48 protein-coding genes (2 of these 48 cut by a window edge) are annotated in these 57,671 nt (G+C 64.2%); 15 read left to right on the forward strand and 33 right to left on the reverse strand.

Features of this window, described 5'->3' with window-relative positions:
* Positions 1 to 322, forward strand: partial view of an MFS transporter gene (locus tag NLM32_RS43590; protein WP_254134790.1) — the 3' end only. Its footprint begins 1,010 nt before the window's first position; 322 of the gene's 1,332 nt are visible here — the last part of the coding sequence; the start codon falls outside the window, past its left edge; its stop codon occupies positions 320 to 322.
* Between the two features lie 58 nt (positions 323 to 380).
* On the opposite strand, the gene NLM32_RS43595 is transcribed toward NLM32_RS43590, so the two are convergent.
* The 3 genes from NLM32_RS43595 to NLM32_RS43605 form a co-directional block, all read right to left on the reverse strand.
* Entirely contained in the window at positions 381 to 794 is a 414-nt protein-coding gene (locus tag NLM32_RS43595; RefSeq protein WP_212286813.1) for a Rieske (2Fe-2S) protein, read from the reverse strand.
* Between the two features lie 80 nt (positions 795 to 874).
* Complete coding sequence (locus NLM32_RS43600; RefSeq protein WP_254134791.1) at positions 875 to 1,987, reverse strand: amidohydrolase family protein; 1,113 nt, start codon at positions 1,985 to 1,987, stop codon at positions 875 to 877.
* Between the two features lie 25 nt (positions 1,988 to 2,012).
* Positions 2,013 to 3,071, reverse strand: a complete 1,059-nt coding sequence (locus tag NLM32_RS43605; RefSeq protein WP_254134792.1) for an amidohydrolase family protein — start codon at positions 3,069 to 3,071, stop codon at positions 2,013 to 2,015.
* A 168-nt stretch (positions 3,072 to 3,239) separates the two neighbouring features.
* Here NLM32_RS43605 and NLM32_RS43610 point away from each other — a divergent pair, with 168 nt between their 5' ends.
* Complete coding sequence (locus NLM32_RS43610) at positions 3,240 to 3,722, forward strand: CinA family protein (RefSeq protein WP_254134793.1); 483 nt, start codon at positions 3,240 to 3,242, stop codon at positions 3,720 to 3,722.
* Between the two features lie 49 nt (positions 3,723 to 3,771).
* Here the strand turns inward: NLM32_RS43610 and NLM32_RS43615 are convergent, their stop codons facing one another.
* The 13 genes from NLM32_RS43615 to NLM32_RS43675 form a co-directional block, all read right to left on the reverse strand.
* A complete protein-coding gene (locus tag NLM32_RS43615) occupies positions 3,772 to 4,047 on the reverse strand; it encodes a DUF1488 family protein (protein ID WP_254134794.1) in 276 nt (91 codons plus the stop codon).
* An 83-nt stretch (positions 4,048 to 4,130) separates the two neighbouring features.
* Positions 4,131 to 4,757, reverse strand: a complete 627-nt coding sequence (locus tag NLM32_RS43620; protein WP_254134795.1) for a lipopolysaccharide assembly protein LapB — start codon at positions 4,755 to 4,757, stop codon at positions 4,131 to 4,133.
* A 145-nt stretch (positions 4,758 to 4,902) separates the two neighbouring features.
* On the reverse strand, positions 4,903 to 6,372 hold the full coding sequence (locus tag NLM32_RS43625; protein ID WP_254134796.1) for an AMP nucleosidase: 1,470 nt from the start codon (positions 6,370 to 6,372) through the stop codon (positions 4,903 to 4,905).
* A 209-nt stretch (positions 6,373 to 6,581) separates the two neighbouring features.
* Positions 6,582 to 7,916 (reverse strand): HlyD family type I secretion periplasmic adaptor subunit, encoded by a 1,335-nt coding sequence (locus tag NLM32_RS43630; protein ID WP_254134797.1) that lies wholly within the window; start codon positions 7,914 to 7,916, stop codon positions 6,582 to 6,584.
* Positions 7,913 to 9,661 carry a type I secretion system permease/ATPase gene (locus NLM32_RS43635; protein ID WP_254134798.1) on the reverse strand — a complete coding sequence of 583 codons (1,749 nt, stop codon included), beginning with the start codon at positions 9,659 to 9,661 and terminating at the stop codon, positions 7,913 to 7,915. Before NLM32_RS43635 ends, NLM32_RS43630 begins: the two co-directional genes overlap by 4 nt.
* A gap of 255 nt (positions 9,662 to 9,916) precedes the next feature.
* The gene (locus NLM32_RS43640; protein WP_254134799.1) at positions 9,917 to 10,186 is read right to left on the reverse strand and encodes a GlsB/YeaQ/YmgE family stress response membrane protein; all 270 of its coding nucleotides are present in this window, start codon (positions 10,184 to 10,186) and stop codon (positions 9,917 to 9,919) included.
* Between the two features lie 253 nt (positions 10,187 to 10,439).
* Positions 10,440 to 11,414, reverse strand: coding sequence for an ABC transporter ATP-binding protein (locus NLM32_RS43645; RefSeq protein ID WP_254134800.1), 975 nt, complete (start codon positions 11,412 to 11,414; stop codon positions 10,440 to 10,442).
* A complete protein-coding gene (locus tag NLM32_RS43650; protein WP_254134801.1) occupies positions 11,411 to 12,826 on the reverse strand; it encodes an amidase in 1,416 nt (471 codons plus the stop codon). Before NLM32_RS43650 ends, NLM32_RS43645 begins: the two co-directional genes overlap by 4 nt.
* Positions 12,823 to 13,020, reverse strand: a complete 198-nt coding sequence (locus NLM32_RS43655; RefSeq protein WP_254134802.1) for a hypothetical protein — start codon at positions 13,018 to 13,020, stop codon at positions 12,823 to 12,825. Before NLM32_RS43655 ends, NLM32_RS43650 begins: the two co-directional genes overlap by 4 nt.
* 11 nt (positions 13,021 to 13,031) lie before the next feature.
* Positions 13,032 to 14,078, reverse strand: coding sequence for an ABC transporter ATP-binding protein (locus NLM32_RS43660; RefSeq protein ID WP_254134803.1), 1,047 nt, complete (start codon positions 14,076 to 14,078; stop codon positions 13,032 to 13,034).
* Positions 14,079 to 14,261: 183 nt separating this feature from the next.
* Entirely contained in the window at positions 14,262 to 15,164 is a 903-nt protein-coding gene (locus NLM32_RS43665) for an ABC transporter permease (protein WP_254134804.1), read from the reverse strand.
* Between the two features lie 163 nt (positions 15,165 to 15,327).
* Positions 15,328 to 16,281 (reverse strand): ABC transporter permease, encoded by a 954-nt coding sequence (locus NLM32_RS43670; protein WP_254134805.1) that lies wholly within the window; start codon positions 16,279 to 16,281, stop codon positions 15,328 to 15,330.
* Positions 16,282 to 16,471: 190 nt separating this feature from the next.
* Positions 16,472 to 18,130 carry an ABC transporter substrate-binding protein gene (locus tag NLM32_RS43675; protein WP_254134806.1) on the reverse strand — a complete coding sequence of 553 codons (1,659 nt, stop codon included), beginning with the start codon at positions 18,128 to 18,130 and terminating at the stop codon, positions 16,472 to 16,474.
* Between the two features lie 224 nt (positions 18,131 to 18,354).
* On the opposite strand from NLM32_RS43675, the gene NLM32_RS43680 reads away from it, so the two are divergent.
* Positions 18,355 to 19,950 (forward strand): ABC transporter substrate-binding protein, encoded by a 1,596-nt coding sequence (locus tag NLM32_RS43680; protein ID WP_254134807.1) that lies wholly within the window; start codon positions 18,355 to 18,357, stop codon positions 19,948 to 19,950.
* A 334-nt stretch (positions 19,951 to 20,284) separates the two neighbouring features.
* Here the strand turns inward: NLM32_RS43680 and NLM32_RS43685 are convergent, their stop codons facing one another.
* Together NLM32_RS43685 and NLM32_RS43690 are read right to left on the reverse strand one after the other, a co-directional pair.
* The gene (locus NLM32_RS43685; protein WP_254134808.1) at positions 20,285 to 22,519 is read right to left on the reverse strand and encodes a CHASE2 domain-containing protein; all 2,235 of its coding nucleotides are present in this window, start codon (positions 22,517 to 22,519) and stop codon (positions 20,285 to 20,287) included.
* Between the two features lie 76 nt (positions 22,520 to 22,595).
* The gene (locus NLM32_RS43690; RefSeq protein WP_256568349.1) at positions 22,596 to 29,690 is read right to left on the reverse strand and encodes a VCBS domain-containing protein; all 7,095 of its coding nucleotides are present in this window, start codon (positions 29,688 to 29,690) and stop codon (positions 22,596 to 22,598) included.
* Positions 29,691 to 30,307: 617 nt separating this feature from the next.
* Here NLM32_RS43690 and NLM32_RS43695 point away from each other — a divergent pair.
* Both NLM32_RS43695 and NLM32_RS43700 read left to right on the forward strand, forming a co-directional pair.
* Positions 30,308 to 31,039, forward strand: coding sequence for a transglutaminase-like cysteine peptidase (locus NLM32_RS43695; RefSeq protein ID WP_254134810.1), 732 nt, complete (start codon positions 30,308 to 30,310; stop codon positions 31,037 to 31,039).
* 89 nt (positions 31,040 to 31,128) lie between these two features.
* On the forward strand, positions 31,129 to 32,253 hold the full coding sequence (locus tag NLM32_RS43700; RefSeq protein WP_254134811.1) for a lysozyme inhibitor LprI family protein: 1,125 nt from the start codon (positions 31,129 to 31,131) through the stop codon (positions 32,251 to 32,253).
* Positions 32,254 to 32,428: 175 nt separating this feature from the next.
* Here the strand turns inward: NLM32_RS43700 and NLM32_RS43705 are convergent, their stop codons facing one another.
* The 6 genes from NLM32_RS43705 to NLM32_RS43730 form a co-directional block, all read right to left on the reverse strand.
* A complete protein-coding gene (locus NLM32_RS43705; protein WP_254134812.1) occupies positions 32,429 to 33,628 on the reverse strand; it encodes an ABC transporter substrate-binding protein in 1,200 nt (399 codons plus the stop codon).
* A gap of 78 nt (positions 33,629 to 33,706) precedes the next feature.
* Positions 33,707 to 35,545: a long-chain fatty acid--CoA ligase gene (locus NLM32_RS43710; protein WP_254134813.1), complete on the reverse strand. Its 1,839-nt coding sequence runs from the start codon at positions 35,543 to 35,545 to the stop codon at positions 33,707 to 33,709.
* Positions 35,546 to 35,610: 65 nt separating this feature from the next.
* The gene (locus NLM32_RS43715) at positions 35,611 to 36,399 is read right to left on the reverse strand and encodes an ABC transporter ATP-binding protein (protein ID WP_254134814.1); all 789 of its coding nucleotides are present in this window, start codon (positions 36,397 to 36,399) and stop codon (positions 35,611 to 35,613) included.
* A 3-nt stretch (positions 36,400 to 36,402) separates the two neighbouring features.
* The gene (locus tag NLM32_RS43720; protein WP_254134815.1) at positions 36,403 to 37,161 is read right to left on the reverse strand and encodes an ABC transporter ATP-binding protein; all 759 of its coding nucleotides are present in this window, start codon (positions 37,159 to 37,161) and stop codon (positions 36,403 to 36,405) included.
* Positions 37,158 to 38,309: a branched-chain amino acid ABC transporter permease gene (locus tag NLM32_RS43725; protein WP_254134816.1), complete on the reverse strand. Its 1,152-nt coding sequence runs from the start codon at positions 38,307 to 38,309 to the stop codon at positions 37,158 to 37,160. The genes NLM32_RS43720 and NLM32_RS43725 overlap by 4 nt, the downstream gene beginning before the upstream one ends.
* 4 nt (positions 38,310 to 38,313) lie before the next feature.
* The gene (locus tag NLM32_RS43730; RefSeq protein WP_254134817.1) at positions 38,314 to 39,189 is read right to left on the reverse strand and encodes a branched-chain amino acid ABC transporter permease; all 876 of its coding nucleotides are present in this window, start codon (positions 39,187 to 39,189) and stop codon (positions 38,314 to 38,316) included.
* A 275-nt stretch (positions 39,190 to 39,464) separates the two neighbouring features.
* Here NLM32_RS43730 and NLM32_RS43735 point away from each other — a divergent pair, with 275 nt between their 5' ends.
* Positions 39,465 to 40,214, forward strand: a complete 750-nt coding sequence (locus tag NLM32_RS43735; protein ID WP_254135555.1) for an ABC transporter ATP-binding protein — start codon at positions 39,465 to 39,467, stop codon at positions 40,212 to 40,214.
* On the forward strand, positions 40,211 to 41,737 hold the full coding sequence (locus NLM32_RS43740; RefSeq protein ID WP_254134818.1) for a permease: 1,527 nt from the start codon (positions 40,211 to 40,213) through the stop codon (positions 41,735 to 41,737). Before NLM32_RS43735 ends, NLM32_RS43740 begins: the two co-directional genes overlap by 4 nt.
* A 58-nt stretch (positions 41,738 to 41,795) precedes the next feature.
* On the opposite strand, the gene NLM32_RS46475 is transcribed toward NLM32_RS43740, so the two are convergent.
* Positions 41,796 to 41,903 (reverse strand): hypothetical protein, encoded by a 108-nt coding sequence (locus NLM32_RS46475; RefSeq protein WP_375143618.1) that lies wholly within the window; start codon positions 41,901 to 41,903, stop codon positions 41,796 to 41,798.
* Here NLM32_RS46475 and NLM32_RS43745 point away from each other — a divergent pair.
* The 3 genes from NLM32_RS43745 to NLM32_RS43755 all read left to right on the forward strand — a co-directional run bounded on the left by NLM32_RS43745 (position 41,861) and on the right by NLM32_RS43755 (position 44,398).
* Complete coding sequence (locus tag NLM32_RS43745) at positions 41,861 to 42,646, forward strand: MBL fold metallo-hydrolase (RefSeq protein ID WP_375143662.1); 786 nt, start codon at positions 41,861 to 41,863, stop codon at positions 42,644 to 42,646. The genes NLM32_RS46475 and NLM32_RS43745 overlap by 43 nt on opposite strands.
* Before the next feature lie 66 nt (positions 42,647 to 42,712).
* Complete coding sequence (locus NLM32_RS43750; protein ID WP_254134820.1) at positions 42,713 to 43,234, forward strand: hypothetical protein; 522 nt, start codon at positions 42,713 to 42,715, stop codon at positions 43,232 to 43,234.
* Positions 43,235 to 43,345: 111 nt separating this feature from the next.
* Entirely contained in the window at positions 43,346 to 44,398 is a 1,053-nt protein-coding gene (locus NLM32_RS43755) for an amidohydrolase (RefSeq protein ID WP_254134821.1), read from the forward strand.
* Between the two features lie 82 nt (positions 44,399 to 44,480).
* Here the strand turns inward: NLM32_RS43755 and NLM32_RS43760 are convergent, their stop codons facing one another.
* Complete coding sequence (locus tag NLM32_RS43760) at positions 44,481 to 44,936, reverse strand: cupin domain-containing protein (RefSeq protein WP_254134822.1); 456 nt, start codon at positions 44,934 to 44,936, stop codon at positions 44,481 to 44,483.
* A gap of 236 nt (positions 44,937 to 45,172) precedes the next feature.
* Between NLM32_RS43760 and NLM32_RS43765 the strand changes: the two genes are divergently transcribed.
* Entirely contained in the window at positions 45,173 to 45,727 is a 555-nt protein-coding gene (locus tag NLM32_RS43765) for a hypothetical protein (protein WP_254134823.1), read from the forward strand.
* Positions 45,728 to 45,944: 217 nt separating this feature from the next.
* Here the strand turns inward: NLM32_RS43765 and NLM32_RS43770 are convergent, their stop codons facing one another.
* Together NLM32_RS43770 and pcaB are read right to left on the reverse strand one after the other, a co-directional pair.
* Positions 45,945 to 47,201, reverse strand: a complete 1,257-nt coding sequence (locus NLM32_RS43770) for an aminopeptidase (RefSeq protein WP_254134824.1) — start codon at positions 47,199 to 47,201, stop codon at positions 45,945 to 45,947.
* A gap of 112 nt (positions 47,202 to 47,313) precedes the next feature.
* On the reverse strand, positions 47,314 to 48,675 hold the full coding sequence (gene pcaB / locus NLM32_RS43775; protein ID WP_254134825.1) for a 3-carboxy-cis,cis-muconate cycloisomerase: 1,362 nt from the start codon (positions 48,673 to 48,675) through the stop codon (positions 47,314 to 47,316).
* A 394-nt stretch (positions 48,676 to 49,069) separates the two neighbouring features.
* On the opposite strand from pcaB, the gene NLM32_RS43780 reads away from it, so the two are divergent.
* Positions 49,070 to 49,477 carry a BA14K family protein gene (locus NLM32_RS43780; protein WP_254134826.1) on the forward strand — a complete coding sequence of 136 codons (408 nt, stop codon included), beginning with the start codon at positions 49,070 to 49,072 and terminating at the stop codon, positions 49,475 to 49,477.
* Between the two features lie 223 nt (positions 49,478 to 49,700).
* Entirely contained in the window at positions 49,701 to 51,260 is a 1,560-nt protein-coding gene (locus NLM32_RS43785) for a winged helix-turn-helix domain-containing protein (RefSeq protein WP_254134827.1), read from the forward strand.
* Between the two features lie 210 nt (positions 51,261 to 51,470).
* Here the strand turns inward: NLM32_RS43785 and NLM32_RS43790 are convergent, their stop codons facing one another.
* Both NLM32_RS43790 and mddA read right to left on the reverse strand, forming a co-directional pair.
* The gene (locus tag NLM32_RS43790) at positions 51,471 to 51,893 is read right to left on the reverse strand and encodes a GFA family protein (RefSeq protein ID WP_254134828.1); all 423 of its coding nucleotides are present in this window, start codon (positions 51,891 to 51,893) and stop codon (positions 51,471 to 51,473) included.
* 106 nt (positions 51,894 to 51,999) lie between these two features.
* On the reverse strand, positions 52,000 to 52,788 hold the full coding sequence (gene mddA, locus NLM32_RS43795; RefSeq protein ID WP_254134829.1) for a methanethiol S-methyltransferase: 789 nt from the start codon (positions 52,786 to 52,788) through the stop codon (positions 52,000 to 52,002).
* A gap of 133 nt (positions 52,789 to 52,921) precedes the next feature.
* Here mddA and NLM32_RS43800 point away from each other — a divergent pair, with 133 nt between their 5' ends.
* Complete coding sequence (locus tag NLM32_RS43800; RefSeq protein ID WP_254134830.1) at positions 52,922 to 54,472, forward strand: winged helix-turn-helix domain-containing protein; 1,551 nt, start codon at positions 52,922 to 52,924, stop codon at positions 54,470 to 54,472.
* 18 nt (positions 54,473 to 54,490) lie between these two features.
* Here NLM32_RS43800 and NLM32_RS43805 read toward each other — a convergent pair whose 3' ends face one another.
* The 3 genes from NLM32_RS43805 to NLM32_RS43815 form a co-directional block, all read right to left on the reverse strand.
* On the reverse strand, positions 54,491 to 55,060 hold the full coding sequence (locus NLM32_RS43805) for a DUF2147 domain-containing protein (RefSeq protein ID WP_254134831.1): 570 nt from the start codon (positions 55,058 to 55,060) through the stop codon (positions 54,491 to 54,493).
* Between the two features lie 32 nt (positions 55,061 to 55,092).
* Positions 55,093 to 55,755: a DUF3313 domain-containing protein gene (locus NLM32_RS43810; RefSeq protein ID WP_254134832.1), complete on the reverse strand. Its 663-nt coding sequence runs from the start codon at positions 55,753 to 55,755 to the stop codon at positions 55,093 to 55,095.
* Positions 55,756 to 56,007: 252 nt separating this feature from the next.
* Complete coding sequence (locus NLM32_RS43815) at positions 56,008 to 56,637, reverse strand: TetR/AcrR family transcriptional regulator (protein ID WP_254134833.1); 630 nt, start codon at positions 56,635 to 56,637, stop codon at positions 56,008 to 56,010.
* Positions 56,638 to 56,854: 217 nt separating this feature from the next.
* Between NLM32_RS43815 and NLM32_RS43820 the strand changes: the two genes are divergently transcribed.
* Positions 56,855 to 57,671 carry the 5' portion of an ABC transporter substrate-binding protein gene (locus tag NLM32_RS43820; RefSeq protein WP_254134834.1) on the forward strand. Its footprint extends 734 nt past the window's final position, so the window shows 817 of its 1,551 coding nt (coding positions 1–817); the start codon lies at positions 56,855 to 56,857; the stop codon falls past the right edge of the window.

The raw sequence follows: 57,671 nt of genomic DNA on the forward strand, positions 1-57,671 counted from the left end.
GCTCGCCGTCGAGATGATGTTCTCGTTCTATTTCGGCATGTACAGCGGCACCATGCTCGGTGCACTGGTCGAGATCGTGCCGGCGCATGTGCGCACGACCTGCTTCTCGCTGGCCTTCGCGCTCGCGGCCGCGCTGTTCGGCACCTTCACGCCGTTCGCGTCCACCTGGCTGATCGAGCAGACCGGCAACAAGGCCATGCCCGGCGCCTGGCTGATGTTCGCGGCAGCACTCGGCATCATCGCCGCGCTGATCGTCTATCGCGACGGCGGCAAGGCGGTGCCGACATATGATACGGCGGCGGAGCCGGCGACGGGGCATTAGCAGTCACTTGGATCACCGCGAATCTTCACCCTCCCCCTCCAGGGGAGGGTAAGCGCAGCTACAGCTCCACCACCACGTAGTCGCTCTCGACTTTCACCGGGATCGTCTCGGCGACATAAGGTCCCTTCACCACGCTCGCGCCCGGCTCGACATGGGCCGGATAGGCCTTCACGCGGAAGCGGCGGGGGTCGCAATAGGACTGGCCGGTACGGATGTCGAACTCCCAGCCGTGCCAGGGACAGCGAATGATCTCGCCGAGTTTGGTGTATTCGATCTCGCCGGGGTCACGCGACTGTGCGAGCCCGATCAGCGGCCCCTCGCACAGCGCCGCGCCCTGATGCGGGCAGCGGTTCATCAGGCCGAAATACTCGCCCTTGATGTTGAAGACAGCGATCGGCCGTCCGTCGATCTCGAGAAATTTTCGCGTGCCGGGCGGAAGCTCATCCACCGCGGCAATGACATGACGCGCCATGCTTCAAGTCTTCCGCATGATCTCCGCGCAAACGCGTTCCGCGTTTGTCGCGGAGAAAAACCGCTTCACACTTTTCCGGATCATGCGGAAATCCCGTAAAGCTGCTTGGCATTGCCGAGATAGAACGCCGAGCGATTGGCTTCACTGACACCCGCCGGCAGCACGCGCGACGGCTCGTCGTAGTCCCAATGCGGATAGTCTGTCGCGAACAACAGACGGTCCCAGCCGATCCAGTTGATGACGTCGAACAGATCCTCGCGCCGCTCGGGGTCTTCCATCGGCTGCGTCGTCCACCACACCTGCTCGCGGATATATTCCGACGGTGGCCGCTTCACATGCGGCACTTCGCTGCGCAGCCGCTGCCAGACCTTGTCGAGCCGCCACGCCAGCGACGGCGCCCAGCCGAAGCCGGCCTCGATCATCACCATCTTCAGTTTCGGGAAGCGCTCGAACACGCCTTCCAGAACAAGGCTCGCCAGCGCCGATTGCTGGCACTGCGAATGCCCCACCATCTCCTCGATGTAATAGGACGGCCAGCCTGACGGCGTGATCGGATTGCCGCCGAAGCCAAAGGCGTGAACGCCAACGGGAAGACCCGCCTCTTCCGCAGCCTGATAGATCGGCCAGTAGCGGCGCTGGCCGAGCGGCTCGACATTGCGGCTGAGCAGCAGCACCTGCACGAAGTTCTTGTCGCCGGCACGCTCGCGGATTTCGGCCGCGGCCGACAAGCCATCCTCATTGCCGACGACGATCGAGGCCTTCAGCCGCTTGTCCTTGCTGGTCCATTTGTCGATCTGCCAGTCGTTGATGGCCGAGCATAGCGCGGCCGAGAGCTCGTGATTGCGGATGCCCTGCCCGGTGTTCAGCGGATTGAGCACGCCCAACTGGACATTGTTCGGATCGAGCAGCTGCTTTTGCATGAAAGACAGCGAGGAACCCTGCGGGCCGCCCTCCGGCGGATAGGCATCGCGGCGCGAGGCGTTGGGCTGCGCCTTCGGATAGGGCGGGCCTTCCATCATGCCCTGATAGGCATGGACGCCGTAGACCTCGAGATGATGCTGCCAGCGTTTGGCGAGATAGGGATAGAGCTCGGTACGGGTCGCGCGCGCCGGATGGATGTCGCAGTCCGCGATCGCGGTCTTGGTCGTCAAGGGAGAAGCGGCTTCGGAGTTTTCGCGGAACTGGATATTCATCGCCTTGCCTCCTTTGGCAGCGCGCTCACGTCAGGCGGGGATAGGTTGCATGCGGATTGTCGATCATGATCTTGCGCACGAGATCGGGAGACAGACCTTGAGGCAGCGCGTCCAGGCCGTCGAACTGCCAGTGCGGATAGTCCGTCGAGAATAGGACTAATTCGTCGGACTGCATATGATCAAACAGGCGAATTAATGTCGCTTCGTCCGGCGGCGCATCAAATGGCTGTAACGAGAAGCGGATGTTGCTGCGCACAATTTCCAGCGGCGCGCGATCGACCCAGGGCGTCTCCATCCGCACCCCGCGCCAGAACTTGTGCAGACGCCAGAGATAGGGCGAGATCCATGAGACGCCGGATTCCAGCATCACCATCTTCAGCCGCGGATATTTGGCGAACACACCCTCGACGATCAGGCTGGTGAGCTGGGTCTGGAACGCCTGGGCCTGACCAACATAATCCTCGATGTGATAGGACCCCCATCCCACCGCGGTCGGCGGATTGTGATAGGCGGAACCGGCGTGGATCCCGATCGGCAGGCCGTGCCGTTCCGCCGCCTCGTAGATCGGCCACAGCGCGCGCTTGCCGAGCGGCGTGTCGCCCATGACAAGCATCAGCACCTGCACGAATCGCTTGTCCTCAGCACAGCGCTCGATCTCGGCGACGGCCTTCTCGATGCTTTGCGTCGGGATCACGATCGAGCCGCGCAGCCGCTTGTCACGGTCGAGCCATTCCTTCGCGAGCCATTGGTTCAGCGCGCGGCAGAACGCGGCCTGCATGTCTTCGGAAAACACCATCTGCACGCCGTAAAGCGGGTTGCAGATGGCGTGCGTCAGCTGGAAGGGATCGAGCACATGGCGCTGCATGTCCTCGAGGCTCTCGCCCGGCTTGCCGTTCTCGGGGCGCCAATCCGGTCGCGCAACGATCGGCGAGTTCTTCGGATAGGATTGCGAGACGAGATCGACCATGCCGCGCGTCGTCACCTGATCGCGCCAATAGTCGCTCAGGTAGGGCAGCAGGCTGGTCAGATGCGGCACGGCCGGATGCACATCGCAATCCACCCCGCCGGCGATCAGGGACGCCATCACGTCTCCCTTCTCACGTTTCCTCGTCGTCTCTTGTCGCGGGCGGCGCTCAGCCGCCTCGCCTTGTCCGCCATTCAAGCAGGCCTGCCCTCCGCCCGCAACTCGGCCAAGGCTTCTGTCATATGCTAGGAAGGCTGAGCTCAGTTGCGAGGGAATAAGGGGTCAGGAATGAAAGAGCTCGTCAGCATTGCGGAACAGGTCGCGGCAAAACTGATCGCGCGCAAACAGACCATTGCGGTCGCGGAATCCTCGGCCGGCGGCCTGATCGCGGCGAGCCTGCTCGCAGTGCCCGGCGCGTCCGCCTATTTCCTCGGCGGCGCCGTGGTCTACACCCGCGACGCCAGGCGCGTGCTGATGGATATTTCGGATGAAGGAATGAAGGGCTTTCGTTCCTCCTCGGAGCCCTACGCAAAGCTTCTGGCCGACCAGATGCGCGGCCGCTTCGCATCCGACTGGGGCCTGTCCGAGACCGGCGCAGCCGGCCCGACCGGCAACCGCTACGGCGACGCCGCCGGCCATAGCTGCATGGCGGTCGCTGGACCCGCCACGGAGGTGATGACGCTCGAGACCGGGAGCAACGACCGGTTCGCGAACATGCAGGTGTTCGCGGCGACGGCGCTGAACTTGTTGTTGAAGAAGCTGTCAGACTAGCTGCAGCGTTTCAGTGTCGTCCTGGCGAAAGCCAGGACGACACCAAGGCTCATCTTCCCAGATGCCGCGTAAAGATCCGCACGACGTAGCCCTTGAATCGCGGCGCCTCGTCGTAGAGATCCGAGGCCAGCCGCTCGATGGTCTCGCGCAGCGACATGAACTGCGCCTGCCGCGCGCTGCTTTCGGTGCCTTGCATGCCCGCAAGCTCGTCCATCGCCGCATCGCTGATCTGGCAATGCACGACGTCCTCGTCATTCAACATGGTGAAGCGGAAAGCCAGACGTTCGAGGTCGTGGCCGATGATCTTGTCGCGCGCCAGCGGCATCCCATTGTCCCGTTCGCACCCCCGAACGGGACAATGCAAAAAATCCGACGCCTTGTCACCTTGGCCGCAGGACCAGCGCGGCCCTAATAGGCCAGCGCCGTTCCGGTCGGCTTGTCGAGTGCCGCGGCCAGCGATCTATACTCCGCGCAATCCGTGCCGCAGATGGCTGCAATCCGGCTGAGATGATAGAGCGCCTGCTCGCGGTTACCCCGCTCGAGCTGCCACAGACCGTAATACTGCCATGTCAGGACGTGGTTCGGATCCGCCTTCAGCGCGCGCTCGTACCAGACCTGCGACTGCTCGTAGTCGCCGAGCTTCCGGTAGGAGTAGCCGATGAGGTTGGCGACGTTCGGATGATCGTCATGGCCAAGCGACTTCAATTGCGCGATCGCGCTCGCATAATCGTTGCGCTCGTAGATGGTGTCATAGGCCACGCGGTAGCCGGCCGCGAAGGCGGGATCGTCGATACTCGACTGGTTGTTCGGCTTCTTGCCTTTCTGGGTCGCCTTGGTGCGGCTCGGGTAGGTCGGGGCCGGCGTGCTCTGGCTGGACGAGGGGTGCGCGAAGGGGTCCATGCCGCCCCCGCCGCCACCCCCGCCTCCGCCACCACCTCCGCCGCCTGCCGCCAAGGCAGGACCAGACCCGGTTAGGGCGACGAGCGCCGCGAGATACGCGCAGCGAGCGACAAACCTGATGATCGGAGCGAGCATTGTGGTCTCCTGATGTCTGCTGGAAGTCACCCCGGATGAGATGACAACCCTGCCCTGGCGCGGATATTCCCGGGATACGCGCGCGAGCACATCAGGAGCTCGGCACGACAGCTGTGCTGCCGTTGTTCAGGTCGCTCCGGCCGGCTTACTGGAACGCGACTTCGGCAAAGCTGCGCAGCTTGCGCGAATGCAGCCGCTCCGATTCCTGCTGCTTGAGCCGCTCCAGCGCCTTGAGGCCGATCTCGAGATGCTGGCCGACGCGCCGGCGGTAGAATTCGCTGGCCATGCCGGCGAGTTTGATCTCACCATGCAGCGGCTTGTCGGAGACGCAGAGTAGCGTGCCGTAGGGGACGCGGAATCGGTAACCGTTGGCGGCGATCGCGGCCGATTCCATGTCGAGCGCGACCGCGCGCGATTGCGACATGCGGCGGATGACCTCGGGCCCCGAGATCTCCCAATTGCGGTTGTCGACGCTGGCGACGGTGCCCGTGCGCATCAGGCGCTTGAGTTCGAAACCTTCCAGACCCGTGACGTCCTCCACCGCCTGTTCCAGGGCGACCTGCATCTCGGCCAGCGCCGGAATCGGCACCCACAGCGGCAGCTCGCGATCGAGCACGTGGTCCTCGCGCACATAGCCATGCGCGAGCACGTAGTCGCCGAGCCGCTGCGTGTTGCGCAAGCCCGCGCAATGCCCGAGCATCAGCCAGGCATGCGGCCGCAGCACCGCGACGTGATCGGTGACGTTGCGCGCGTTGGACGGACCGGTGCCGATATTGATCAGGGTGATGCCGCGATAGCCGGGCATCATCAGATGGAAGGCCGGCATCTGCGGAATACGCGTGGGCGCGTCTCCGGTCGTCACACCGCCGCTGCGCGTGATGACGTTGCCCGGCGCGACGAAAGCTTCGAGGCCGGCCTCGCCGGATTGAAGCCGCTGCTGACACATCTGCGCAAAGGCATCGACGTAGAACTGGTAGTTGGTGAAGATGACAAAGTTCTGGAAATGCTCGGGATCGGTGCCGGTGTAGTGATAGAGCCGGCGCAGCGAATAATCGACGCGGGCGGCGCGAAACAACGACAGCGGCTCGGGCGCGCCGGCCTGAAGCTCGAACGTGCCGTCGGCGATCGCGTCGTCCATCGTAGCGAGATCAGGCACGTCGAACGCATCGCGCAGCGAGCGCGTGACGGACGAATTCTCGCTGGTCGTGATGGCGGCTTCGATGTTGATGTCGCGGCGATAGGCGAAGTGGATCGGGATCGGCTCGGCCGACTCGCCGATCTCGACGGGAACGCCGTGGTTCTGGATCAGGAGCCCGATCTGCTCGGTGAGATAGGCGCGGAACAGATCCGGCCGCGTCACGCTGGTCTCGTGCACGCCGGGCCCCGCGACGAAGCCATAGGCGAGACGCGAATCCAGCCGCGCATGCGTCGCGGTGGTGAGCCGGACGAAGGGATAATAGGCCCGCACCCGCGTCGTGATTGCCTCGCCCGAGACATAGGCCTCGAACCGGTCGCGCAGGAATTTGGTGTTGCGCTCGTAGATCTCTTCGAGACGGGCGACGGCGAGGCCCGCATCGGAGAAGGATTTCGTGGCGATGGGAGATGGGGATTGCATTGTTCGACCGCCGGGTTGATGGGCTTGAGTCGAACTATAGCAAAGAAGAACGTCTCGTAGGGTGGGCAAAGCGGAGCGTGCCCACGATCTTCCTCGGCATTCAGAAATCGTGGGCACGGTGCGCCTTTGCCCACCCTACGAGATCGAACCTGCGGCTCGAGATCCCGGATGCGCGCTAAGCGCGCTCCGGGATGACGCGCTTTCGCGCGTCACTTCTCGCGGAAGGCTCGCATGAACTGGTCGTGCAGCGGCTTCAGCAAGTACGACAGCATCGTACGGTCGCCGGTCTGGACGAAAGCCTCCACCGGCATGCCGGGGATCAGCTTGGAATCGCCGAGCCGGGCGACCTCCTCGGGCGACATCGAGACGCGGATGGTGTAGTAGCTCTGGCCCGTGCGCTGGTCCGTGGTGACGTCGGGCGAGACACGGCTGACGACGCCGTTGAGCTCGGGCGTGGTGCGCTGGTTGAAGGCGGAGAGGCGCAGCAGGGTCTTCTGGCCGATCTGGAGCTTGTCGATGTCAACCGGATTGACCTTGGCCTCGACCTGGAGGTCGTCGGCCTGCGGCACGATCAGCATCAGCGCATCGCCGGCGGTGACGACGCCGCCGACGGTGTGCACCGTCGATTGCAGCACCATGCCGTCCTGCGGCGCGCGAATGTCGACGCGGCGGAGCTGATCCTCGGCCGCGACCTTGCGCTCGATCAGCTCGCCGCTCTTGTCGTTGGTCTCGCGCAGATCCTTGGAGACCTCGCTCACCATGTCCTTGTCGACCTGGATGATCTGAAGCTCGGTCTCGGTGATCTTGCCCTTGGCCTGCGCCCGCGAGGCTATGTATTGCGCGCGCTCGCCATTGAGGCGGGCCGAGTCGCGTTCCAGCGTGGTCAGGCGCGAGATCTGCACCAGGTGCTTGTCATAGAGATCGCGCACGCCGGTGAGCTCCTGCTGCACCAGCACGATCTCCTTGTCCTTGGCCTTCTCCTGCGCGGACAGACCTTCGATTTCCTCGTTGAGCTGCTGGATGCGCTCGCGCAGCTGCGCCTTCTGGCCGGCACGGCCGTTGACGCGGACGTCGAACAGCTTGGCTTCGGCGGAAAGCAGTGCCTTGACGTCAGGATCGTCGCCGCGATCGAGCAGCGATTGCGGGAACTCGATCTTGTCGAGACCGCGCTGCTCGGCCTGCAGCCGCGCCGCGCGCGCCTGCGCGGCGTCGAGATTCTTGGTGACGATGGCGAGATTGGCCTTGGTGACGGTATCGTCGAGCCGCACCACGATGTCGCCGGCCTTGACCACGTCGCCGTCGCGGGCGCGCACCTCGCCGACCACGCCGCCGGTCGGGTGCTGCACCTTCTTGACGTTGGATTCGACCACGATCTGGCCCGGCGCGATCAGCGCGCCGGAGATCAGCACCGTCGAGGCCCAGCCGCCAAGGCCCAGGGCCAGCACCAGCACGATCGAGATGCCGAGGATCAGGTGAAAGCGGATCGACTCCCGCACCGTCCTGTTCGCGGCGGGCTTCGTGCCGCCAACCGTCATGGTGCTCATGGTTTGGCCACTCCGCCTTCGCTGACGATCTTGATCGGCGCCGGCGGCGCGACGCGGGGCTGCAGCACCTGGGCGAGCACCTGCTCCTTCGGGCCGAAGGCCTGCATGCGGCCGTCGCGAAGCACCAGGATCTGGTCGACCGCCTCGACGCCGATGGGCCGGTGCGCCACCACGATGACGATGGCGCCGCGCTCGCGCGCGCTGCGGATCGCGCGGGTCAGCGCCTCATCGCCTTCGGTGTCGAGATTGGAGTTCGGCTCGTCCAGCACGATCAGGAACGGATTGCCGTAGAGCGCGCGCGCCAGCGCCACGCGCTGGGCCTGGCCCGCGGAGAGCGAAGCGCCCTGCTCGCCGACCTGCGTGTTGTAGCCCTCGCGCATCTTGATGATCATCTCGTGCACGCCGGCTTCCTTGGCCGCGGAGATGATGCCGTCGGAAGTCGCCTCGGGGTCGAAGCGGCTGATGTTCTGCGCGATGGTGCCGCCGAACAGCTCGACGTCCTGCGGGAGATAGCCGATGTGGCGGCCGAGCACGTCGGACGACCATTGGTCGAGCGCCGCACCGTCGAGCCTCACCTTGCCGCGGACCGGATACCAGACGCCGACCAGCGCGCGGATCAGCGAGGATTTGCCGGAGCCGCTCGGTCCGATCACGCCGAGACCGTTGCCGGCTTCGAGAGCGAAGGTGACGTCCTGGACGATCAGGCGCTGGTCGCCCGGGGCCACCATGGCGATGCCTTCGACCGAGAGGCGGCTGGTGGGCGCCTGCAACTGGGTCGGCGTCGCCTGCGCCGGCATCTGTTCCAGCAGGCGGCTGAGGCGGTGCCAGCTCTGGCGCGCCGCGACGAAGGATTTCCAATGCGCAATCGCGAGATCGACCGGCGCCAGCGCGCGGGCCGAGAGGATCGAGCCCGCGATGATGATGCCGGCGGTCGCCTCCTGATGGATGACGAGATAGGCGCCGACCGCGAGCACCGCCGATTGCAGCATCATGCGCAGCACTTTTGCGATCGCGCCGAGGCCGCCGGCGACATCGCTCGCACGCTGATTGCCGACAAGGTATTTTTCGTTGGCCTCGCTCCAGCGCGCGTTCAGCCGGCCAGCCATGCCCATCGACACCAGCACTTCGGCATTGCGGCGGCTGGACTGGGCGAGATCATTGCGCTGGGCGGCAAGGCCCATCGCCTCCTTCGCCGGCTGACGGGACAGGTACTCGGTGACCAGTGTCAGGCCGACCAGGATGATGGCGCCGACCAAGGCGGTCACGCCGATCATGACGTGGAAGGCGAAGCAGATGGCGAGATAGAGCGGCAGCCAGGGCAGGTCGAAGAACGCGCTCGGGCCCATGCCGCCGAGGAAGGAGCGGACATTGTCGAGGTCGCGCAGCGGCTGCAGCCCTTCGTTGCGGTTACCGACCAGGAGCGGCAGGCGCACGATGGTGTCGAACACGCGCTTGTTCAGGGCTTCGTCGAGCGCGGTGCCGACCCGTCCGAGGATGCGGCTGCGGATCATGTCGAGCACGCCCTGCGCCATGTAGAGGCCGCTGGCGAGAACGATCAGGCCGACCAGCGTCGGAATGCTGCGGCTCGGCAGCACCCGGTCATAGACCTCCAGCATGAAGATCGACCCGGTCAGATAGAGCAGGTTGATCATGCAGCTCATGAAGCCGACGCCGACGAACGCTGTGCGGCAGGCACGGAGCGCGTCACCGAGCTCTGAACGGCGGAGGCCGGGAACGGCTGCCATCAGTCTGATCTCTTCCGGGTAAGGGGTAATACCCCTGATTTAAAACGCAAATCGAGGCGTACGCGCCCTGGATTAATATCGGGTTCTCCCCGGCTGCAATGCAATCGAATTAATCCGGGCCTTCGCCACATCTACCCCGGACGGCCCGATCCGCAAGTCCGGTATTTCACAGTCTTTGCGGCTTTTTATAGCAAAGACAAGCGCCTCTCCCCAGGGTCGCGGGGAGAGGCGCTCGGTTCCAATCGATCGAACGGCCTAGAGCCGGCCACCGCCGCGCACCAGCCGCACCACCAGCAGCAGGATGATGGCGCCGATGGCGGAAAAGATGATCTCCGAGACCAGCCCGACGCCAATATGGATGCCGAGCTTCGGGAACAGGAAGCTCGCGACAAACGCGCCGGCGATGCCGATCACGATGTCGCCGATGATGCCGAACCCGCTGCCGCGCACGACCTTGCCGGCGAGCCAGCCGGCGACCAGGCCGACGAACAGGATGACGATGAGGCTTTGGCCAGAAATGTACATAAGTTGAAGTCCCTCTCCATTAACGGGGCCATGGAACCGGAACCGGGATGAATGGGGTCTGAATGGTTCCCGGAGGGGACGCTCAGACAGGAACCGCGAAAACAACCCCATGCACAGTAGAGCGGGGGGTGAAAAAGTGGGGGACGCAAGCGAGGTCTGAGTTCGTGGCTACCCCTCTCCCCCGCCCTCCCCCGCAAGGGGGGAGGGAGCGCAGTGGTGCACGAGGCGATGGATGCGCTGAATCGCTTGGGCGCTACGGCGCCGCCACCGGCTCCGCCAGGACGCACCTTGCCGCCCTGCCCGGGCCGACCTCCACATTCGCGGGCAATTGCTCGATGCAGCGCGGCTGCGCCACGGCGCAGCGGGGGGCGAAGGAGCAATTGTGGGGTTTCTCGGCCAGCGACGGCGGGGTGCCGGGGATGGTCTCCAGCCGCTGGCCCCGCTTGGCGCCGTGGATGGTCGAGGCGAGCAGGCCCCTGGCGTAGGGATGCACCGGGGAGCGAACGATGTCGCGCAGACTGCCCTGCTCCACAATCTGGCCGGCATACATCACCGCGACGCGGTCGCAGATCTCGATGGCGACGCCGATGTCATGGGTCACGAAGATGACGGACATGCCGAACTCGCGCTGCAGCTCGCGCAGCAGCAGCAGGATCTGGATCTGCACGGTGGCATCGAGCGCCGTGGTCGGCTCGTCCGCCAGCAGGATCTTCGGCCGACAGGCGAGCGCAAGCGCGATCATCGCGCGCTGGCGCATGCCGCCGGACATTTCGTGCGGATAGGCATCCAGTCGCCGCTTTGCGGAGGGAATGCGCACGACCTCGAGCATTTCGAGCGCCCTCGCCTTGCCCTCCGCGTAACTCTTGCCCTCATGGCGCACGACGCTTTCGGCGATCTGCGCGCCGATGGTGTAGACCGGATCGAGCGCCAGCGCCGGCTCCTGAAAGATCATCGAGACGGTCTGCCCCCGGAATGACGACAGCTCCTCGTCATTCATCGCGAGCACGTCGCGGCCCATCACGTTGACCGTGCCCGAGATCTGCGTGCGCTTCTTCGGCAGCAGCCGCATCAGCGCTCGCAGGGTCACGCTCTTGCCCGAGCCGGATTCGCCGAGCAGGCCCAGCACCTCGCCGTCACCGAGCGAGAGGCTGAGATCGTTCACGGCATAGACCGTGCGCTCCCCGGTGAAGCGAATGTTGAGGCCTGAGATCTCGACGAGCTTTGTCATGACGGCAGTTTGGGTACCCGGTCGTGATAGTCGGTGACGCGCTGGAAGGCGGCGCCGATGGTCAGCAAGGTCGCTTCATCGAAGGAGCGGCCGATCAACTGCATGCCGATCGGCAGGCCGCTCCTGGTGAAGCCCGAAGGTACAGTGAGTGACGGCAAGCCCAGAAAATTCACCGGACGGGTGAACAGCGTGATCCGCTGCAACAGCGCCGGTGCATTCGGTCCACCGCCCACATCGCTCTCGTCGATCGTCGGCGCCGGGATGGGCGAGGCCGGTGCGATGATCGCGTCGACGCCTGCGGCGGCCGCATTGTGCGCCGCGAGTGCCGGGCCGCGCCAGCGCATCGCCTCGAGGTAGGTGATGGCGGGAACCGCGAGGCCGTTTTGCAACCGCATCAGCGTCTGCGCGCCATAGTCCTGCGGCCGCTCGATCATCCAGCGCTTGTGGAAGGCAGCGGCTTCGGCCGCGAGCACGAGCTGGCTCGCCGCCTGCAATTGCCGCTGGTCCGGCAGCTCGACCGTGAGGATGTCGGCGCCCTCGCGCTTGAGCACCGCGATGGTTTCGTCCAGCACGCGTGCGACTTCGCTATCGAGATCGTCGACATAGAACGACGCGGGCACGCCGATCTTGAGGCCCTTCAGCGAGCCCTTGGTCGCCGCGACATAGTCCGACAGCGGCTCATGGCTCGTGGTCGAATCCTCGGGGTCGAGGCCCGCCATCAGCGCCAGCAGCAGTGCGCAATCTTCCGCGGTGCGGGCGAGCGGGCCGACGGTGTCGAGCGATTGCGACAGCGGCATCGCGCCGGCGCGGCTGACGCGACCGACGGTGGTCTTCAATCCGGTGACGCCGCAGAAATGCGCGGGCATGCGGATCGAGCCGCCGGTGTCGGAGCCCAGCGCCGCATAAGCCAGACGCGCCGCGACCGACGCGCCGGAGCCCGATGAGGAGCCGCCGGTGATATGCGCGACGTTCCAGGGATTGCGCACCGGGCCGTAATGGGTGTTGTGGCCGGTCGGGCCATAGGCGAACTCGGCCAGATGCAGGGTGCCGAGGCGAACCTGGCCCGCATCCTTCAAGCGCTGCAAGGCGGTGGACGTGACGGACGGAACGAAATCGCGGCGGATCAGCGAGCCGCAGGTCGCGACGTGGCCTGCGTCGTAGTACATGTCCTTGTGCGCGAGCGGCACGCCATGCAGGGGACCACGGACCTCGCCCTTGGCGAGCGCGGCGTCGGCGGCATCGGCGGCCTTCAGCGCCGCCTCCGACTCGATCGACATGAAGGCGTTGAGATGCGGCTGCCATTGCGCGATGCGGTGCAAAAGCGCGCGCGTCACCTCATGCGAGGACAATTGCTTCATCGCGATCGCACGCGCGACCTCGGTGAGCGTCATCAGGGCAGGCTCGGTGCTCATTTCGACACCTTCTGCGTCTGGGCGAGCGGATAGAGCGCGGGCTCGAGGTCGAACGGCAGCGTGCCGGCGATCGCCGCAAAGCCTTCGAAGGCAGGCCCGATGGAATTGGAGATGCGCGTCGCGATCTCGTCATTCACGGGAACACCGGCGACTTGAGCCGTCGCCTGGATTTCTTTTGTCGTTGGTCTCGTCATGCGGTTTCCTCTCAGGGCGCGCGGCTATGGCCTGAACCCGGAATCGCCATGTAACACGCGGCCTCGTGGCCCATCTTATCCACGGCGGTGAGCTTTGGTGCAGCATTTGCGCAGAGCGGCTCCGCAAACGCGCAACGCGTGTGGAAGCGGCAGCCCGCGGGCGGATCGATCGGATTGGGTGGATCGCCCGAGATCGGCGGCTTCTCGGTGCGGCGGTCCGGATCGGAGGACGGCATCGCAGCCAGGAGCGCACGCGTATAGGGATGTGCGGGGCTATCCCAGACCTGGTCGACCGGGCCGAGCTCGACGACTTCGCCAAGATACATCACCAGCACGCGATCGCTGATGTAGCGCACGACGTTGAGGTCGTGGCTGATGAAGAGATAGGTCAGGCCGAACTCGCGCTTGAGGTCGGCCAGCAGATTGAGCACCTGCGCCTCGACGGATTTGTCGAGTGCGGAGACGGCTTCATCCAGGATCACCAGCCGCGGCGACAGCGCCAGGGCACGCGCGATGTTGACGCGCTGGCGCTGTCCGCCGGAAATCTCGTGCGGATAGCGGTTGGCAAAGTTTTCAGGGCGCAGGCCGACCTTGCCGAGCAGCTCGCGCGCGAGCGCCCGCGCGGCGCCATCGGCCATGCCGTGGACTTTCGGACCAAAGGCGATCGATTCCTCGATGGTCAGGCGCGGATTGAGCGACGCATAGGAATCCTGGAACACCATCTGCATACCGCGACGCAATTCCCGCAGCGATAGCGACTGGCCGACGGTCATGCCGTCATAGACGATGTCGCCGATGTCGCGCGGCATCAGGTGCATCAGCAGGCGCGCGGTGGTCGACTTGCCGCAGCCGGATTCACCGACGATGCCGACGGTCTCGCCCTTCGCCACGGAAAAGGAGACATTGTCGACCGCACGCACGGTGCGTTTCGCGGCGAACAGACCGCCGCGCACCGGGAAATGTTTTGTCAGGCCGTTGACCTGCAGCAGCGGCTGCGCGACGCCGCCGACGTCTTCGACGGGCTCCAGCATGGCGACGGACGTGTTGGTCTCACTCATGGCCGCGATCTCCCACCTCTCCCCATCGGGGAGAGGTCGCGCCGAAGGCGCGGATGAGGGGGCGCGGCAAACTCGGTGCAGCGGAGCCCCTCACCCGGCTCGCATCTGACGATGCGAGCCGACCTCTCCCGATGGGAGAGGTGTGGCACCGTCGCCGTGGCGAACCGCGTCTTTCTCATCATCTCAGTTCCTGATGTCCATGGCGCTGCGCAGGCCGTCCGAGAGCAGATTGAAGCAGATCGAGACCGCAAAAATCATCGCGCCCGGCAAGGCCGCCACCCAGGGGTTGACGTAGATCGCGGTGCGCAGGGTGTTGAGCATCAGGCCCCATTCCGGCTCCGGCGGCTTGGTGCCGAGACCAAGGAAGGAGAGACCGGCGGCCAGAATCATCGAGACCGAGATCAGGCTCGTGGCATAGACGAAGATCGAACCCAGCACGTTGCCGAGGATGTGCACCCGCATGATGGTGAAGGGACCCGCGCCCGAAGCGCGCGCGGCCTCGACGAAATCCATGTTGCGCACGCCGGTGGTGACGCTTTCGGCGACGCGGGTGATCTGCGGCACGAACACCACGGTCAACGACACGATGGAGTTGAGGATGCCGGCGCCGAGCGCGCCGGAAATTGCGATCGCCAGCAGCACGGAGGGGAAGGCGTAGAACACGTCGATCGTGCGCATGATCGCAGTGTTGAGCTTGCCGCCGACATAGCCGGCAACGAGCCCGAGCGAGGTGCCGATGCAGAAGGCGAGGATCACGGGCAGGATGCCGATCACCAGCGACAGCCGCCCGCCATAGATCAGCCGCGCCAGCATGTCGCGGCCGAGCTCGTCGGTGCCGAGCGGATAGCCCACCGTGCCGATGTGGCGCAGGCGGCGGATCATCGAGCCCTTGTAGGGATCTTCAAGACCGAGCCAGGGCGCGAGGATCGCGGAGAGGAAGATCAGCAGCAGCACCAGCGCGCAGGCCATGCTGACCTTGTCGCGCAGGATACGGCGGCCAACAGTTGCCCAATAGCCGCGCGCCTTGGTCGCGGGCGCGGCCTGCAGCGCGGCATCGGCGGCGGCGGATAATGGAAGCTCGCTCATTGGCGCAATTTCCGCCGTCGTCCCGGCGAAAGCCGGGACCCATAGCCACGAAAAGTAGTTTGGCGAGGACTCGTGGTGACCATCTCGTCCCACAATCTCCTGCCGGGGTTATGGGTCCCGGCCTTCGCCGGGACGACACTGAATGTGTGGTGCGTCATCCCCGCTAGCCCCGCTTGATGCGCGGGTCGATCGCGGCTTGCGCGATGTCGACCAGCAGATTGAGGAAGACGAAGAACAGCGCCAGCACCAGGATCGTGCCCTGCAGCAGCGGCAGGTCGCGCTGGAAGATCGCCGAGTTGAGCAGGAAGCCCGAGCCCGGCCAGGAGAACACGGTCTCGATCAGGATCGAGCCGCCGAGCATATAACCGAGCTGAAGCCCCATCACGGCGAGCGCGGTCGGTGCGGCGTTCTTGATGACGTGGCGGAACACGCCGGTCTCGTGCAGGCCCTTTGCGCGCAAGGCTTCAACGAAATCCTGGCTGAGGATGTCGCCGGTGAGCGCGCGTACGGTGCGGGTAACGATGCCCATCGGAATCACCGACGTCGTGATCGCGGGCAGCACGAGATATTTCAGGTGCTCCCAATCCCAGGCCCAGGCGGCCGAGCCGCCGGGCCCCGCGCCGACCGCGGGCAGCCAGTTCAGCTCCACCGAGAAGATGATGACCAGCACCATGCCGAGCCAGTAATGCGGCACCGAGACGCCGGCGATGGCAAACGACGTTGCCATCTTGTCGATCCAGGTCTCGCGAAAGTAGCCGGCGATCAGGCCGAGCAGGATGCCCATGGTGAAGCCGATGATGGCGGCCGCAATCGCCAGCGTGACGGTGTTACTGACCGCGCGCATGACTTCCGCGAGCACGGGCCGCCCGGTCGCGATGGAATTGCCGAGATCGCCATGCAGCGCGCGCAGGAGCCACAGGCCGAACTGCACCGGCAGCGGCCGGTCGAAACCGTAGGCGGCGCGGAGCTGCGCGGCGAGCTCCTGCGAGGCATCGGCCGGCAGCACCGCGACCAGCGGATCGCCCGGCGTGATGTGCACGAGCAGAAAGCACACCAGCGCCACGCTGATGACGATCGGGATGACATAGACGATGCGTCTGGCGATGTAGGCGAGCACTGGGTAACCTAACGAGATGTTGCACAATACGGTGCGCGGGCTTGAGTAAGGGACGCGAGATGCGAGGGTTCCCTCCCCCCTTGCGGGGGAGGGTTAGGGAGAGGGGTGGCCACACAGGGACCGCCCGTGTGGACCCCCTTCCCCAACCCCTCCCCGCAAGGGGGAGGGGAGCCCTACCAGCGTGCTCACCTCACGGCGTCATCGAGATCGGCGAGAAGTCGATGAACCAGCTCTTCGGCTGGATCACGCCGGTGACCTTCGGGCTCATGGCGCGCGGGCCGACGTCGTGGGCGACGTAGAGGAAGGCTGCGTCGTCGACGGAGGCCGCGTGCAGTTCGGCGAGCGCGGCGTCACGCGCGGCGGGATCAAAAGTCTGCCGCGCCTTCTTCACCAGCTCATCGAACTTGGGATTGTTGATAAAACCCCAATTGTTCGAGACCGGCGGCGCCATGCTCGACTGCAGGAAGCGCACCAGCGCAAAGAACGGGTCCATCGCCGCATAGGTGACGTTGGTCGCGTTCGCGCCGTTGGCCGAGGGGTCCTTGGCGCCGCGGCGCCAGTTGGTGAACAGCGTGTTCCACTCGATGACATCGAGCTGCACGTCGAAATAGCATTCGGCGAGCGCCTGCTGGAGATATTCGTTCATCGGCAGCGGCTGCATCTGGCCCGAGCCGGATGCCGATGTCTGGATCTTCACCGTCAGCTTCTTGTTCGGACCAAAACCTGCCTCCTGCATCAGCTTCTGCGCAGCCGGCTTGTCATACTTGATCTCGAAGGTCGGCTTGCCGCGCCAGGGGTGGCCGGGCTCGAAGGTGCCGGTCGCGGGCACCATCAGCCCTGCAAGCAATCCGTCCTTGAGGCCTTCGCGATCGACGCAGAGATTGGCGGCCTTGCGGACGCGAATGTCGTTCCAGGGCGAGCCCTCGACGCGCGAGAACTGCCACGGCCAGACATGCGGCTGCTCGTTGGCGTAGAGCTTGAAGCCGCGCTGCTTGAGCTCGGGCAGCGCATCCGGCGCCGGCGCCTCGACCCAATCGACCTGTCCGGACAGCAGCGCTGCGGTGCGCGCGTTGGCTTCCGGCATCGGCAAGAGCACCATCTTGTCGATCTTGGGCACGCGGGCCTTGTCCCAATAATCCGCGTTCTTCACCAGCTCGAGCCGTTCGCGCGGCGTGAAGCTCGCCATCTTCCACGGGCCGGTGCCCGCGGCGTCCTTGGCGAAGGCAGTCCATGCCGCCTGCGACTTCGCCTTGGCGTCGGCGCCTTCCGCCTTGTCGTAGAAGTGCTGCCACTTCGCCGGGCTCGCCATGAAGAGGTTGGTGAGATTGATCGGCAGGAAACTGTCGGGCTCCTTGGTGGTGAGCTCGACCGTCATGTCGTCGATCTTCTTTGCGGACGCCAGCGTCGGCATGCGAGATGCGGTGACGCCGACCTGGCTGGCGTCGAATTGCGGCGCGTCCTGCTTCAACACCTTGTCGACGTTCCAGACCACCGCGTCGGCATTGAACGGCGTGCCGTCGTGGAAGGTGACGCCGGGGCGCAGCTTGAAGGTCCATTTGGTCTTGTCGGCGTCATCGACCTTCCACTCGGTCGCGAGCCCGGGGATCACCACGCTGGCCTTATCGGCGGACGACAGGTCCCAGCCGGTGAGCGCGTCATACATGGTGACGCCGGTGAAGCGATTGCCTTCAAAACCCTGGTCGGGCTGACCGAGCGTGCGCGGAATATCGGCAGCCGTCATGCCGATGCGCAGCACGGTTTCGGCGCTGGCAGCGCACGGCCATGCGGCCGCCGTCGTCAGGGCCAGCGCCGCGATCAGCGCTGCGCGCGCGGTTGTCTTGATAAGCATTGCCTCAGTCCTCTTCCGGCTTTCAATGATTAATTTTGATGCAATGGCTGTGCCAAATGACCCGCAATGGCGATGCCAAGGAGAAACTTATTCTGCAAATTAGCCCTGCGACGACAAGTCCTTGTGATCGCGGGAAGGCTGAGCAGCCGCGCTGCCTATTCTGGCATCAAGATTGCACGTTTGGCCCCAACCTTTTCCTTAGGTTTTCCTTGGAGCTTTGGGCCATGCGTATTCGTTTATCGACCTGTCTCGCCGTGCTTGCGCTGGCGTTATCGGCAATCCCGGCGCGCGCTGAAACGGTGGTGCGCTACGGCATCTCGATGGCGGACATTCCGCTGACGACGGGCCAGCCCGATCGCGGTGCCGGCGCCTATCAGTTCACGGCCTACACGATCTACGATCCGCTGGTCGCGTGGGAAATGGACGTCGCCGACCGCCCGGGCAAGCTGGTGCCGGGACTCGCGACCGAGTGGAAGGTGGATGATTCCGACAAGACCAAATGGCGCTTCAGCTTGCGCAAAGGCGTGAAGTTTCACGACGGCAGCGAGTTCAACGCCGACGCGGTGATCTGGAATCTCGACAAGGTGTTGAACGACAAGGCGCCGCAATTCGACAAGCGCCAGAGCGCGCAGGTGAAGACCCGCCTGCCCTCGGTCGCCAGCTACGCCAAGATCGACGATTTCACCGTCGAGATCACGACCAAGACCGTGGATTCCTTCTTTCCCTATCAGATGCTGTGGTTCCTGGTATCGAGCCCGGCGCAATATGAAAAGCTCGGCAAGGATTGGGACAAGTTCGCAAGCCAGCCCTCCGGCACCGGCCCGTTCAAGCTGACGAAACTGGTGCCGCGCGAGCTCGCCGAGCTCAGCAAGAATCCGGACTATTGGAATCCGAAGCGTAGTCCCAAGGTCGACAAGATCGTGCTGGTGCCGATGCCGGAGGCGCTGACACGCACCAATGCGCTGCTCGCAGGCCAGGTCGATCTGATCGAGACGCCGGCACCCGATGCCGTGCCGCAGTTGAAGGCCGCCGGCATGAAGATCGTCGACAACGTCACGCCGCATGTCTGGAATTATCATCTGAGCGTGCTGCCGGGCTCGCCCTGGACCGACATCCGGCTGCGCAAGGCGCTGAATCTCGCGATCAACCGTGACGAAGTCGTCGGCTTGATGAATGGCCTCGCCAAACCTGCCAAGGGCCAGGTCGACCCGTCGAGCCCGTGGTTCGGCAAGCCGAGCTTCGACATCAAATATGATCTCGCTGCCGCCAAGAAGCTGGTCGAGGAGGCCGGCTACTCCAAGGCCAAGCCTCTGAAGGCCACCTTCATCATCGCCCAGGGCGGCACCGGCCAGATGCTGTCGCTGCCGATGAACGAATTTTTGCAGCAAAGCTTCAAGGAGATCGGCATCGATATCGAGTTCAAGGTGGTCGAGCTCGAAACGCTCTATACCCACTGGCGCAAGGGCGCGGCCGACGAGATGAACGCCGGCATCACCGCCAACAACATCGCCTATGTCACCTCGGACCCGCTCTATGCCATCGTCCGCTTCTTCGCCTCCGACCAGGTCGCGCCGGTCGGCGTCAACTGGGGCGGCTACAAGAACCCGAAGGTGGACGCGCTGATCAACGAGGCCAAGCAGACGTTCGATACAGCCAAGCAGGATGATCTGATCGCCCAAGCCCATGCCTTGATCGTCGACGATGCCGTGCTGGTCTGGGTCGTCCACGACACCAACCCGCACGCGCTGTCGCCGAAGGTGAAGCAGTTCGTGCAGGCGCAGCACTGGTTCCAGGATTTGACGACGATCGGGGTGGAGTGAGGGGGCAAGCACAGCTGCCGTAGGGTGGGCAAAGCGCAAGCGTGCCCACCAATTGTCGCGGTTAAGAAGACGTGGGCACGGCGCATGCGCGCCTTTGCCCACCCTACGGGAGCTGATGGTGAGGCCACACACGGCGCGTCAAACTCAGGCGTCGTCCCGGCGCAGGCCGGGACCCATAACCGCAGGATCGAGTTTGGTGAAGATCGTCAACTCCGATCTCGCGCAACAACTTCTGCTGCGGAGTATGGGTCCCGGCCCCCGTGCGCAATTGCGCACTAGGCCGGGACGACACCTTTGTTGACGCACGAGTGAGCGCAACTCGCGTAGCAGCCCCCTACTTCGTCAGCAGCGCGTACGCTCCCGACCAGCCCTCCGGCGGAGGATTGGCCTTGAATTCCTTGATCCGCGCTTCGTACAGCTTGAACAGCTTTTCCAGCGTGTCGGCGTCCTCGCTGCGGCGGCCGCGCTCGATGGCGTCCTGCGCGCCCTGCCAGTCGCGGCCGCGGTAGCAGCTGAGCATCTCGATGGTGATGTTGCGCAGGCGCTGGAACGCGGCCGACTGCATCACGTCCTCGCGGCCGGCGATGGCGTAGATCACCTCGGGCTCGGTCTTGCCCTTGACCATGATGAAATCGAGCTCGAGGATCGCGAACTTGTCCTTGGCGGCAAGCGCCGTGCGGGATCCGACGATGATCGGAAAACCGTATTCCTTGGTTTGGCCTTCCAGGCGTGACGCCAGGTTCACGCTGTCGCCGAGCACCGAATAGTTCTTCTTCAGATCGGAGCCCATGTTGCCGACCACGCCGATGCCGGTGTTGAGGCCGATGCCCACGTTGAGCGGGATGTAGACGTGCCCGCCATCGGCGGCTTCCTGCTCGCGCTCCTTGTTGACCTCATCGATCTTCTCGAGCATTTGGATCGCGGCCTCGCAGGCATTGACCTGGTGTTCGGCATCGTCGAGCGGCGCATTCCAGAACGCCATGATGGCGTCGCCCATGTATTTGTCGACGTAGCCCTTCTGCTCGATGATCACGTCGGTGAGCGGCGTCAGGAAGCGGTTCATCAGCGTGATCAGGCCTTGCGGATCCTGCTTGTAGCTCTCCGAGATCGTGGTGAAGCCGCGCACGTCGGAGAACATGATGGTCAGCTCGCGCTCCTCGCCGCCGAGCACGACTTTCTCCGGCGATTGCGCGAGCTGCTCGACCAGCACCGGCGACATGTATTGCGCGAAGATGCCGCGGATCTGCACGCGCTGCCGCTGCTCGCGCACGAAGCTCGAGAAGATGAACGTCAGGTAGATCGCGGTGGTCGACAATAGCGGATAGGTGAAGTCGACGAGGTAGCGTTTCTGCCAGTAGTAGAACCAGGACGTGCCGACCAGCACCGCGGCGAACATCGCACCCGCGAGCACCAGCCGCACCGGCCCAAGGTTCGGCGTGAAGATGATGACGAGAAGGCCGATGATCAGCGCGGCCAGCAGCTCGATGCCGAGCGCATAATTCGGCTGCGAGATCACCGCGCCGCCGCTCAGCACGCTTTCGAGTATCTGGGCGTGAATCTCGACGCCCGGCATGGTCGAGGACACCGGCGTGGTCTTGATGTCGTTCAGCCCGGCCGCGGAGGTGCCGATCAGCACCAGCTTGCCGGCGAGCTTGCTGGGCGGCACGGTGTTGTCGAGCACGTCCGCTGCCGACACATAGATCGAAGGATCCCGGCGAGCGTAATGCACCCAGAGCTGCCCGTTCTTGTCGGTCGGGATCTCGACGCCCTTAAGGCGGATGGCACGGATGCCGGTCTTGTCGGTGCGAACAAGCAGTGTCGGGGTACCCGTGACGACCCGCAGGATCTCGAGGCTGAGCGAGGGCATGATATTGCCCTGGGCCCACATGATCATCGGCACGCGGCGGATGAAGCCGTCGCGCTCGGTCTTGATGGAGAACAAGCCACGACCGGCGGCGACCTTCTCGATGACGGGCACGTTGCGCAGCAGGCCGGGGAATTCGAACAGGAAGTTTTCCGCATTCGCTTCCCCGACCGTCGCGACTCCGGTGAAAGGAAGCGTCTTGTCGAGTTCGGATTCGACTTGTGGCAGCCCGGTTTCGCCGAGGACGACTTTCGAACGCTTGATCGCTTCGGAGAGAATCTGGTCGTTGCTCGGCAGCTCGCTCAGCTTCATCCGCGTGGCGTCGTCCAGATAGCGCATCTGGTTGGCGACCAGATCCGGATTGAGCCGGTCGGGTTCGGAGAACACCACGTCGAAGCCGATCGCCACCGCGCCGTTATTGGTGAGGTTGATGATCAAATCCGCGATCCGCGTGCGCGACCACGGCCACTGGCCGAGCCTGGCGAGGCTCTTGTCGTCGATGTCGACGATGGTGACCGGCCGCACCGTCTTGTGGCGCGGATCGATCAACTGGAACAGGTCGAAGGTGCGCAGCCGCAATTCCTGGACCGGCGGCGGATCCCAGACGCGCAAGCCGGCGAAGACGACCAGCAGCGCAAGGCACACCAGCCGCGCCAAGCCGAACTTTCGCGCGAACCACCGCCGCAGGATCTTGAGACGTTTCATGCCGAATGAATATCACGCATTGCCGGCCAATGGCAGCGCCGAACGCACCTGCGGGCGATCGGCGTCGTCCGGGCGATCATCCGGAATGGACGATAAAGTCGCTCGCGTGGAGGTTGGCGGCGTTGACGCCCTTCAGGAGGATCGTGTCGGCGGAATCGATCGTGATCAGGGTATCCGCGGAGTTGGCCGGCGAAGCCGCGACGTGCTGCGCGATCCATGCGGCGTCGATGTCGGTCGCCACGACCGCGGTCAGGTTGATGTGATCCTGGTTGGGCGTGAAATTCACGATCGTGTCGTGGTTCGAATTGGCCCCGAACACGAATTGTTCCTGATAGCCGGTCCCGAAGAAGACATCCTTGCCGGTCGTGCCGGTGAGGCTCACGTGATCGTCCGCGCTTTCGGCGAGATTGAAAATCAGGTTGACCGTATCGGTCGCACCGTGGCCGTCGGTCACGGTGAGCGTGACCGTATCCGTGGAAGGCTCTTCGCTGCCTTCATTATAGGTCAGGGTGCCCAGCATCGTGTTGATGTCGGCAAGAGAACCCGAGCCAGACGACGGACTGACATCGCCCGCCTTCGCGCCGGTCGCAAGAAGCGTGAAGGTTTCATCCGCAGCAGCATCGACATCGGTGACCTGGAGGCCGTGAACGACGATCTGTTCGTCGTCCAGCTGGGTCACGCTGATCTTGTCGAGGTTGAAGACGGGCGCATCGTCCGCACCGGTCACGTCCACGGTATATGTCGCCGTGGTGGCGGCACCATGCGAGTCCGTCAGCTGGACGGTGAAAGCATCCGAATAGGAGCCTTGAGGCAGCGCATTGATCGAGGCGGCATCGGGGACGTAGGTGTAGCTGCCGTCGGTGTTGAGCGTCAGCGCGCCATAGTGACCCGTGAGGGTGCTGGTCGCGTGATGATCCGAGTTCAGCAGAGCATAGGTCAGCGTATCGCCGGTATCGGCATCGGTCCCGGCCAGGTGGCCGGTGAGGTCGGAGAAACTGTCGGCGGCGGCCGTGTCGGTGAGCTTGCCGAGGCTGCCATCGGACAACACCGGCGTGTCGTTGGCGCCGGTCACGTTCACCGTGAATGTCGCGGTGCCGGTCGCGCCGTGCGCGTCGGTGGTCTGCACCGTGAAAATATCGACATAGGAACCTGCCGACAGCGCGTTGATCGCGGTCGCATCGGGCGAATAGTCGTAGGTGCCGTTGGCGTTGACCGTGAGCGTGCCGTAGTGGCCGGCCAGCGTCGATACCGCGTTGTTGTGCGAATCGAGCACGGCGTATTTCAGCGTCGCCGTCTCGCCATGATCCGCATCGGTCCCGACCAGCGTCCCCGTGATATCGGAGAACGTATCGGCGTTCGCCGTATCCACGAGCGGCGCCGTCGTCATCGCAGCCAGTGTCGGCGCGTCGTTCTGGCCGGTGACCGTGATCGTGACATCGGTCGTCGTCTTCTGGCCATGGCCGTCGTCGAGCGTGATGGTCGAGACGACCTTCGCGGTCTGGTCCTGGCCGAGGAAATCCAGCGCACCGTCAGCGATCGAATAGCTCCAGGTGACCGTGCCGTTGTTCTTGCCGGTCTGCTGGAGCGTCAACGCGTTTTCCAGCGCCGCGATCTCGCCGGGCGTCAGCGATGCCGTGAGGTCGGTGCTGTGATCGGCCCCCAGCGAGGTCACGACCTGGCCGGTGATCTTGGCCGCCGGCAGGTCGGTCAGATCGATATCGGTGAAGTCGACCGAGCCGGTCGCAGGCGTTGCGGTATCGACCGTGGAGAAGTCGCCGGTCGCGTTCGCCTGCTCCGAGACGCTCGCGGCCAGCACTCCGCCGTCGGTGAAGGCCGGCGCGTCGTCGGCGGCATGGACCGTGATCAGCGTGTGACCGGTGCCGTCATCGCTGCCTGCGAAGGTCGTGTTGCTGTAATCGGCGCCGGTCAGCGTCAGGCTGATGTGGTGACCGTAGGCGTCCGTCACGGTCAGCACACCGCCGGTCGAGGCATCGGCGTTGGCAACGTAAACCGCGCTGGTGCCGAGCCCGTACTTGATGGTCGACAGGTCGATCGTGTCGGTCTTGGACAACGCCGCGATCGATCCGCCGAAGGTCGAGGTATCAATCTGCAGGTGGGCGCCGTCGCCGGCCAGCGTGATCGTCTGCGAGACCGTGCCCTCGACCTCGAGCGTCGCGCCGGCATCGACGGTGACCGAACCGGAGCCGGACAGCGAGCCGAGCAACGACAGATCGCCGTCATGGACCTCGATGGTTCCAGTGTTGGTGATGGTGCCCGAAATCGACGCCACACCCCAGCTGTCGATGGTCGCGTCATTCGTGATGCTCAGCCCGGCCCCGGAAATCGAAGCACCGTGCAGATCGATGTCGCCGTGGTTGACGATCGACGACGCATCGCCGAACACGCCACTGCCCGCGACCGTCCAGGTGCCGCCGGCGTTGTTGTCGAACGTGGCGCTTGCGACCGAGATGTTGCCGTTGATGTGGCCGCTGTTGTTGATCGTGATCGCGCCGCCGGTCTCGACGATCGCGTAGGACGTCGACGTCACGCTGGCGGCGTCGGAGCCGATCGTGCCGGAATTGTCGATCGTCGCGGACCCGGTCGTGTTCTCCTGGATGGAGATCGCGGCGACACCATCGGCGCCGACCACCGTGCCGGCGTTGATGATGTGCGTCGAGCCGGTCGCGCCGGAATCGTCCTGGTCGACATGAAGGCCGAACGAAACCGTGCCCGTGATGTGACCGTTGTTGGTGACGGTAACGGCGCCCCCGCCATGGGAGACGACGTCGAGCCCGACCGCGCCGGACGCGGCACCGCCGATGGTCGCGGTAATATTGCCTGCGCCGGTCGCGCCGTCGTGCAGCACGATGCCGTCGCCAGTCTTGCCGGTGACGTCGCCAACCGTCGTCAGCGAGATATCGCCGATGCCGTTCTGGGTGACGACAATGCCGTTGTTCGCGCCGCTCAGCGCGCCGGCCGGCGTCAGCACGATGTTGGCGCGATTGTCGCTCGTCCCGCCGGACGCCGTGACGTCGAGCGCATCGCCCTTCGACGTCGTAATGTCGGCATCACCGGTGACCGTGAAGGTGCCGCCTGTCGACGACTGGGCGGCGATGGTGCCGGTGAAGCTGTGGCCGGCAACCTTGTCGAGCTCAAGCGTATTGGTGCCGCCGGCGAAGGTGACGGTCTGCGCATCCGCGCCGCCGAGCGCGAGCGTCGCCTTGTCGTCGATGATCAGCGTGCCGACGCCGGTGATGCCGCCGGACAGGCTCAGCGTGCCGCTCTGGACCTCGATGGTGCCCGTGTTGGTGACGCCACCGGTGACCGTGTTGAGGCCGACGCTGTAGAGATTGCCGGCATTGGTGAGGCTGCCGCCATTGATCGAGACGTCGGTCAGATAGAGCTTCGACGTGCCGTCAACCGAGATCGTGGCACCGGCATTGGTGATGGTGGCAGTCGTCAGCTTCAGCGTGCCGCCGGTCTCAGCCTTGATCAACCCGTGATTGGTGATGGCGTGGCTCGTCGTGGGATCGATCGTCAGCGTGCCGCTGGTGACGGAGACCGTGCCGGTGCTGGCAACAGTGATGTCGGCGTTGTCGATGGCGCTCGCCCCGGTCGATTCCAGCGTGCCCGCGATGGTCACGGTGCCGCCATCGATCGTCGCAGCCTGGAGATCGAGCGTCGAGCCGGCCTCTACCGACACCGTACCGTCGGTGTTGGTGACAATGTTCGAGATCAGCTTCAGCGTGCCGTCGTTGATGGCAGCCAGCGTCCCGGTGTTGGTGACGGCTTCGCCGTTGATGTCGAGCTCGGCGCCATTCGCCCGGAGGATGCCGCCATTGGTGATCGCGGTGGTGGACGTCGTCGCGACCAGCGCAAGCAGGCCACCGAGCGTCGACTCCAGCAGATTGGAGTTCCAGATATTGGCATTGGTGATCGTCGTCGCGCCGGTCGAATCCAGCGTGCCGGAGACCGTCAGCGTGCCGCCCGTCAGGCTCGCGCCCTTCAAGGTCAGCTTCCTGCTGCCGTCGACCTTGACCGTGCCGTGGTTGGTGATCGCGGTGCCCGCAACAGTGGCATCGTCGAGCGTCAGCGTAACATCGCTCTCGACCGTGACGGGGCCCGTGGTGAGGGTCGCATTGCCATCGATCGTGCTGTCGCTGGTCACGTCGATCGTGCCGGCGCCCTTGATGGCGCCGCCGCTGATCGTGGCGCCGTCCAGGATCAACGCGGCGTCGACGATGACGTTGCCGCTGGAATTATCGACCGTCGATCCCGAACCGATGGTGAGTGCGCCCGAGAGCACCTCGATGGTGCCGGCATTGGTGACCACTTCGTAGTTGAGCGCGTTTCCGGTACCGCTGACATTGAGAGTGCCGTTGTTCTTCAGGATGCCGTTGCTGAGCACGGCATTGCCGGTGAGGTCGAGCTCGCCGTTGTTCGTGACCGTACCGACGCTGCGCAGCCCGCCGATGTCCGTCCCCTCGGTGCCCTCGCCCTCACCACCTTCGCCCCCCGGAATTCCGTGGAAGATGGGGGTCGCACCACCGTCGATTGTCGCGCCGTTGACTGTGAGCTTGCCGGCGGCATCGATCTTGACGTTGCCGGTGTTGGCAATGCCGGTCTTCAGCGCCAAGGTTCCGCCGGAAAGCTCAATCGTGCCGGAATTGGCGATGGTCGTCAGGGTATCGATCACGCCGCCCGCGGCCAGCGTAAGCGTGCCCGCATTGGTGATCGTGACGGTATTGACGACGACCTCACCGGTTTTCCTGGTGATCGTCTCGACATCGATCGCGCCGCCGACGAGAACCTGGCCATCGGCAGCGTTGGTAAACTTCGCGTCGGCATTGAGCGTGAGCGAGCCCGCGAGCGTCAACGTGCTGTGGTTGATGACCTCCGGCACGGTGTGGTTCCGCGTCGTGTCGTAGTCATCCATCGTCAGCGACTTGCCGAACGCCGCGAGGTCGATCGTGACCGGATAGGACGGCGTCAGCCCGTGCAACTGATCGGTGATGACGATAACGTCGTCATTGATCGTCGGCGCATTGCCGGTTTCCCAATTCGCGCCGTCCTTCCAGAAGCCACCCGCGGGAGATCCCTCGGTGTTCGTCGCGATCCACACCACGGCAGGTGCATCGGTGCCGGTGATGGTGACCGTAACGGTTTGGTCCGAGGTCGCGCCTTGCGAGTCCTTGACCGTCACGGTGTACGTCACCGTCAGCACTTCACCCTTCGGGATGAAGTCGGCGAGATAGACCGGAATATCTTTCAGCGACCAGTCGATCGATCCCGTGCCGGTCCCGGTGCTGTCGTGGCCGGATGCGATCGAGACCAGCAAGGCACCCGCGAGGAAGTCCGAGATGGCTTTGGGGACCGTCCCGCCGGGCAGCACCGCACTGAATTTGCTGACCGACACGGTGTGCGTATCGGTGAGGTCGACATCGGCGAAGCTCAGCGTGCCCGAGGTCGGGACCTCGCTGGTGAGCGGGCCACCCGGGACGCTGGTGCCGCCCGAGAACGTGATGGTCGGGACGCCCGAAGTGATCACCGGCTTGTCGTTGGTGCCGGTGATCGTGATGGTGATCGGGATGGTCCTGGCTTCGGGCTGGACCGAGAAATTGTCATTGACGCTGACCATGTAGGTCAGCGTCAGCGTTTCGCCGGCCCCCAGAAAATCGAAGGCGTGATCGGGGACCGTGTAGGTCAGGGTCGCCGAACCGTTGTTGTTGTTGCCGGCGTCGGCGGCGACGGCGATCTGGACCTGCGTCGCCGCGATGTCCTGCTTCTGGAGAGCCGTGAGCGAGGCGGTGACGTCGTGATGGCCGGAGTCGGTATAGGTGTAGTTTGATGCATCGAGGCTCACCGACACGGTCGGCCGGTCGCCCAGGTTTTGGTCAACGAAGTTGACCCGGAAGATGATGATTTCGGGAGACACGGGAGCGCCGGTCGTGTCCGCGCGGTCGCCGGTCGCCCCCGCGTGCTCGGTCGTCGCGAACGCCGTCGTCACATTGCCGTTGGCATCGAGGGTGCGCGCGTCGGGCGGCCCAGGAATACGATCGGCCCCCTTGTCCGAGCCCCCTTGCGTCGAACCGCCGCCACCGTTGTTGCCTGTATTAAACGTCGCGGTCGCGGTCGCACCCGTGTCCGTCTTGATAATGACGATGTTGCCGTTCTGCGTGATCGAGTCGGTGAAGTTCGTGGTCAGCTTGGTGTTGGTGTTGTTGTCCGTGAACTTCAGCGTGAACACGTCCGTGATCAGCTTCTGCACGTCCGGCGACAGCAGCCCATTGGTGATCGAGACGTTGCCGCCGCTGATCTGGATCATCTGGCCGGCCTGGTTGACCGTCGCGATCGGCAGCAGCGTCAGCTTGTCGAACAGGATGTAGGAGCCGGTGGTGCCGTTGGGCTCGACCAGCACCTGGAAGTTCGCCTGCGGCTGCGGATCGCCGCCGCCTGCGGGAACGACGAAGTTGATCTCGGTCAGCACCGCCGTGCCGCGGATGCCCATGGTGGCGACCGGCGTGTCGATCTTCATGTCGCCGTGCTTGGCGGTCTCGCCGGCAACGAAGGTGATGGTGCCCGCGACCAGGCTGAGCAGCGAGGAATTGTTCGACCCGTTGGGGTCGTAGACCATCTCGTTCAGCACCATCCGCGCGTTGGAGGACAGGCCGAACACGGTGCCGTCGATGAAGGTCACGCCGAGCGTCGAGTCCGAACCGGTCGAGACCACGTCGCCCTTCTCGACGTTGTCGCCGTTGTTCAGGATGACCGAGACGCCATTACGGACCGCGGTCGCGCTACCGGTCAGCTTGGTGACGTGGCCGATGACCTGCGCCGCTGCGGTACCGGGCGCGGCCTGCGCGACCTGGACGTAACCCGTAAGCGCGCTGACGATGTCGCCGGTGAGATGGGCGCCATCGGGCGAGGCGATTGCGGCGCGCTTGTCGCCCCTGAAATAATCGTGAACGACGAACTCATGGCCGTCGTGCGACAGCACGAGATCAACACCCGTGCGCTTGAACTCGCCGTTGAAGATCAGGTTGGGGTCGGCAACGACGACCGCGCCTTCGGGCACGTGGCCGTGCGCTTTGGCTATGAATGAATCGACGTGGTGGCCATTCGAATGGCCATCAAAAGAGAGCGCGGCGTCAAATTTGCCAGCGTAGTTCAACCGGGCACCGTAAAAGGGTTAAAATCTAAGTAAGTATCCACCGCCTAAGCTTGCATAGCATTACCAAGTCCTTAGCGAAACCATCTATTGCTTGTGTGATTCCGCATCACTTGGCTGTCCACGACTATGCCTACGGCGACATCCATAGATGAGTTGAGGTATTTTTTCGAATATTTTGAAGTCGAATCCGGCTTATTGCGCACATTTCAAGTCGTTCAAAGTAATCAGCCGCAGGGATTTGACGGCGGATACTTATGTCATCTTTTCTTCGTAGTCCCCCGGAACATCCTGCGGCAAATACGGAGTTAAATCTGTGACCCAACTAACAGAACTCGTGAACTAGCCGGTCATTAGCCATAAGCGACGAATCGGCCCGCCCACAATTTCTCCCTGCGATTTGTTCGTTCTCGCGGCATCGCGGCAACACATAGCCGGCGAATCGTAAAATTTTACGCAATTGCGGCAGGCCCGATTCAGCCTGCCCCACGGTTTCGGCGCCCTGCCCAAGCGCGTTAAGCAGAACAAAACGGCCCGCCTCGCACTATCTCCGCGAAAGCAACAAGCCCGGCACGTCGAGGTCGAGGGGGACCTGACGAAGCCGGATAAGGGGATGTCAGATGGAGACCGCTGCTCGCTCGCGCGCCTGGCGCGCTATCCTTGTCCTGTGCGGATTGATCCTGCTCGGCTCGGCCGCCGACCTTCGTGCCGGCACATTGCTGTCGCCGGGCGCCGGCATGCTCGTGCGCAAATCGGCCGAGCCTTTCGGCGTGTTCGCCTTCGCCATTTCCACCGGCGGCCTGCGGACGAAATGGCTCGCGCTGAAAGAGAGGCTCGACGACGACATGGTGCAGCTCGCGCTGTGTGACGGCGACCGCGACAATTGCGCCTCGCCCGCGGCGCTGAAGCTGCTCGCCATCGTCGACCAGGCCCGCACCCGCGACGGCCGCGCGTTGTTCGGTGAGACCAACCGCGCCATCAACCTCGCCATTCGCGCCGAAAACGACGGAGCCGAGGACATCTGGAGCTCGCCGCTCGAGACCTTCGAACGCGGCGCCGGCGATTGCGAGGATTACGCCATCGCCAAGCTGGCCGCGCTGCGGCTTGCCGGCGTCGCCGCGGAGGACCTCCGCCTCGTCGTGGTGCGCGACACCCGCAGCGGCGAAGGCCATGCGGTCGCCTCGGCAAAGCTCGACGGCCACTGGCTGATGCTCGACAACCGCCGCATGACGATGGTCGAGGATGACGACGCGCGCAACTACCAGCCGCTCTACGTGCTCTACCAATCCGCCGTGCTGAGATATGCCGGCGAACCCGTGCGGTTCGCCGCGGTCGCCCCCGAGGCGAATTGACCGTCGCGATCGCGTAGCCCGCCACAAATCCATTTCGCCGCACGATCCGGGACGCTAGCATGGCGATGGCCATGCTGGGGACAATTGGAATGCGGTTGATCGTGCTGACTGTGATTGTGCTGCTGGCCTGGCCGGCAGCATCAGGCTTCGCGCAATCCGGCAGATCCGACCGCTCCGTTGCCGACAGGCTGCCGCTGTACGCGGGGAATAACTGCCAGCAGATCCGCGACCCCGGCAATCAATTGTTCTGCGGCGATCCCGAACTGTCTGCCGCCGCCGAGAAGCTCTCTACCGCCATCGAGGCACGGCTCGCCCGCCTGCCCGATCGTCTGCCCGCCATCGAAGAGAACGCGATCTGGATCCGCCAACGCAATCTCGGCTGCGGCATCGTCGGCCAGACCGCGATCCGCATTGAGGATTTCGACCGGGTGAAGGCCTGCCTCCTCAAGGTGACCGAGGATCGCGCCGCGATCGTGCGCGATCCGGATTTCGATTGCCTCGCGGCCAACACCGCGGCCGGCGCGCTGATCTGCGCAGACCCCTCGCTGGCGCTCACCGAGACCGAGCTCAACAGCCAGGTGCTCGGCCTGATCGGCAGACTGGACCCGACCGCGGCACGCTTTGCCTTCGCCGAATACGGTCGCTGGACGCGAGAGCGCGATCGCAAGTGCAATCTGGTCGGCAAGGAGAACGTGCCGCCGCAGGAGCTTGGCTCCGCAGAAGACTGCCTCGCCGATTTTCTGAAGCGCAAGACCGACGAGATCGCGGCCGCCAAGGGCGATCCGAAGAAGGTGTTCGGCCGGCAGGTCGCGGCCAGGGAGCCCGACACCGACGCCGTCGATTTCTGCGCCGCGCGCATCCACGCCGCCAATTCATGCGGCAATTTCCTCCGCATCAACCGCGTCTACGCGCTCGACAGCCAGGTGACGGATCAGGAGGCGCAGGTCACCGGCGAGATCGAGATGGTCGTGCTGGCGCCGTTCACCACCTGCAGCAAGGTCGCATCGACCTGCACCGGCACCTGCTGGGACGCAGCGACCGGCCGTCCGCAACCGGGCGCCAACAACAAGGAGCGCTCCGCGGCAGCCTTCAACGTCACGCGCCGCCTGCGAATCCAACGGACCTTCGCCTTCGTGAAAGCCGCCGACGGCTGGCGCTGCCGCGAGGACGAGCTGGCGCCGGTGAACTCCGGCAACGCCGGCGGGGGGTCGTAGGCTGTCTTCTTCCTTCTCCCCTTGCGGGAGAAGGTGGCGCGAAGCGCCGGATGAGGGGTTCTCACCACGCGCAAGTCTGCTCGTGAGGATAGATACCCCTCACCCGGCTCGCCGCTTCGCGTCGATCCACCCTCTCCCGCAAGGGGAGAGGGTGCACCGTCCTCGCGGCGAAACATCAAAACATCAGATTGTCCTTCACGAGCACCCAGCGACCGCCCTTGACCTGCTGCACCTGGGTGATGGTGTTGGCGAGGTGATCAGTCTTGGAGAACTTGGTCGGCGGCGAGTTGAAGATGTCGAGGAACTTCTCACCCGACTCCAGTGAATCGAGCATCTTCTGCCCGGTGAGGTCCTTGCCCGCCTTGTCGGCGTAGAAGGCGAACGTCATCACCGCGTTGTAACCGATGATCGCCTGCGGATTGGCGTCGGTGCCGAACATCTTCTTGTAGTTGACGACCCAGTCCTTCACTTTTCCCTTGGCGGTGTCCTCATAGGGAATCTCGAACAGGCTTGCTGCGTAGAGCCCTTCGACGGCGTCCTTGCCGAGCGCAGGCACTTCCGGGACGTTGGTCGGCGAGGCACCGAGGAAGGTGACATCCCAGCCGAGCTTCTTCGCCTCGCTCATCGCGCCGATGGTCTCGCGAAGGATGGTGCCGAGCACGACGAGATCGCAGCCGTCCGACTTCATCTTGGCGACCTGCGCACTGAAGTCCGACGCACCACGCTTGTAGCTCGTGATCGAAGCAGGTTGCATCTTCATTGCGGCAAGCTGCTGGTTGAAGCCGTCGAGCACGTTCTTTCCGTACTCGTCATCCTGATACATGAGGCAAGGCTTCTGGAAGCTCTTCCACTGCACCATGTATTTCAACGCGGCGCGCGTACTCTCGACATAGGGCAGCAGATTGTTGAACTTGAGCCGCTCCTGCGGCTTGGCCGGATCGAACTTGTAAGTGAACTCGGCCGCCGTCAGCGGGAAGAGCTGGAATACACCCGCATCGAACAAAATGTCCTGGGCAGCGAGCGTCGGCGCCGATCCCATCGAGCCGATCATCGCGAAGATCTTGTCGCGCTCGACCATCTTCTGCGACGCCAGCACGCCCTTCTTGGGATCATAGCCGTTGTCCTCGAGGATCATCTTGATCTTACGGCCGTTGACGCCGCCGGCCGCGTTGACCTCCTCAACCGCCATCTTCATGCCGTTGGAGACAGGCACGCCCCAGCCCTTGATCGGGCCCGACAGATCCTGATGGGTGCCGATGACGATCTCGCTGGCCGAGATGCCTTCATTGGTGACCTTGGTTTGCGCTGCGGCCGGCAGACAGGTGAGCGCCACCGCACCCACCGCAAGGCCGAACGCTTTCAACGATCTCGACATTGACGTCTCCTCTCCTTGGGCCCGTATGACGCGAAGGGCGAGGGCCATCGCCGCTCCGCTGCTTGATGTGCGCATCTGCTAAGCCACCGCCCGCGCGCGATACATCGCGTCGATCTCGGCGGCGTAGCGCTTGTTCACAAAATTGCGCTTCAGCTTCATGGTCGGCGTCAGCTCCTCGTCCTCCGGGGTGAGCTGGCGTTCGATCAGGTAGAATTTCTTGATGGTCTCGACGCGGGCGAAGTTCGCATTGACGCCTTCGATCTCGCGCCAGATCAGGTCCTGGATCTCGCCGGCCCGGCACAGGCTGGCATAATTGGTGAAGGGGATGTCGTGGTCCTGGGCGAACTTCTCGACATTCTCCTGGTCGATCATCACGAGGCAGGTGAGATAGGGGCGCTTGTCGCCGATCACGACCGCATCCGAAATGTAGGGCGAGAACTTGAGCTGGTTTTCGATTTCCGACGGCGTGACGTTCTTGCCGCCGGAGGTGATGATGATGTCCTTCATCCGGTCGGTGATGCGGACGAACCCCTCATTGTCGATGGTGCCGACGTCACCGGTGTGCAGCCAGCCGCTGATATCAATGGTCTCCGCCGTCTTCTCGGGCTGGTTCAAATAACCCATGAACAGGAAGTCGCCCCTGATCAGGATCTCGCCCTCGGGCGACAGCGCGACCTCGCCCCAGGGCACCGCCGTACCGACCGAGCCGAGCTTGATGCGCAACGCCGGCATCATGGTCGCGACGCCGCAGTTCTCGGTCTGGCCGTAGACCTCGTGGATATCGATGCCGAGCGCGAGATACCAGCGGATCAGATCAGGCGCGATTGGCGCAGCCCCCGTAAAGGCGATGCGGCAACGGTCGAGCCCGATCATGCGGCGGATGTTGCGGAAGGCGAGCTGGTAAGCGACGCGGTTGGCGACACGCAACGCCAGCGACGGCGCCCTGCCCTCGATGCGGCAATCGACCATGCGATAGCCGATCTCGATGGCGCGGCGATAGACCCATTGCTGGAGCGGGGTCGCATCCTTCAGCGCGATGGTGATGGTGGAATAGAATTTTTCCCAGATGCGCGGCACCGCGAGGAACACGGTCGGCTGCACTTCGCGTAAGTTGTCCGGCACGGTCTCGGGACTCTCGGCAAAGTTCATGACGGAGCCAAGCGCGACCGAGATGTAGTAGCCGCCGATGCGCTCGGCGACATGGCACAGCGGCAGGAAAATCAGCCGGTCCTCGTCCTCGCGCGCCGGAATAAAGTCGTTGGCATGCCGCATCTGGTGGGTGACGCTGCGGTTGGCATGCATCGCGCCCTTCGGCGGGCCCGTGGTGCCGGAGGTGTAGACGAGAACGGCGAGATCGCCGGCACTGCGGCTGTTGATCATCTCCTGCCACAGCGCGTCGCGGCCGACCATGGTATTGCGGCCGAGCGCGCGAAACTCGTCGAGCGACATCACCATGTCGTCGGAGAAGCCGCTGAGGCCCTCCATGTCGAACACGATGATCCGTTGCAGGTTGGGACAGCGCGCCCGGCAGGCCAGGATCTTGTCGAGCTGCTCCTCGTCTTCGGCGAAGATCACCCGCGTTGCGGAATCATTGATGAGATATTCGACCTGCGCCGAGGCGTCGGTTGGATAGATGCCGGACGAGACGCCGCCGGCGCAGAGGATGCCCATGTCGGCGTAGATCCACTCCGGGACCGCGTTGGCGATGATGGAAGCGACGTCGCTTGGCATGAAGCCGATGGCACGAAGGCCGTAGGCGATTTCTTTCGAGATCTGCAGCCATTCGCGCCAGCTCGTCGGCTGCCAGATGCCGAACTTCTTCTCGCGGATCGCAGGCCTGTCGCCGCGCACCTCTGCTGCGCGCAAAAAACTCCTCGCGATCGTATCAGCGACCGTCAGCACCGCCGGCCGGGCCATGCGCGTCTCCTCGTTGCCGTCCTAACGCAGTTTCTTCATCTCCAAGTTCTTGAGCAGTAAGTTCTTCATCTCCAAGTCTTCTTCTTTTTCCAACGCCGCTCACCGCGTGCGCCTTGCTCTTTGGCGCCAAGGTAGAATTCCTGGATGTCCTGGGAATGCATCAAGCGGTCGCAGCTGTCGTTCATCACGACGCGGCCGATCTCCAGCACGTAACCATAGTGCGCCGTCTCCAGCGCCACGCGCGCATTCTGCTCGACCAGCAGGATCGACATGCCCTGCTCCTCGTTGACGCGGCGGATGATGGTGAAAATCTCCTTCACCAGGATCGGCGACAGGCCGAGCGAGGGCTCGTCGAGCAGGAGTAGCGTCGGCCGGTTCATCAGCGCACGCCCGATCGCGAGCATCTGCTGCTCACCGCCGGAGAGCTGGCCGGCCGGCTGGTTGATACGCTCCTTCAGCCGCGGGAAATAGCCGTAGACCCGCTCCAGGTCTTCCGCCACGCCGTCGCGATCGCGGCGCGGATAGGCGCCCATCATCAGGTTTTCGCGCACCGAGAGGAACGGAAACACCTCGCGCCCCTCGGGCACATGGCTGAGGCCGAGCCGCACGATGCGGTCGGCCTCCATGCGCTGGATCGGCTTGCCCATGAACTCGATCGAACCCTTTTGCGGATCGAGAATGCCCGAGATGGTCTTCAGCACCGTGGTCTTGCCGGCACCGTTGGCCCCCAGCAGCGTGACGATGCGGCCGCGCGGCACCTCCAGCGAGATGCCGCGGATCGCCATGATCGGCCCGTAATAGCTCTCGATGTTGGAGAGCCTCAGGATGATGTCGGGCGCCGGGGTGGCATCCATGCATCACGCTCCCAGATACGCGGCGACGACGTCGGGATGCTGCTGCACCTCGGCCGGCGAGCCCATCGCCAGCACGCGGCCGTAGTTCAGTGCGATGACGCGGTCCGAGACGCGGCTGACCAGCGACATGTCGTGCTCGACCATCAGCACGGTGACGCCGAGCTCGCTCTTCATGTCGCGGATCCAGAACGACATGTCGTCGGTCTCCTCGACGTTGAGGCCCGAGGACGGCTCGTCGAGCAGGATCAGTTTTGGTTCCGAGCACAGCGCGCGCGCCAGCTCGATCACCTTGCGCACGCCGTATGGCAGGCCCGAGATCAGCTTGTCGCGGTAAGGCTCGAGGTCAAGGAACTCGATCACCTGTTCGACCCGGCGGCGATGCACCTTCTCGTTGGCGCGCACGCTCGGCAGGAACAGCAATTCCTGCCAGAGCTGCGTGGTCGAATGGCGGTGGCGGCCGACCAGCAGGTTGGACAGCACCGTCGCGTTCTCGAACAGCTCGATGTTCTGGAAGGTGCGGGCGATGCCGAGCTTTGCGATATCGTAGGGCGGTTCTTCGGTGATGTCCTGATCCTCGAAGAAGATGCGGCCCGAGGTCGGCCGGTAGATCCGCGAGATCAGATTGAAGATCGAGCTCTTGCCGGCGCCGTTCGGCCCGATGATCGAGAGGATCTCGCCCTTCTCGACCGCAAACGACACCGCATCGACGGCCCTGAGGCCCCCGAAATGCAGCGACAGGTTTTCGGCGCGGAAATAGCTCATCGGTTCCGCTCCGACTTCACGTAGATCTTCTGCCGCTTGAAGGTCGCGCGCTTGTAGAGCGGGAACAGCTGGAAGAAGAGCTTGATCTTCAGCCAGCGGCCGTAGATGCCGAGCGGCTCGAACAGCACGAACAGCATGATGATGATGCCGTAGATCGCGCCCTTCAGCCCGTTGAGCGAGGCAAAGGCCGCGACCTTGGACTGGATGCTGGCCGCAGTTGCTGCGCCCGCCCCAAAGGTCGCGGCAACACCGGCGATAATGCCGGGCATATCGTCCTTCAGATAAGTCAGGAATGGATCGATCATCACGATGAAGATCGCGCCCAGCACCGCGCCGTGCAGGCTGAAAGTGCCGCCGATCAGGATCACGATGATGAACTCGATCGAGAGCTGCAGCGTGAACATCTCCGGCGAGATGAAGGAGAGCTTGTGCGCGAACAGCACGCCGGCAAAGCCGGTGATCGTCGCCGAGATCGCAAACGACTTCACCTTGTAGAGCGCGACATTGACGCCCATGCTGCGCGCCGCCGTCTCACTGTCACGGATCGCGACGAAGGCACGGCCGGTCGGGGAGCGCAGCAGATTGAGCGTGCCGACGATGGTCAGCACCAGCACCGCAAGGCAGAGGAAATAGAAGGTCGGACTGTCGCGCGAGACCGTCACGCCGAGCAGCGACACCGCCTTGATCCGCAGGCCCTCGTTGCCGTTGGTCACGCTTTCCCAGCGCGCCAGGATCTCCTCGACGATGAAGGCGAAGGAGATGGTGGCGATGACGAGATAGATGCCCTGCAGCCGCAGCGCGGGGAAGCCGACCAGTGCGCCGATGCAGCCGGTCAGGACGCCGGCGGCGAGGAAGTAGACCGGGAACGGCACGTTGTATTTCTGCAAGTAGGCGGCCGTATAGGCGCCGATCGCGAGGAACGCGGCATGCCCGAGCGAAGCCTGCCCGGTAAAGCCGGTCAAAATCATCAGTGCCACGCCGACGGTCGCATAGATGCAGACGAAGACGAGCTGGCTCATCAGATAGCTGGAGAGCACATAGGGCGCGATCAGCAGCACCGCGAGCAGCAGGCCGTATGAGACCACATAGCCGGAATGCGGGAAGAGCCTGATGTCGTCCTCATAGTCGGTCTTGAACAGGAAGCGCATGCGCTCAGACCTTCTTGCGGGCGTGCAGGCCGAACAGGCCTTCGGGCTTCAGCAGCAGCACGGCCAGCAGCACGAGGTAGGGCGCGACATCTTTCCAACCCTCGGCCAGATAGAATCCGGCCATGCTCTCGATCACGCCGATCAGCACGCCGCCGACCACCGCGCCGGGGATCGAGCCGAAGCCGCCGAGCACCGCGGCCGGAAACGCCTTGAGGCCGAGCACAAGGCCGACATTGGAGTGGATGAAGGTGATCGGCGCCAGCAGCACGCCGGCGCAGGTCGCGACCGCAGCGCTGATGGCCCAGACGATCGACACTACGCGCTTGACCGGGATGCCCATGTAATAGGCCGCCAGCATGTTCTCGGAGCTGGCGCGCATCGCGGTGCCGAGCGTGGTCTTGTTGAAGAACAGCCAGAGCAGCGTGCAGAGGATGATCGTCGCAGCGATCACCGAGAGCTTGTCATGCGCGAGCACCAGCGAGCCGATGCGCAGCACGCCCTGGCTGAACGGCGTCTCGATCTTGAAATCATCGGTGCCCCAGATCATGCCGGCGACCGAGCGCAGGAAATAGCCGAGCCCAATGGTCGCCATGATGATTGAGAATTGCGGATAGCCGAGGATCGGCCGCACCACGATCCGCTCCGCCAGCATGCCGAACAGCGCCATCGCGGCCACCGCACCGGCAAAGCCGATCCAGTAGTTCAGGCCCATCATGCCGATGAAGGTGAAGGCGAAGAAGCCGCCCAGCATCATCAGGTCGCCCTGGGCGAAATTAACGACTTCGGTGGCCTTGTAGACGAGCACGAAGCCGAGTGCGATCAGGCCGTAGACACAGCCGAGCGCAACACCGCTGACCAGCTGCTGAACGAAATCCAGCATCGCCGCGTCCTCCCGATGCAACCAGCGGTTCTTGACGACCGCCTTGCCGCATCTTGTGTCCAGCCGCTACGCAGTCGTTTCGCCGCGTGAGCCGCCATTTGTCCCGTCACCAATTCAGCCTGAACGCCCCTGCCCTGTCAACAAACGGTGACTTGCTAGGGGGCCTTGCCTTTAGTCCAAGATGGATGCCGGAATTTGCGGCAGCGCGATTCACCGTGCCGAAACATCTTCGGGTCATGGTCGCGACCGATGCAAAACCGGATGGTGTGGCCGTCATGAAGCCGGACAGCTCGGCACTGGAAGTCCGAGGGTTAACGAAGCGTTTTGACCGTTTGGCGGTCGACAGCCTCGATCTCACCGTCCATGCCGGCGAATTCTATGCGCTGGTCGGCCCCAACGGGGCCGGCAAGACCACCACTTTGCGCATGGTTGCAGGCCTGCTGCGGCCCGACGACGGCGGCGTCTCGATCTTCGGCATCGATGCGCTCAAGAATCCGGTCGCGGCCAAGCAGGTGATGGCCTGGGTCTCCGACGAGCCCATGATCTATGACAAGCTCACCCCGCTCGAATATCTCGAATTCGTCGCCGGCCTCTGGGGCATCGCACCGTCCACCTCAAAGCCGGTCGCCGAGGAACTCCTGAGCTCGCTCGGGCTCGAGCCGCACCGGCACGAACGCTGCGAAGGTTTCTCCAAGGGCATGCGCCAGAAAGTGGCGCTCGCCGGCGCGCTGGTGCACGATCCCCGTCTCATCATCCTCGACGAGCCGCTGACGGGCCTCGACGCCGTCTCCGCCCGCCATGTGAAGGGCCTGTTGAGCGAGCGCGTCCAGGCCGGCTGCACCATCATCATGACCACGCATATTCTCGAGGTGGCGGAACGCATGGCCGACCGCATCGGTGTGATCGCCGCGGGCCGCCTGGTCGCCGAGGGCACGCTGACCGAGTTGCGCCAGCAGAACGGCCATGGCGACACCAGCCTGGAAGACCTCTTCATCGCGTTGGTGACGCTCCAGGAAGCTGCATGAGCTCCGCGACCGCCCTGTCGTGGTTTGCCCGCCACGAGCTTCGGCTCGCCTGGCGCGAATGGTTCGCCATGATGACGGGCGGCCGGCGCCGGCGCGCCCGCGCCGCCATGGTCGGCCTGCTGTTCTTCGCCGCGCTGCTGCATGTACCGGCCTGGGCTGTAATCGGCCGCTTCGCCAATCTGCAACTGCCGCTCGACAAATCCTCGCTGATCGTGATCTCGGCGACGATCTTTCTCGCCTGGACCTTGATGCTGTCGCAGGCGATCGAATCCGTGACGCGGGTATTTTACGCCCGCGCCGATCTCGACCTCATCATGTCGTCACCTGCGACACTGGCCAATCTGTTCTCGGTGCGTATCGCCGCGATCGCGCTCACCGTCACGGTGATGGCGCTGTTGTTCTCGACACCCTTCATCGACGTGCTGGTGATCGGTGGCGGTGCGCGGTGGCTCGCCGCCTTCGGCGTCGTCATCGCGATGGGCCTGTCGGCCGCGGCGATCGCGATTGCCGTCACCATCCTGCTGTTTCGCCTGATCGGCCCGGCGCGCACGCGCTTCGTGGCCCAGATCCTGGCTGCGATCATCGGCGCGGGCTTCGTCATCGCGCTCCAGGTCGCGGCGATCATCTCCTACGGCACGCTGTCGCGCTTCACCATCCTGACGTCAGGCACCCTCGCCGCCCACGCACCCGACGTCGACAGCATCTGGTGGTGGCCGGCGCGGGCGACCATGGGCGACAGCGAGGCGCTGCTGTTGCTCCTCGCACTCGGGCTGGTGCTGCTCGGATGCGTCATGGCGATCTTCTCGGGCCGCTTCGCCGATACCGCGATCGATGCCGCGGCCTACGGCACATCGAACCGCAAGCGCGCGAAGGACCGTCCGTTCCGCGGCGGATCGCGGCAGCAGGCGCTGCGGCGCAAGGAATTCGTGCTGCTCTGTCGCGATCCCTGGCTGATCTCGCAGACCCTGATGCAGCTGCTCTATCTGGTGCCGCCGGCGCTGTTGCTGTGGCGCAGCTTTGGCGACAGCTCTGCAGCGCTGACGCTGATCTCGCCCGTCATCGTGATGGCCGCGGGTCAACTCGCAGGCGGGCTCGCCTGGCTGACGATCTCCGGCGAGGACGCGCCCGATCTGGTCGCGACCGCGCCGCTGACGCCTGCGAGCGTCATCCGCGCCAAGATCGAGGTGGTGCTGATTGCGATCACCGTCATCTTCGGCCCGCTGGTGGTCGCGCTCGTTTTCGCCTCGCCATTCCAGGCTGCCGTCACGGCAGCGACGATCCTGATCAGCGCGGCCTCCGCCACCGCGATCCAGCTTTGGTTCCGCGTCCAGGCCCGGCGCAGCCAATTCCGCCGCCGCCAGACCTCGTCGCGGCTCGCCACCTTCGCCGAAGCTTTCTCCTCGATCGGCTGGGCCGCCACCGCCGCACTGCTGCTCACGCTCCCGACCGCCGGCATCGTCAGCGGCCTGATCACCGCGGGCCTGGTTGCGGTGACCTGGAAGTTCAGCCCGCGCAGGGAGTAAGGGTGCGACACTGACGCGCTGTTGATCGCGTCCTGTTGGCCACGCGCTGCATTGCACGCTAGACTTTCCCCTGGAAGTCATCGGGGACTGGATATGTGGCGACTAGCTTCAGCGGCGTTTGCGCTGTTCGGCGCGTATCTCTCACCTGCCCTCGCCCAGCAGCCACCTCAACGCAGCGAGTGCCTGGCGATGGCGAATGCTGCGCCCCGCGCCATGCCGGTCGCCTTCCGGCAGGCGGCCGCCGCGGCCGAGGTCGAGATCACCTATGCCGGTCACTCCACCTATTTCATCGACACCCCGGGCGGCGTGCGCATCGCGACCGATTACAGCGGCGCCTACCAGGTCGGCCGGCTGCCCGATGTCGTCACCATGAACAGGGCCCACAGCACGCACTATTCACTCAATCCCGACAGGCGCATTCCCCATGTGCTGCATGGCTGGGGCGAGGACGGCAAGCCCGCCATCGTGTCGGAACGCATCGGCGACACCTTCATCCGCAACGTCACGACTGATATCCGCCGCTACTTTGGTGATGATTCCGGCACGGACATGATCCGCGACGGCAACTCGATCTTCATCTTCGAGGTCGCGGGCCTCTGCATCGGGCATCTCGGCCATCTCCACCACAAGCTCGACGACAGTCATTTCGCCCAGATCGGACGGCTCGACATCGTGATGGTGCCGATCGACGGCACCTACACCATGTCGCTCGACGGTGTCTCGGAGATCACCAAGCGGCTGCGCGCCTCGGTGGTGTTGCCGATGCACCGCTTCGCCACCCCGCTCGACGAATTCATGCAGCGCATCGGCAAGCAGTTCGAGATCGACCGCCGCACAGAACGCACCTTGCGAATCTCGCGGGACACGCTGCCGACGACGCCAACGGTGATCATCCTCGACGGGGTCTGACGCGCAATTTTCTCCAAGTCGACCGCCGACCGGTCGTGCTGATCTCCTTGGCAACAGGAGATCGACATGACCGACTTTGCGAGATTGTTGCACGCGGACGGACCCAACCCCGAGCACGCGGCGGCGCTTGAGCTCTACGGCCGCTTCGTCGGCGACTGGGATGCCGGGATCACAGCCCACGGCGCTGATGGGACCCAACACACCGCGCCCGGCGAAATCCATTTCGGCTGGGTGCTGGAGGGGCGCGCCGTCCAGGACGTCTGGATCATCCCGCGTCCCGCGGGTGCCATGGCCTTCCCGATCGCCGGCAATTGGTACGGCACGACGCTTCGCGTTTACGATCCCTCCATTTCCGCATGGCGGATTTCCTGGTTCGATCCTGGGCGCTCGGTGTTCCGTCAGCAGATCGGCCGCCCGCGCGGCGAAGACATCGTGCAGGAAGGCGCGACCGAAGCCGGTGACCTCACGCGCTGGAGCTTCGTTGAAATCACGGATGATTCCTTTCACTGGCTCGGCGAAGTCAAACCCGCCACGACCGCCGATTGGCGGCTGGTGGTGGATGTGAGGGCGACGCGGCGCAAGAAATGACGCCACCGCTGCCGCGCTCGCGACGAGGGGCGCAGTTGCGCAAGGCGCGCTGCCGCATGCGAGGATGCGGTGCTAGGCTCCCACGACAAAAAACAGTGGGAGCGAAATTCGATGGCTGCAAGCGGTCTGCCCGCCAACACCAGTGGGCTATTCGTCGAACCGCGCGAGGATTGGCTCGCGCAATATCAGGAAGAGATCATCGATCCCGCGCGGCCGATCGTCGATCCGCATCATCATCTCTGGAATCGCGGCCATCGCTATCTAGTCGAGGAGATGGCTGCCGACATCGCCTCCGGCCACAACGTCATCGCCACCGTCTATGTCGACTGCCGCTCGATGTATCGTGCACATGGACCCGAGGCGTTCCGGCCCGTCGGCGAGGTCGAGTTCGCCAATGGCGTCGCCGCGATGAGCGCGAGCGGCGGTTACGGCAACGCCGCGATCTGCGCCGGTATCGTCAGCCACGCAAACCTGCTGCTCGGCGACGCCGCAAAGCCGGTGCTGGAAGCAGAGATCGCCGCCGGCAACGGCCGCTTCCGCGGCATCCGGCATTCGTCCGCCTGGGACCAGGACCCTGTCGTCGCCGGCATGTACGCGAACCGGCCGAAGGGACTGTTGCAGGATCAGAGCTTCCGCAAGGGCTTTGCCTGCCTTGCACCCCTGAACCTCAGCTTCGATGCCTGGCTGTTTCATCCGCAGATCGGCGAGCTGACCGAGCTGGCGCGCGCCTTCCCCGACACCCAGATCGTGCTCGACCATTGCGGCGGACCGGCCGGCGTCGTCCGCTTTGCCGGGCGACGCGAAGAAGTGTTTCCGCAGTGGCGCGCCTCGATCCAAGAGATCGCGAAATGCGAGAACGTGGTGGTGAAGCTCGGCGGGCTCGCGATGTGCCTGCTCGGCTACGACTTCCATCTGCGCGCCAAGCCGCCGTCATCCGAAGAACTGGCCTCGGCATGGAAGCCCTATGTGGAAACCTGCATCGAAGCGTTCGGGCCCAGGCGGGCGATGTTCGAAAGCAATTTCCCGCCGGACAAGGGCCAGTGCAGCTATCAGGTGATCTTCAACGCCTTCAAGCGCATCGCGGCCCCCTTGAGCGAGGCGGAGAAGACGGCGCTGTTCTCGCAAACCGCGACCGATGTCTACCGGCTTGAACTGCCGTCATGATGCGAAAGAGGGGCCGGGATGTTGGTCCCGCCCCCTCTTCCGTCGTGGCCGCTGGGAAGCGTCCTTTAAAGAGATAAAGAGACTAGCCGGCACCCATCAGGGTTGCGGGACGGCGCTCGCCGGGCGAGAGGAACATCCGCTTCAGCTTGTTGACGACGCGGACCATGAAGCCGATGACGGCCGGGTTGGTCTTGCGGCAGAAGGCGATCTTCTTGACGTGGCCCTCGACGTGCCATTTGGCGTGCGCGCCATCGCGGAAGAAGATGACATCGCCGACGCCGTAGCGCTTCGGCGGCATGCCGTCGCTTTCGAGCACGATCGACCCTTCCAGGATCATGATCGTCTCGTCGAAATCATAGTACCAGTTGAAGCGACCCTCGGTGCAGGACCAGATGATGGTCGAGGAGGTGCCGTCGGAGCTGGTCGACAGGATGTGCGAGCGCGAGACCGGGTTGCCCTCGATGATCCAGGCCGGCTCGATCGGCCGCAGCTCCAGATCCACGTTGCAACTGCCGATTTCAATCAATGCCCGCGACATCTGCTTCCCCAGGGGTACAATATGATTAACCGGGCTTAATCCCGGATTGTTTCGAAAGATGTTGGGAACGCTAGTAGCCGGTTTTTAATTCTTCCTTACGCAGGCCCCGACAATCAGCCGCAAGTTGCAGATGCGAAGCGGTTAACGTCGCGATTTCCCTGCAAATTCGCGCACATGAACCCATCTTTTCCGGGGTGCGACAAAGTGCGCGGAATGACCGAGAAGGAGCCCCATCGATGCCCCTGACCCCAGAGGTTCTGACAGCGAACGGCGAGGTCGTCGCCTGGCTCGGCAGCCTCGATGTCTCCTTCGCGCCGGACGAGGAGCCCTGGTTCACGATCGACGGCGTCGAAAGCCCCCGGCAGATCGGCAGTGACGGCTCAGGCGGCGCCTTCGTGCTGCTGCCGTCGCAGAATGTGCTCTACGTCTCATCGGAGGGGCGCGCCGGCGTCATCGCCGAGAGTTTCGAGGCGTTCATCCGGCTCGTCGTCGCCCGCCCCTATTGGCTCGACATCCTGAAATTTTCCGCCGGCGGCGATCTCCAGGAAATGCGGCGCGCCGCGGATGCGCTGGAGGCTCCGCTCGACGACGAGGACGACATCAACGAGGCGAGAGAGGAAATCCGTGAAAGCCTCGACCTGCCGGACGCGGACGATCCGGTCGGCGCGCTTTACGAAGCGGTCGCGGCTTCCGACGCCATCGTGCGGGCCACCGACGGCAGCCCGTTCACGACACTGTTCAACCGCTTCAGCATCGACAACAACCCGATGCTGCGCGAGGCGGCGGCGTGATCTGGTGAACTGAGGAAAGATCGTCGCCGCGAGCTTACCTCTCCCCGACGGGGAGAGGTCGGATTGCGTCTGGCGATGCGAAGCATCGTCCAGTGCAATCCGGGTGAGGGGCCGCGGCACCCAGCGAGACCAGACGCCCTCACCCGGATCGCATCTACGATGCGACCCGACCTCTCCCTACGGGAGAGGTGAAGAGCACCCGGGCGCGATTCGCGCCTTACTTCGCCCACTCGCCCTTGCGGAATACCGGCACCTTGCTGCCGTCGGCCAGAATGCCGTCGATGTCGGTCTCGGCCGAGCCGATCATCCAGTCGATATGGATCAGGCTCTGGTTGCCGCCCTGGGCTGCGATCTGCTGCGGCGTGAGCTGCGCGCCGTTGATGAAGCACTTCGAATAGCACTGGCCGAGCGCGATGTGGGATGCCGCATTCTCGTCGAACAGCGTATTGAAGAACAACAACCCACTCTGCGAGATCGGGGAGGAATGCGGCACCAGCGCCACTTCGCCGAGCCGGCGTGCGCCCTCGTCGGTGTCGAGCACCTTGTTCAGCACCTCCTCGCCGCGCGAGGCCTTGGCGTCGACGATCCTGCCGTCCTCGAAGCGCACCGCGATATTGTCGATCAGCGTGCCCTGGTAGGACAGCGGCTTCGAGCTCACGACATGGCCATAGACGCGCCGGCAGTGCGGCGTGGTGAAAACCTCTTCGGTCGGGATGTTGGCGTTGCAGCTGATGCCGTTCTTGGCGAGCGAGGCGCCGCCTTCCCATTCATGACCGTCGGCAAGCCCGATGGTGAGATCGGTGCCGGGCCCCGAATATTGCAGCGCGCGGAAACGCTGGCCGTTGAGCCAGTTGGTGCGCTCGCGCAGCACCGCATTGTGGCTCGCCCAATTGGCCGTGGCGTCCTCGCGATCGACGCGGGACGCGGCGAAGATCGCGTCCGCAAGCTTGCCGATCGCAACCTCTTCGGGATCGTCCGGAAACACCTGCTTCGCCCAGGACGGGCTCGGATAAGCGATGATGTTCCAGTTGGTGTCGAAATTGACGATCTTTTCCAGCGCCGGCTGATAGGCAATCGAATTGGCCTTGCTAGCGCGCGCGACCTTGGAAGCATCTTCGCCCGACAGCAGCATCGGATTGTCGCCGACGATGGCGAGACGCGCGGTGTTGTTCGAGAACGCCGTCGCCATGCCCTCGTAGAGCCAGTTGGCGGCGCGATCAAAGCTGTTGTCGTGGCCATGGCGATAGCGCGCCAGCGTCATCTCTTCGTCGGAGAGGATCGGCGTCACGATGCCGGCGCCCGCCTTGTAGGCGTGAACGGCGATGCGCCGCACCAGCGGCAGCGCGATCGCCGGCGCCGTCAGAAGCAGATCCTGCCCCGGCCGCAAGCCCAGTCCCACCTTCACCGCGACCTCGGCCAGCCGGTCGAGTTTCACGGGATCGATGGAAGTGGCGGAATTGCGTTGATCGGTCATGCGGGGTCCTCTGCGGGAATCTCTCGTTCAATCTAAGTCTAGCATCACGGGACACAAGTGTGCGAGCGCCTTGCGAGACCTGAAAGATACGGAGTTTTACGCAGTTTGGTTTTCAACGCGTTGCCGATTTCAGCACCCGATCGACCATTTCAGGCGCAAGGCCGAGGTAATTTTTCGGTGAAGTCAGAGCCTCGATGGTTGCGCGATCGATTTGGGTCCCGACGCGCGGATCGGCGGACAGCGCATCGGCAAGGCCGATGCCCTTTTCGTTGGCGAGCCGGCAGGCGTCGTAGACCACGTCGTGCGCATCCTGCCGCCCCATCTGCGGCGCCAGCCCCATCATGACCGCTTCGGCCACAATCAGACCCCGACTAAGGGCGAGGTTGTCGTTCATCTTCGCCTCGTCCACGATGAGGCCGGCGAGCGCGAACTTCGCCTGATGAAGCGCGCCGGCGGTCAGCACGAAGCTCTCGGGGATCGCCATCCATTCTGCGTGCCACGGACCGGTGGCGCGCTCGAAATCCTGCACCATGGCATCGAGCATCAGTCCGGCCTGCTGGCGCACCGCCTTGCTTGCCGCGAGCATCAGCTCCGAGGAGATCGGGTTGCGCTTCTGCGGCATGGTCGAGGAGGCGCCGCGCCCCTTGACGAACGGCTCGTAGACCTCGGCGAATTCGGTCGAAGCCATGATCATGATGTCGAGCGCGATCTTGCCGAGCGAGCCGGTGACCAGCGCGAGAAAATTCACGGCTTCCGCGAAACCGTCGCGTGCGACGTGCCAGGTCGAGACGGGAACGCCGAGCTTCAACTCGGCGCATAGCGCCTCCTGCACCTCAAACCCCTTGTCGCCCAGCGAGGCCAGCGTGCCGGCGGCGCCGGCGAACTGCCCGACGATAACCCGCGGCTTCAATTGCTCGAGACGCTCGGCGTGGCGGTCGAACATCGCGAGCCAGATCGCCGTCTTGTAGCCGAAGGTCACCGGCAGCGCCTGCTGAAGATGGGTGCGGCCCGCCATCGGCGTGTCGCGATGACGCTGCGAGAGGCCGGCGAGAATTTTTCGCAGCTCGGCGATATCGCGTTCGACGATCTCGAATGCGGCACGCAACTGAAGGACCACGGCGGTGTCCATGATGTCCTGCGTGGTCGCCCCCCAATGCACGTAGCGGCCGGCCTCGCCGCACTGCTTCACCATCTGGTGCACCAAAGGGAGGATCGGATAGCCGACGATGTCGGTCTCCTGCCGCAACAGATCGAAATCAAACGCTGTGACATCGGTCCGCGCCGCGATCTGGTCAGCGGCTTCCTGCGGGATCACACCGCATCGCGCCTCCGCCTTCGCCAGCGCCACTTCGACCTCGGCATAGCGCGCCACCAGCGCGACATCGGAAAACACCTCGCGCATCGCAGGCGTGCCGAAGGCATTGCGAAACAGTATGGAGTCGAGCACGGTGGTCGAGGCGGGAAAAGCGGGCATGAGCGTTTCTTTGCGGCTGTTGTGACGTGTGGGATATAGCTTACGCGGGCGGTGGTGTTCGGCAATGGACATTCATCGTTCGTCACATATTCGATGCGCGAACGATGGCTTCGCCGTCGCGCTACAGAACCTCAGCTCCGTCATCCTGAGGTGCGAGGCGCGCGATGCGAAGCAGCGTGCGCAGAGCCTCGAAGGATGCACGGCCGCGATACAGCCGGGCCGTCTATCCTTCGAGGCCTCCGCTACGCTTCGGCGCCTCCAGCGACAATGGCGTAGCCATTGCGCGGGGATGACGGTGATAAATTCCTGTCCAAATTTTAATTCAGCGCGCTGCTCTCGCTGCACTATCACTTGTTGCGCGGCGCGAGAGCCGCCGCATGGCGAGGAGAGCACAATGTTGAAATCGTTTCGCTTCGTTGCTGGCGGTTGTCTGCTGGCGAGCCTGTCGGCCGCGACATCGACCGCGGCGTCGGCGGCGCCGATCGGACAGCCGCTTGCGATGACGCAGGCTGCGCCCGATCAGGTCGAACACGTGCGCTGGTACGGGCATCGCGGCTGGGGCTGGGGCGGCGGCGCGTTCGTCGGCGGGCTCGCGGCCGGCGCGATCATCGGCGGCGCAGTCGCGGCACCTTACTATTACGGATCACCTTATTATTACGGGCCGGGCTATGGGCCGCCGCCCGCCGGCTATGGACCACCGCCCGAGGGCGACGTGCAGTACTGCATGCAGCGCTACAAATCCTACAATCCGAATACGGGCATGTATCTGGGCAACGACGGCAGGCGCCATCCCTGCCCGTGACGATCAATGCGGCGGCATCCGGGTATCGCCCGGACGCCGCGACAATCTGACCAAAGCCGCAACATTCTAATTCGAGTTGTATTCCTCCGCGCAATTCACATGGCAGCCATCCGGCGGCTGCAATGAACCCGGCCGACCTTACGGCGGACTTACAGACTTCACGGCGAAATCCATTTTGATTTCATCATTTGCCTGAAGTCATTGTGAGGCCCGAGTTTCCGACGTGCAGTTTCTGTTCCGGGACCACCTTCTCGATACCGACTTGCGCGAGCTGAGCCGCGAGCAGGTTCCCGTGTCCGTGGAACCGCAGGTTTTCGACCTCGTCGTCCATCTCATGGAAAACCGCGACCGGGTCGTCAGCAAGGACGAGCTGATCGACAAGATCTGGCACGGCCGCAGCGTCTCCGAATCGACCCTGACCAGCCGGATCAATGCCGCGCGCAAGGCGATCGGCGACAGCGGCGCGAACCAGACCTTGATCCGCACGATCGCGCGAAAAGGCTTTCGTTTCGTCGGCAATGTCGAGACCAAGTCCGGGGCGGCGACGATGGAACCGCGCCGCAGCGTCACAACGTCGCACGCGACGCCTGCGCCGCCCGACCGCCCCGCGATCGCCGTGCTGCCCTTCACCAATATGAGTGGCGACCGCGAGCAGGATTATTTCTCCGACGGCATCAGCGAAGACATCATCACCGCTTTGTCGAAGCTGCGCTGGTTCTTCGTCGTCGCCCGGAACTCCTCCTTCGTCTACAAGGGCCGCGCCGTGCATCTCCACGAGATCGCGCGCGAGCTCGGCGTACGCTACGTGCTCGAGGGCAGCGTGCGGCGAAGCGGCGATCGCGTGCGCATCTCGGCCCAGCTCAACGATGTCTCGACCGGCGGCCATCTCTGGGCCGAGCGCTACGACCGCGAGCTTGCCGACATCTTTGCCGTGCAGGACGAGATCACCGAAGCCATCGTCGCCGCGATCGAGCCGCAGCTCTACGCCGCCGAGAACTTTCGTGCCCAGCAGAAGCCGCCGGGCAGTCTCGATGCCTGGGACTTCGTGATGCGCGCGCTGTCGCATTACTGGCACATCACGCGCGAGGACAATGCATCGGCGCAGGCGCTGCTGGAGCAGGCGATCGCCATCGACCCCGCCTATGGCAAGGCGCTGGGCCTGCTCGCCACCAGCCACATTTTTGGTGCGCATATGGGTTGGGCCGATATGGCTGCGACTGTCCCGGTGGCCGAACGCGCGGCGCTTGCCGCGGTGGAGGCCGATCGCGACGACGCCTGGGCCCATCACGGCCTGGCCTATACCTATCTGTTCCGCCGCCGTTTCGACGACGCGCTGGCGGAGTTCGAGCTGGCCTTGAAGCTCAATCCGAATTTCGCGATGGCGCACGCCTTCTACGGCGTCACGCTGTGCTACGCGGGACGATGGCAGGACGGCGATGCGGCTGCACGCCGCGCGCTGCAGCTCAGCCCGCGCGATCCGCTCGCGGCGATCTATTGCGGCGTTGCCGGCTACGCCCAGTTCATCGGGCGCAATTACGAGGACGCCATGCATATGGCGCGCGAATCGATGCGACAGCGCGCCGATTTCGTCGGTGCGCATCGCGTGCTCACGGCGGCCGCCGGCATGTCCGGCGATCCCGCACTTGCCGCCGCCGCACTGGAAGGTTTGCGGCGCACCCAGCCCGGCATCTCGCTGGCCTGGATCACGCAGGAGCTGCCGATGCTGCGCGAAGAGGACCGCGCGCATTATCTCGAAGGATTTCGGCGCGCGGGAATGAGGTAACGCCGCAGTGTTCGCTTACCCTCCCCTGGAGGGGTCCGAGACGAGCGTAGCTCGCTCGTGGGTCGGCTCACATGGAGCGCAGCGGAATGTGAGACGGGGTGGGGTGACGGTCTCTCCGCAACCGACATTGCCCGAATGGAGAGATCACCCCACCCCGCTCGCGCTTCGCGCGATCGACCCTCCCCCTCCAGGGGAGGGTGGGAAAACCGTCTACTCCTGCATCATCTCGCCGCTGCCGCCGAACTCGGCGGGAAAATCCTTCAGCTTGGGCAGGCCGTCGCGCATCGGCAGCACCGTTTCGGAATAATTGACGTGGACGCCAGGCGTGAAGGCGAGCGTCGGGATCGTGGCGGTGAAGACGTCGATCAGATCGAGCGGCGGGTGATTGGTCATGAGATGACCGCCGCACTTCCCGCAATATTTGCGCTGGCTGAGCGGCGTCTTGACGAAGGTCTCGACGTTCTGCGCGCCTTCGGTGATGCGCACGGCTTCCGGCTTCCACAGGCTGAAAGCGTTGACCGGTCCACCCGACCACGACCGGCAGGAGCGGCAATGGCAATAGCCCATCGCCGCCGGTTCGCCCGTGACCTCGATCGTGACCGCGCCGCAGAAGCAGTGTCCGACATGTTTCATCTTGATCGTCTCCTGAGATGGAAATTGGGATTGAAATCCTTGAGTTGCAAATGAAGTTCCGTCGCGCGTCCTCCGATTGGCGGACGCGCGACGAAGCGCGCGGCGGCTAGACTGACCGGCGCCAGGGAATAAGCATCGACACCCGTTGTTTGTACTGCCGGTATTCGTCGCCGAAGAGATCGATGAGATCGTGCTCCTCCAGCGCGATGCCGACGAAGATGTAGGCCGTGGTCACGGCCGCAAACAGCAGATGGCCGGCGGTCATGGTCGGAGCCGCCCAGAAGGCGATGATGAAGCCGAGATAGATCGGATGACGGACGAATTTGTAGAGCAACGGCGTCTTGAATCGCGGCGGCGCAGCCTCCTTGCCGACGAGATGGTTGGTCACCTGATTCAATCCGAACAATTCGAAGTGATTGATGATGAAGGTCGAGGTGAACACCAGCACCCAGCCCGCGAAGGACAGCGTGACCAGCGTCACGGCAAGATCCGGATTGGTGACGTCCCATATGACCGCAGGCAACGGACGCCACTGCCAGAACAGGAGAAGCAATGACAGGCTCGCGAACAGCACGTAGGTCGAGCGCTCGACCGGCTTGGGGACGAATTGCGTCCACCATGCCTTGAAGCGCTGCCGCGCCATCACGCTGTGTTGAACGGCGAACAGCGTCATCAGCAACAGATTGATGATCACGGCTTCGACCGTCGGCGTGTCGGGCCCGGTGTCGATGGTTTTCGGCACCACCAGCCCCATCACAAAGCCGATCGCGTAGACAATCGTAACGAAAAAAACGAGATACGCCGCAATTCCGTAAAGAAAGGCGATGAACTTGAAAAAGCGTGAGCCCGCAATCTCCGGGCTAATGGAATGCACCTGATGATCGAGTTGGGTCATAGAAAGCTCCGTTGTGCCGAGGCATCGGCACTGTTTGGTCTCTGCACCATGCCGGACCGGACGGCGGAAGACTTTCGCGGACGGTTGATTTTCGCCTGAGACGACTTTGATTTTTGCTTGAGACGACAGAAACGTGCGATTTCTCTTTGAAAACAATGTGCTCGATGGCGACCTGCGCGAACTGACCTGCGCCGGGACGACCGTGCCGCTGCAGCCGCAGGTGTTCGATCTGCTGCTTTACCTCGTCGCGGAACGCGCCCGCGTCGTCACCAAGGACGATCTGATCAGCCAGATCTGGAGCGACCGGATCGTCTCGGATTCGGCGCTGAACAGCCGGATCAACGCCGCGCGCAAGGCACTCGGCGACGACGGCGCGACGCAGCGGCTGATCAAGACGATTCCGCGCAAGGGCTTTCGTTTCGTCGGCGACGTCCGGGAAGAAGCGGCAGCAAAGCCTGCGCCGGTCGAGGCCGCGCCGGGTTCCCCGCGGGTGGCGTCCGACCGTCCGGGCATCGCGGTGCTCGCCTTCGAGAACATGAGCGGCGATCCCTCCCAGGAGTATTTCGGCGACGGGATCAGCGAGGACATCCTGACCGCGCTGTCGAAGCAGCGCTGGTTCATCGTGATCGCCCGCAACTCGTCCTTCACCTACAAGGGGCGCGCGGTCCACCTCAGGCAGATCGCCGAGGAGCTGGGCGTCCGCTACATCGTCGAAGGCAGCGTGCGCAAGGTGGATAACCGCGTGCGGATCACCGCGCAGCTCAACGACGCCACCACCGGCGGCCATCTCTGGGCCGAGCGCTACGACCGCGAGCTGGTCGACGTCTTCGCCGTGCAGGACGAGATCACCGAGCGAATCGTCGCGGCGATCGAGCCGCAGATCCATGCCGCGGAGAATTTTCGCACGCATCGCAAGCCGCCATCGAGCCTGGATGCCTGGGACCTGCTGATGCAGGCGCTGTCGCATTACTGGCGGATCACGCCGCAAGACCACGCCGCGGCGCAGAAGCTGCTCGAGCGCGCGATCGCGATCGATCCGGATTACGGCCAGGCGCTGGCGGTCCTCGCGGCAAGCCACATGTTCGGCGTGCATCTGGGCTGGGCCGAGCTCGCCACGACGGCACCGATCGCGGAGAACGCCGCGCTGGCCGCGATGCGCTGCGACCATGAGAATGCCTGGGCTCATGCCGCCCTCGGCAGCGTCTGTTTCTCGACGAGCCGGCTTGCGGATGCACTGTCCGAGTTCGAGCAGGCGCTCGCGCTCAATCCGAACTTCTCGCTGGCGCAGGGCTATTACGCGCTGGCCCTATCCTATGCCGGACGCCCCGGCGATTCGTTCGAGGCGGCGCAAAAGGCGATCAGGCTATCGCCGCGCGATCCGTCGCTGGCGATCTATTACGGCATCGCCGGCTATGCGCGCTTCACCGAGCGGCAGTATGACGAGGCCATCGCGCTGGCGCGCGAGGCGATCCGCCATCGCGGCGATCTCACCGGCGCCTATCGCGTGCTCGCCGTCTCCGCCGGCATGACCGGAGACGGCGCGCTCGCGGACATGGCGCTGGGCGAGCTTCGCCGCACCCAGCCCAATATCTCGCTGGACTGGATCGCAACGCAGCTGCCGTGGGCCAATGACGCGGACCGCGAGCACTATCTGGAAGGATTTCGGCGCGCAGGGCTGCAGTAATCCAGCGCAGGTCGCCCCCTACTTCGCCTTAGCCGGTATCGGCTTCGGTGGCAGCACTTGCGCCCATTCCTTGTCGGCACGGGGACCATTGAGATCGCCGGTGAGGCCGATCAGCTGGCCGGGCTGGGCGTCGAGCGTCTGCTGCCAGGTCTGGGTCTGGCACAACAGCTTGATCAGGCAGCCCTTGAGCTTGAGGCGGTCGGCGGATTCGCGCCACAGCGAGACCGAATAGAACTTGCCGTCCTCGGCATTGTAGATGTCGCCGGCGAACCGGCCATCGGATGTCGCCTGCAGGCCCATGATCAGCTGGTGGCCGAGCAGCGCGCGAGCGCGCTTGTCGGGGTCGGGATTTTCCTTGTCGCGATAAAGCTGTCCGCGCTTGTCGGCCGGCTCCTTCATCCAGACGATGAAGCCGCAGATGCGGTCGCGCGACGGGCCGCAGCGCTCGAGCCTGATGCGGGCGCGGCCATCCTCGACGAGCCAGGTGCCGCTGGGGTCGTTGGGCGGGACGGCGCCGACGCGACCGCCGAGGACCATCATCACGATGGTGACGGCGACGCGCAGCACGAAGCGAATCAGAAAATTCATCAGCGGCACCTTTCGTTCGGAGGATTGCGGCGTCAGTTCAATTGCGCCATCAGCGCATCGGCGCCCTTGTCGACGCCGGCATTGGCGGCCGCGAGCGCGCCGACGCTGGCCTTGATGTCGTAGGCGCCCGGATATTGCTTGGTGACGTAGGCCGAGATCAGGCGTGAGGTCGACGCATCGAAGATTTCGACGCCATAGATGACCGATCCGGTCATCATGCCCTCGCCGTCGCGCGCCGCCTGCACGCCGTTGTAGACCGCACCGGCCATATCGAAGCGGGAGAGCGTGCCGAGCACCGGCGTGTTGGCGACCGCGCCGGTCAGCGTCAGCCGGATCCGCAGCGTGTTCGGGGCGCGCTCGCGCACCAGCATGAAGCGGCCACGCAGTCTCTCAGCGAAGCGGGTCTGCATGTAGGCGGCGAGCGTCGTCTTGTCCTGGTCGGACATGTCGCCGAACTGATGATCCTTGCCGCGATAGACCACGACGGGTTCGAGGATCACTTTATTATAGGCACGCCAGTCGACCGGCGTGGAATAGCGGTAAGGCACACGGCCGGATGCGTCCGACTTGTCCGGCGCCATATAGGCCGAGGACGCCATCTCCGCATAGGGCACGGGCGCGACCGAGGCGCAGCCTGTCACGGCCGCCCCAAGCATCAGCGTTCCCAGACCGCGCAGGGCGATCGAGCGATCCATTCCAGACTCCTCTTGCGGCTTGTCGAAAGGCAAAGGCGACCGCAGCCGCGTGCGGGACCAGACGCGGCTGCGGCGCTCACCTTTGCCAACCCAAGGCATCGTCCGGGGCCAATTCAGAAGCCTTGGGCCGTCTCAGTGTTTGGAGTTATAAAACCGACCAGTTGGTTTGTAAAGTCTAGAAATAACGAGCTGGCGCATTTGGCCGCAGGCGCGGCTTTGTGCAGACAACGATTGGATTTTGTTAACGACGAATCAGGCCCGTTTGCGCGGATTTGCGGCCTTTGCCGCTCCGGACTTGGCGCTGCGTGTGGCAGCCGGCTGTTCGAGGCCAGTCCATTGCGCATCATCCAGCAGACGCGCGAACAGGCGCCTGTGTTCGTCCGCGCTCAGCGGCGACATGCCGAACAGATTGCTCAGAAGCAGCCCGCGCGCGGCCGCCCAACGCAACATCGCGAGATCAGGATCGGTCGCCTCCGCCTTGATGGCCGCGACCCGCTTCATTTCGCGATCGCGCGGCAGTGACATCAGGCCGGGGTTCTCGACCATGGCCGCGACCAAGGCCAGCGCGACCGAATTCACGGACAACGCCGCCTCCCGCACGGTGGCGAGCTCGGTCGCCAGTTCCGGCGTGGCCGAGGTCGTGCTCACCTTCGCCATGACCCCTTTCGAGAACTCCTCGAAATGCACCATCTGCCGCTCGAGCAGCGCCTTCAGCACCGCTTCCTTGGTACGGAATTGATGCATCACGCCGCCCTTGCTCAGGCCGCTCTCGCGCGCGATCGCGTCGAGTGTCAGCCGGCCGGGTCCGTCGCGCGCAATGATCGCGATGGCCGCTTCGAGCGCGGCATTGCGGGATCGTTCGGAACGGCTGGCATTGTCCATGGGCCGACTTGTCTCCGTGACAAGGCAATGAATCAAGTGAAAACAGGACGCGCTGTACATTTTTTGTGCGAACGGTGTCGAGACTTTCATCTTGCGGCGCGGAAGGGGACCGTGTGAGCCTCGCGCCCGGATGGGGACTGGGATGGGTCAGCCGTCGCTTTGCGCGCGAGGACGTCGCAAAGCGGTGACGGCTGGTCTCGCTTGAGAAAGATACGAGATGTCGAAACGCGTGTTGCTTGGTCTCCTCCTGGCTTGCGGCCTCACGGCCTCGGCATTGGCGCAAGAGCCGAAGACGGGAGGCGTGATCAATGCGGTGATCCAGCCCGAGCCGCCCGGCCTGATGCTTGCAATGATCCAGAACGGTCCGACCCAGATGGTGTCGGGCAACATCTTCGAAGGCCTGCTGCGCTACAGCCCCAAGCTCGACCCGCTTCCGGAGCTCGCCGAGAGCTGGAGCGTCAGCGAGGACGCCAAGACCTACACCTTCAAGCTCAGGAAGGGGGTCACCTGGCACGACGGCAAACCCTTCACCGCGGCCGACGTGCTGTTCTCGGTCGAGATGCTGAAGCAGACCCACGCGCGTGCGCGCAACAACCTCGCGCAGGTCGACAAGGTCGAGGCGCCTGACGATTACACGGTCGTCTTCACGCTGAAGCAGCCGTTCGGCCCGTTCCTCGGCATTTTCGAGGTCGGCTCGATGCCGATGGTGCCGAAGCATCTCTATGAAGGCACCGACTGGAAGACCAATCCCTACAACAACGCGCCGGTTGGCACCGGCCCCTTCATGTTCAAGGAATGGCAGAAGGGCTCGTTCATTCGGCTGGTCAAGAACCCGAACTATTACGAGAAGGGCAAGCCCTATCTCGACGAGATCTACTGGCAGATCATTCCCGACGCCGCCGCGCGTTCGGTGGCCTACGAGACCGGCAAGGTCGACGTGCTGCCCGGCGGCTCGGTCGAGAATTTCGACGTGCCGCGACTGTCCAAGCTGAAGGACACCTGCGTTACCGGCGCGGGCTGGGAGTTCTTCTCGC

It is taken from the genome of Bradyrhizobium sp. CCGUVB14, assembly GCF_024199935.1.
Taxonomy (GTDB): domain Bacteria; phylum Pseudomonadota; class Alphaproteobacteria; order Rhizobiales; family Xanthobacteraceae; genus Bradyrhizobium.

What these genes read in the sequence shown, in the direction of transcription:
- NLM32_RS43790 (WP_254134828.1), bottom strand. Translation starts at nt 51,893, where the DNA reads ATGAAACATGTCGGACACTGCTTCTGCGGCGCGGTCACGATCGAGGTC.
- NLM32_RS43655 (WP_254134802.1), bottom strand. Translation starts at nt 13,020, where the DNA reads ATGACGAGACCAACGACAAAAGAAATCCAGGCGACGGCTCAAGTCGCC.
- NLM32_RS43815 (WP_254134833.1), bottom strand. Translation starts at nt 56,637, where the DNA reads ATGGACAATGCCAGCCGTTCCGAACGATCCCGCAATGCCGCGCTCGAA.
- NLM32_RS43720 (WP_254134815.1), bottom strand. Translation starts at nt 37,161, where the DNA reads ATGAGCTATTTCCGCGCCGAAAACCTGTCGCTGCATTTCGGGGGCCTC.
- NLM32_RS43615 (WP_254134794.1), bottom strand. Translation starts at nt 4,047, where the DNA reads ATGCCGCTGGCGCGCGACAAGATCATCGGCCACGACCTCGAACGTCTG.
- NLM32_RS43665 (WP_254134804.1), bottom strand. Translation starts at nt 15,164, where the DNA reads ATGAGCGAGCTTCCATTATCCGCCGCCGCCGATGCCGCGCTGCAGGCC.
- NLM32_RS43730 (WP_254134817.1), bottom strand. Translation starts at nt 39,189, where the DNA reads ATGCTGGATTTCGTTCAGCAGCTGGTCAGCGGTGTTGCGCTCGGCTGT.
- NLM32_RS43630 (WP_254134797.1), bottom strand. Translation starts at nt 7,916, where the DNA reads ATGAGCACCATGACGGTTGGCGGCACGAAGCCCGCCGCGAACAGGACG.
- NLM32_RS43675 (WP_254134806.1), bottom strand. Translation starts at nt 18,130, where the DNA reads ATGCTTATCAAGACAACCGCGCGCGCAGCGCTGATCGCGGCGCTGGCC.
- NLM32_RS43685 (WP_254134808.1), bottom strand. Translation starts at nt 22,519, where the DNA reads ATGAAACGTCTCAAGATCCTGCGGCGGTGGTTCGCGCGAAAGTTCGGC.
- NLM32_RS43705 (WP_254134812.1), bottom strand. Translation starts at nt 33,628, where the DNA reads ATGTCGAGATCGTTGAAAGCGTTCGGCCTTGCGGTGGGTGCGGTGGCG.
- NLM32_RS43695 (WP_254134810.1), top strand. Translation starts at nt 30,308, where the DNA reads ATGGAGACCGCTGCTCGCTCGCGCGCCTGGCGCGCTATCCTTGTCCTG.
- NLM32_RS43600 (WP_254134791.1), bottom strand. Translation starts at nt 1,987, where the DNA reads ATGAATATCCAGTTCCGCGAAAACTCCGAAGCCGCTTCTCCCTTGACG.
- NLM32_RS43625 (WP_254134796.1), bottom strand. Translation starts at nt 6,372, where the DNA reads ATGCAATCCCCATCTCCCATCGCCACGAAATCCTTCTCCGATGCGGGC.
- NLM32_RS43620 (WP_254134795.1), bottom strand. Translation starts at nt 4,757, where the DNA reads ATGCTCGCTCCGATCATCAGGTTTGTCGCTCGCTGCGCGTATCTCGCG.
- NLM32_RS43725 (WP_254134816.1), bottom strand. Translation starts at nt 38,309, where the DNA reads ATGCGCTTCCTGTTCAAGACCGACTATGAGGACGACATCAGGCTCTTC.
- NLM32_RS43640 (WP_254134799.1), bottom strand. Translation starts at nt 10,186, where the DNA reads ATGTACATTTCTGGCCAAAGCCTCATCGTCATCCTGTTCGTCGGCCTG.
- NLM32_RS43805 (WP_254134831.1), bottom strand. Translation starts at nt 55,060, where the DNA reads ATGAATTTTCTGATTCGCTTCGTGCTGCGCGTCGCCGTCACCATCGTG.
- NLM32_RS43635 (WP_254134798.1), bottom strand. Translation starts at nt 9,661, where the DNA reads ATGGCAGCCGTTCCCGGCCTCCGCCGTTCAGAGCTCGGTGACGCGCTC.
- NLM32_RS43650 (WP_254134801.1), bottom strand. Translation starts at nt 12,826, where the DNA reads ATGAGCACCGAGCCTGCCCTGATGACGCTCACCGAGGTCGCGCGTGCG.
- NLM32_RS43710 (WP_254134813.1), bottom strand. Translation starts at nt 35,545, where the DNA reads ATGGCCCGGCCGGCGGTGCTGACGGTCGCTGATACGATCGCGAGGAGT.
- NLM32_RS43735 (WP_254135555.1), top strand. Translation starts at nt 39,465, where the DNA reads ATGAAGCCGGACAGCTCGGCACTGGAAGTCCGAGGGTTAACGAAGCGT.
- NLM32_RS43810 (WP_254134832.1), bottom strand. Translation starts at nt 55,755, where the DNA reads ATGGATCGCTCGATCGCCCTGCGCGGTCTGGGAACGCTGATGCTTGGG.
- NLM32_RS43740 (WP_254134818.1), top strand. Translation starts at nt 40,211, where the DNA reads ATGAGCTCCGCGACCGCCCTGTCGTGGTTTGCCCGCCACGAGCTTCGG.
- NLM32_RS43660 (WP_254134803.1), bottom strand. Translation starts at nt 14,078, where the DNA reads ATGAGTGAGACCAACACGTCCGTCGCCATGCTGGAGCCCGTCGAAGAC.
- NLM32_RS43680 (WP_254134807.1), top strand. Translation starts at nt 18,355, where the DNA reads ATGCGTATTCGTTTATCGACCTGTCTCGCCGTGCTTGCGCTGGCGTTA.
- NLM32_RS43765 (WP_254134823.1), top strand. Translation starts at nt 45,173, where the DNA reads ATGCCCCTGACCCCAGAGGTTCTGACAGCGAACGGCGAGGTCGTCGCC.
- pcaB (WP_254134825.1), bottom strand. Translation starts at nt 48,675, where the DNA reads ATGCCCGCTTTTCCCGCCTCGACCACCGTGCTCGACTCCATACTGTTT.
- NLM32_RS43610 (WP_254134793.1), top strand. Translation starts at nt 3,240, where the DNA reads ATGAAAGAGCTCGTCAGCATTGCGGAACAGGTCGCGGCAAAACTGATC.
- NLM32_RS43700 (WP_254134811.1), top strand. Translation starts at nt 31,129, where the DNA reads ATGCGGTTGATCGTGCTGACTGTGATTGTGCTGCTGGCCTGGCCGGCA.
- NLM32_RS43595 (WP_212286813.1), bottom strand. Translation starts at nt 794, where the DNA reads ATGGCGCGTCATGTCATTGCCGCGGTGGATGAGCTTCCGCCCGGCACG.
- NLM32_RS43605 (WP_254134792.1), bottom strand. Translation starts at nt 3,071, where the DNA reads ATGGCGTCCCTGATCGCCGGCGGGGTGGATTGCGATGTGCATCCGGCC.
- NLM32_RS43645 (WP_254134800.1), bottom strand. Translation starts at nt 11,414, where the DNA reads ATGACAAAGCTCGTCGAGATCTCAGGCCTCAACATTCGCTTCACCGGG.
- NLM32_RS43715 (WP_254134814.1), bottom strand. Translation starts at nt 36,399, where the DNA reads ATGGATGCCACCCCGGCGCCCGACATCATCCTGAGGCTCTCCAACATC.
- NLM32_RS43780 (WP_254134826.1), top strand. Translation starts at nt 49,070, where the DNA reads ATGTTGAAATCGTTTCGCTTCGTTGCTGGCGGTTGTCTGCTGGCGAGC.
- NLM32_RS43770 (WP_254134824.1), bottom strand. Translation starts at nt 47,201, where the DNA reads ATGACCGATCAACGCAATTCCGCCACTTCCATCGATCCCGTGAAACTC.
- NLM32_RS43755 (WP_254134821.1), top strand. Translation starts at nt 43,346, where the DNA reads ATGGCTGCAAGCGGTCTGCCCGCCAACACCAGTGGGCTATTCGTCGAA.
- mddA (WP_254134829.1), bottom strand. Translation starts at nt 52,788, where the DNA reads ATGACCCAACTCGATCATCAGGTGCATTCCATTAGCCCGGAGATTGCG.
- NLM32_RS43750 (WP_254134820.1), top strand. Translation starts at nt 42,713, where the DNA reads ATGACCGACTTTGCGAGATTGTTGCACGCGGACGGACCCAACCCCGAG.
- NLM32_RS43760 (WP_254134822.1), bottom strand. Translation starts at nt 44,936, where the DNA reads ATGTCGCGGGCATTGATTGAAATCGGCAGTTGCAACGTGGATCTGGAG.